The 56,617-nt window shown below is 66.4% G+C and carries 53 protein-coding genes and 2 tRNA genes (2 of these 55 cut by a window edge); 23 read left to right on the top strand and 32 right to left on the bottom strand.

The features are described from left to right. The 5 genes in view from CFB49_RS07470 to CFB49_RS07450 are tightly spaced (at most 46 nt apart) and all read left to right on the top strand, a layout consistent with a single transcriptional unit that may run on beyond the window. Positions 1–308 carry the 3' portion of a hypothetical protein gene (locus CFB49_RS07470; RefSeq protein ID WP_089491008.1) on the top strand. The gene continues 130 nt to the left of window position 1, outside the view, so the window shows 308 of its 438 coding nt (coding positions 131–438); the start codon falls outside the window, past its left edge; it ends in the stop codon at positions 306–308. Continuing rightward, complete coding sequence (locus CFB49_RS07465) at positions 305–544, top strand: hypothetical protein (RefSeq protein ID WP_089491007.1); 240 nt, start codon at positions 305–307, stop codon at positions 542–544. Before CFB49_RS07470 ends, CFB49_RS07465 begins: the two co-directional genes overlap by 4 nt. Continuing rightward, complete coding sequence (locus CFB49_RS07460; protein ID WP_089491006.1) at positions 541–1,566, top strand: phage Gp37/Gp68 family protein; 1,026 nt, start codon at positions 541–543, stop codon at positions 1,564–1,566. Before CFB49_RS07465 ends, CFB49_RS07460 begins: the two co-directional genes overlap by 4 nt. A gap of 46 nt (positions 1,567–1,612) precedes the next feature. Further along, positions 1,613–1,846 (top strand): DUF4224 domain-containing protein, encoded by a 234-nt coding sequence (locus CFB49_RS07455; RefSeq protein ID WP_089491005.1) that lies wholly within the window; start codon positions 1,613–1,615, stop codon positions 1,844–1,846. A gap of 11 nt (positions 1,847–1,857) precedes the next feature. Further along, entirely contained in the window at positions 1,858–2,991 is a 1,134-nt protein-coding gene (locus CFB49_RS07450) for a tyrosine-type recombinase/integrase (protein WP_089491004.1), read from the top strand. Between the two features lie 105 nt (positions 2,992–3,096). On the opposite strand, the gene CFB49_RS07445 is transcribed toward CFB49_RS07450, so the two are convergent. Both CFB49_RS07445 and CFB49_RS07440 read right to left on the bottom strand, forming a co-directional pair. Continuing rightward, positions 3,097–3,173 (bottom strand) — tRNA-Pro (locus CFB49_RS07445). A 135-nt stretch (positions 3,174–3,308) separates the two neighbouring features. Continuing rightward, complete coding sequence (locus tag CFB49_RS07440; RefSeq protein ID WP_089491003.1) at positions 3,309–4,022, bottom strand: class I SAM-dependent methyltransferase; 714 nt, start codon at positions 4,020–4,022, stop codon at positions 3,309–3,311. Positions 4,023–4,414: 392 nt separating this feature from the next. Here CFB49_RS07440 and CFB49_RS07430 point away from each other — a divergent pair, with 392 nt between their 5' ends. Further along, entirely contained in the window at positions 4,415–6,625 is a 2,211-nt protein-coding gene (locus CFB49_RS07430; protein WP_089491434.1) for a hypothetical protein, read from the top strand. Positions 6,626–6,708: 83 nt separating this feature from the next. On the opposite strand, the gene CFB49_RS07425 is transcribed toward CFB49_RS07430, so the two are convergent. The 13 genes from CFB49_RS07425 to CFB49_RS07360 form a co-directional block, all read right to left on the bottom strand. Further along, positions 6,709–7,122 carry a MerR family transcriptional regulator gene (locus CFB49_RS07425; protein ID WP_089491001.1) on the bottom strand — a complete coding sequence of 138 codons (414 nt, stop codon included), beginning with the start codon at positions 7,120–7,122 and terminating at the stop codon, positions 6,709–6,711. Positions 7,123–7,174: 52 nt separating this feature from the next. Continuing rightward, complete coding sequence (locus CFB49_RS07420; protein ID WP_059608578.1) at positions 7,175–7,561, bottom strand: integration host factor subunit alpha; 387 nt, start codon at positions 7,559–7,561, stop codon at positions 7,175–7,177. A 71-nt stretch (positions 7,562–7,632) separates the two neighbouring features. Continuing rightward, positions 7,633–10,062: a phenylalanine--tRNA ligase subunit beta gene (pheT, locus tag CFB49_RS07415; protein ID WP_089491000.1), complete on the bottom strand. Its 2,430-nt coding sequence runs from the start codon at positions 10,060–10,062 to the stop codon at positions 7,633–7,635. Positions 10,063–10,157: 95 nt separating this feature from the next. Next, the gene (pheS, locus tag CFB49_RS07410) at positions 10,158–11,171 is read right to left on the bottom strand and encodes a phenylalanine--tRNA ligase subunit alpha (RefSeq protein WP_006486107.1); all 1,014 of its coding nucleotides are present in this window, start codon (positions 11,169–11,171) and stop codon (positions 10,158–10,160) included. 149 nt (positions 11,172–11,320) lie between these two features. Then, positions 11,321–11,680: a 50S ribosomal protein L20 gene (gene rplT, locus CFB49_RS07405; protein ID WP_004192938.1), complete on the bottom strand. Its 360-nt coding sequence runs from the start codon at positions 11,678–11,680 to the stop codon at positions 11,321–11,323. Positions 11,681–11,710: 30 nt separating this feature from the next. After that, the gene (rpmI, locus tag CFB49_RS07400) at positions 11,711–11,908 is read right to left on the bottom strand and encodes a 50S ribosomal protein L35 (RefSeq protein WP_004191477.1); all 198 of its coding nucleotides are present in this window, start codon (positions 11,906–11,908) and stop codon (positions 11,711–11,713) included. Positions 11,909–12,098: 190 nt separating this feature from the next. Beyond that, on the bottom strand, positions 12,099–12,623 hold the full coding sequence (infC, locus tag CFB49_RS07395) for a translation initiation factor IF-3 (RefSeq protein WP_071734130.1): 525 nt from the start codon (positions 12,621–12,623) through the stop codon (positions 12,099–12,101). Between the two features lie 49 nt (positions 12,624–12,672). Further along, positions 12,673–14,580 (bottom strand): threonine--tRNA ligase, encoded by a 1,908-nt coding sequence (thrS, locus tag CFB49_RS07390; RefSeq protein ID WP_069621354.1) that lies wholly within the window; start codon positions 14,578–14,580, stop codon positions 12,673–12,675. Between the two features lie 271 nt (positions 14,581–14,851). Then, a tRNA-Val gene (locus tag CFB49_RS07380) sits at positions 14,852–14,928 on the bottom strand. An 84-nt stretch (positions 14,929–15,012) separates the two neighbouring features. After that, positions 15,013–17,247: a RelA/SpoT family protein gene (locus tag CFB49_RS07375; RefSeq protein ID WP_069621353.1), complete on the bottom strand. Its 2,235-nt coding sequence runs from the start codon at positions 17,245–17,247 to the stop codon at positions 15,013–15,015. Between the two features lie 39 nt (positions 17,248–17,286). After that, positions 17,287–17,640, bottom strand: coding sequence for a RidA family protein (locus tag CFB49_RS07370; RefSeq protein ID WP_069621352.1), 354 nt, complete (start codon positions 17,638–17,640; stop codon positions 17,287–17,289). 78 nt (positions 17,641–17,718) lie between these two features. After that, the gene (locus CFB49_RS07365) at positions 17,719–18,615 is read right to left on the bottom strand and encodes an alpha/beta fold hydrolase (protein ID WP_069621351.1); all 897 of its coding nucleotides are present in this window, start codon (positions 18,613–18,615) and stop codon (positions 17,719–17,721) included. A 123-nt stretch (positions 18,616–18,738) separates the two neighbouring features. Further along, entirely contained in the window at positions 18,739–19,647 is a 909-nt protein-coding gene (locus tag CFB49_RS07360; RefSeq protein WP_089490999.1) for a LysR family transcriptional regulator, read from the bottom strand. Positions 19,648–19,781: 134 nt separating this feature from the next. Here CFB49_RS07360 and CFB49_RS07355 point away from each other — a divergent pair, with 134 nt between their 5' ends. The 3 genes from CFB49_RS07355 to CFB49_RS07345 are packed head-to-tail and all read left to right on the top strand — an operon-like array spanning position 19,782 to position 22,119. Continuing rightward, entirely contained in the window at positions 19,782–20,339 is a 558-nt protein-coding gene (locus tag CFB49_RS07355; RefSeq protein ID WP_089434927.1) for an ester cyclase, read from the top strand. 11 nt (positions 20,340–20,350) lie between these two features. Further along, complete coding sequence (locus tag CFB49_RS07350) at positions 20,351–21,367, top strand: polysaccharide deacetylase family protein (protein ID WP_089490998.1); 1,017 nt, start codon at positions 20,351–20,353, stop codon at positions 21,365–21,367. A 38-nt stretch (positions 21,368–21,405) separates the two neighbouring features. Beyond that, positions 21,406–22,119 carry an SDR family oxidoreductase gene (locus CFB49_RS07345; RefSeq protein ID WP_089490997.1) on the top strand — a complete coding sequence of 238 codons (714 nt, stop codon included), beginning with the start codon at positions 21,406–21,408 and terminating at the stop codon, positions 22,117–22,119. A gap of 76 nt (positions 22,120–22,195) precedes the next feature. Here the strand turns inward: CFB49_RS07345 and CFB49_RS07340 are convergent, their stop codons facing one another. Both CFB49_RS07340 and CFB49_RS07335 read right to left on the bottom strand, forming a co-directional pair. Then, positions 22,196–22,837 (bottom strand): CoA transferase subunit B, encoded by a 642-nt coding sequence (locus CFB49_RS07340; protein ID WP_069621346.1) that lies wholly within the window; start codon positions 22,835–22,837, stop codon positions 22,196–22,198. 1 nt (position 22,838) lies between these two features. After that, complete coding sequence (locus CFB49_RS07335) at positions 22,839–23,543, bottom strand: CoA transferase subunit A (RefSeq protein WP_069621345.1); 705 nt, start codon at positions 23,541–23,543, stop codon at positions 22,839–22,841. Between the two features lie 215 nt (positions 23,544–23,758). Here CFB49_RS07335 and CFB49_RS07330 point away from each other — a divergent pair, with 215 nt between their 5' ends. After that, entirely contained in the window at positions 23,759–24,304 is a 546-nt protein-coding gene (locus CFB49_RS07330) for a LuxR C-terminal-related transcriptional regulator (protein ID WP_069621344.1), read from the top strand. Positions 24,305–24,422: 118 nt separating this feature from the next. Here CFB49_RS07330 and CFB49_RS07325 read toward each other — a convergent pair whose 3' ends face one another. Then, positions 24,423–24,863 carry an acyl-CoA thioesterase gene (locus CFB49_RS07325; RefSeq protein ID WP_089434924.1) on the bottom strand — a complete coding sequence of 147 codons (441 nt, stop codon included), beginning with the start codon at positions 24,861–24,863 and terminating at the stop codon, positions 24,423–24,425. 32 nt (positions 24,864–24,895) lie between these two features. After that, positions 24,896–25,678 (bottom strand): SDR family oxidoreductase, encoded by a 783-nt coding sequence (locus tag CFB49_RS07320; protein WP_050012456.1) that lies wholly within the window; start codon positions 25,676–25,678, stop codon positions 24,896–24,898. 177 nt (positions 25,679–25,855) lie between these two features. Between CFB49_RS07320 and CFB49_RS07315 the strand changes: the two genes are divergently transcribed. Then, positions 25,856–27,529 (top strand): electron transfer flavoprotein-ubiquinone oxidoreductase, encoded by a 1,674-nt coding sequence (locus CFB49_RS07315; protein WP_089490996.1) that lies wholly within the window; start codon positions 25,856–25,858, stop codon positions 27,527–27,529. A gap of 144 nt (positions 27,530–27,673) precedes the next feature. Here the strand turns inward: CFB49_RS07315 and aroC are convergent, their stop codons facing one another. The 3 genes from aroC to CFB49_RS07300 form a co-directional block, all read right to left on the bottom strand. Next, the gene (aroC, locus tag CFB49_RS07310; protein ID WP_069621341.1) at positions 27,674–28,774 is read right to left on the bottom strand and encodes a chorismate synthase; all 1,101 of its coding nucleotides are present in this window, start codon (positions 28,772–28,774) and stop codon (positions 27,674–27,676) included. A gap of 292 nt (positions 28,775–29,066) precedes the next feature. Continuing rightward, a complete protein-coding gene (locus tag CFB49_RS07305; RefSeq protein ID WP_069621340.1) occupies positions 29,067–31,001 on the bottom strand; it encodes an MFS transporter in 1,935 nt (644 codons plus the stop codon). 139 nt (positions 31,002–31,140) lie between these two features. Next, positions 31,141–31,596, bottom strand: coding sequence for a CBS domain-containing protein (locus tag CFB49_RS07300; protein ID WP_006488504.1), 456 nt, complete (start codon positions 31,594–31,596; stop codon positions 31,141–31,143). 156 nt (positions 31,597–31,752) lie between these two features. On the opposite strand from CFB49_RS07300, the gene CFB49_RS07295 reads away from it, so the two are divergent. Further along, positions 31,753–32,070 (top strand): Mpo1-like protein, encoded by a 318-nt coding sequence (locus CFB49_RS07295; protein ID WP_089490995.1) that lies wholly within the window; start codon positions 31,753–31,755, stop codon positions 32,068–32,070. Positions 32,071–32,088: 18 nt separating this feature from the next. Here CFB49_RS07295 and CFB49_RS07290 read toward each other — a convergent pair whose 3' ends face one another. Continuing rightward, on the bottom strand, positions 32,089–33,417 hold the full coding sequence (locus CFB49_RS07290; RefSeq protein WP_069621338.1) for a YihY family inner membrane protein: 1,329 nt from the start codon (positions 33,415–33,417) through the stop codon (positions 32,089–32,091). A gap of 145 nt (positions 33,418–33,562) precedes the next feature. On the opposite strand from CFB49_RS07290, the gene wrbA reads away from it, so the two are divergent. From wrbA to CFB49_RS07270, 4 genes are read left to right on the top strand one after another with little or no spacing between them, the layout of a single operon-like run. Next, a complete protein-coding gene (gene wrbA / locus CFB49_RS07285; RefSeq protein ID WP_069621337.1) occupies positions 33,563–34,183 on the top strand; it encodes an NAD(P)H:quinone oxidoreductase in 621 nt (206 codons plus the stop codon). Beyond that, the gene (locus CFB49_RS07280; protein WP_069621336.1) at positions 34,180–34,572 is read left to right on the top strand and encodes a DUF2069 domain-containing protein; all 393 of its coding nucleotides are present in this window, start codon (positions 34,180–34,182) and stop codon (positions 34,570–34,572) included. The genes wrbA and CFB49_RS07280 overlap by 4 nt, the downstream gene beginning before the upstream one ends. A gap of 18 nt (positions 34,573–34,590) precedes the next feature. After that, positions 34,591–36,012, top strand: a complete 1,422-nt coding sequence (locus CFB49_RS07275) for an FAD-binding oxidoreductase (protein ID WP_089434920.1) — start codon at positions 34,591–34,593, stop codon at positions 36,010–36,012. A gap of 25 nt (positions 36,013–36,037) precedes the next feature. Further along, complete coding sequence (locus CFB49_RS07270; RefSeq protein WP_069621334.1) at positions 36,038–36,868, top strand: metallophosphoesterase; 831 nt, start codon at positions 36,038–36,040, stop codon at positions 36,866–36,868. A 61-nt stretch (positions 36,869–36,929) separates the two neighbouring features. Here CFB49_RS07270 and CFB49_RS36235 read toward each other — a convergent pair whose 3' ends face one another. Together CFB49_RS36235 and CFB49_RS07265 are read right to left on the bottom strand one after the other, a co-directional pair. Then, complete coding sequence (locus CFB49_RS36235) at positions 36,930–37,082, bottom strand: hypothetical protein (RefSeq protein WP_162838134.1); 153 nt, start codon at positions 37,080–37,082, stop codon at positions 36,930–36,932. A 117-nt stretch (positions 37,083–37,199) separates the two neighbouring features. After that, positions 37,200–38,141: a LysR family transcriptional regulator gene (locus CFB49_RS07265; protein ID WP_069621333.1), complete on the bottom strand. Its 942-nt coding sequence runs from the start codon at positions 38,139–38,141 to the stop codon at positions 37,200–37,202. A 157-nt stretch (positions 38,142–38,298) separates the two neighbouring features. Between CFB49_RS07265 and CFB49_RS07260 the strand changes: the two genes are divergently transcribed. From CFB49_RS07260 to CFB49_RS07245, 4 genes are read left to right on the top strand one after another with little or no spacing between them, the layout of a single operon-like run. Next, positions 38,299–39,864: an efflux transporter outer membrane subunit gene (locus CFB49_RS07260; RefSeq protein ID WP_089490994.1), complete on the top strand. Its 1,566-nt coding sequence runs from the start codon at positions 38,299–38,301 to the stop codon at positions 39,862–39,864. A 14-nt stretch (positions 39,865–39,878) separates the two neighbouring features. Then, a complete protein-coding gene (locus CFB49_RS07255) occupies positions 39,879–42,083 on the top strand; it encodes an FUSC family protein (RefSeq protein WP_069621331.1) in 2,205 nt (734 codons plus the stop codon). Further along, on the top strand, positions 42,080–42,283 hold the full coding sequence (locus tag CFB49_RS07250; RefSeq protein ID WP_006476212.1) for a DUF1656 domain-containing protein: 204 nt from the start codon (positions 42,080–42,082) through the stop codon (positions 42,281–42,283). Before CFB49_RS07255 ends, CFB49_RS07250 begins: the two co-directional genes overlap by 4 nt. A gap of 12 nt (positions 42,284–42,295) precedes the next feature. Continuing rightward, on the top strand, positions 42,296–43,171 hold the full coding sequence (locus tag CFB49_RS07245; RefSeq protein ID WP_069621330.1) for an efflux RND transporter periplasmic adaptor subunit: 876 nt from the start codon (positions 42,296–42,298) through the stop codon (positions 43,169–43,171). Between the two features lie 21 nt (positions 43,172–43,192). On the opposite strand, the gene CFB49_RS07240 is transcribed toward CFB49_RS07245, so the two are convergent. Then, positions 43,193–44,866 (bottom strand): methyl-accepting chemotaxis protein, encoded by a 1,674-nt coding sequence (locus CFB49_RS07240; RefSeq protein WP_069621329.1) that lies wholly within the window; start codon positions 44,864–44,866, stop codon positions 43,193–43,195. A gap of 408 nt (positions 44,867–45,274) precedes the next feature. Between CFB49_RS07240 and CFB49_RS07235 the strand changes: the two genes are divergently transcribed. Further along, positions 45,275–46,510, top strand: a complete 1,236-nt coding sequence (locus CFB49_RS07235; protein ID WP_069621328.1) for an MFS transporter — start codon at positions 45,275–45,277, stop codon at positions 46,508–46,510. Positions 46,511–46,593: 83 nt separating this feature from the next. Here the strand turns inward: CFB49_RS07235 and CFB49_RS07230 are convergent, their stop codons facing one another. The 4 genes from CFB49_RS07230 to CFB49_RS07210 all read right to left on the bottom strand — a co-directional run bounded on the left by CFB49_RS07230 (position 46,594) and on the right by CFB49_RS07210 (position 50,727). Then, positions 46,594–47,388, bottom strand: a complete 795-nt coding sequence (locus CFB49_RS07230) for a 5'-methylthioadenosine/adenosylhomocysteine nucleosidase (RefSeq protein WP_373453181.1) — start codon at positions 47,386–47,388, stop codon at positions 46,594–46,596. Further along, positions 47,388–49,751 (bottom strand): UvrD-helicase domain-containing protein, encoded by a 2,364-nt coding sequence (locus CFB49_RS07225; RefSeq protein ID WP_089434915.1) that lies wholly within the window; start codon positions 49,749–49,751, stop codon positions 47,388–47,390. The genes CFB49_RS07230 and CFB49_RS07225 overlap by 1 nt, the downstream gene beginning before the upstream one ends. A 143-nt stretch (positions 49,752–49,894) precedes the next feature. Beyond that, complete coding sequence (locus CFB49_RS07215; RefSeq protein ID WP_089490992.1) at positions 49,895–50,320, bottom strand: type VI secretion system amidase immunity protein Tai4; 426 nt, start codon at positions 50,318–50,320, stop codon at positions 49,895–49,897. Continuing rightward, a complete protein-coding gene (locus CFB49_RS07210) occupies positions 50,317–50,727 on the bottom strand; it encodes a type VI secretion system amidase effector protein Tae4 (protein WP_256979905.1) in 411 nt (136 codons plus the stop codon). The genes CFB49_RS07215 and CFB49_RS07210 overlap by 4 nt, the downstream gene beginning before the upstream one ends. 300 nt (positions 50,728–51,027) lie before the next feature. On the opposite strand from CFB49_RS07210, the gene CFB49_RS07205 reads away from it, so the two are divergent. Then, positions 51,028–53,895: a valine--tRNA ligase gene (locus CFB49_RS07205; RefSeq protein WP_089490991.1), complete on the top strand. Its 2,868-nt coding sequence runs from the start codon at positions 51,028–51,030 to the stop codon at positions 53,893–53,895. An 87-nt stretch (positions 53,896–53,982) separates the two neighbouring features. Next, on the top strand, positions 53,983–54,867 hold the full coding sequence (galU, locus tag CFB49_RS07200) for a UTP--glucose-1-phosphate uridylyltransferase GalU (protein WP_050017561.1): 885 nt from the start codon (positions 53,983–53,985) through the stop codon (positions 54,865–54,867). A gap of 53 nt (positions 54,868–54,920) precedes the next feature. On the opposite strand, the gene CFB49_RS07195 is transcribed toward galU, so the two are convergent. Beyond that, positions 54,921–55,535, bottom strand: a complete 615-nt coding sequence (locus CFB49_RS07195; protein ID WP_069621323.1) for a DUF4136 domain-containing protein — start codon at positions 55,533–55,535, stop codon at positions 54,921–54,923. A gap of 37 nt (positions 55,536–55,572) precedes the next feature. Then, positions 55,573–56,617: the end of a CHASE2 domain-containing protein gene (locus CFB49_RS07190; RefSeq protein WP_089490990.1), read on the bottom strand. 1,343 nt of this gene lie beyond the right edge of the window; 1,045 of the gene's 2,388 nt are visible here — the last part of the coding sequence; its start codon lies off the right edge, out of view; the stop codon is at positions 55,573–55,575.

The following is a 56,617-nucleotide window of genomic DNA, read 5'->3' as shown; positions in this document are numbered from 1 at the left end:
CGGAAAAGCGTTTGATCACCGCAGAACTGCAAGATACGGCAGGCGATTTTTGCACGCTCGGCGTGCTCGGCAACGTACGAGGTCTCGATCTGAAGAGCATCGACCCCGAAGACCGGCACTCAGTCGCCGCCGCCTTCAATATCGCACCCGCGCTTGCTGCGGAAATCGTTTTCGAGAACGACGAAAACGGCGATCACTGGGATCACGCGCACGGTGGATTCGTTTTCGAGACGCCCGAACAGCGCTGGACACGCATGCGCAAATGGGTCGCTGACAACCTGATCGAATCGGCCGAGGTGACCTCGTGAGCGAAGCACCGAAACGCGCGGTCCAGTTCGAGGCGGTCATCCAGGCAGATACGCCCCAAAACCTGGCAGACGCACTGACCGACATGGCCGCGCTGATCGCCGCCGGCGAAATGCCGGCGCGGTCGATCGGCGGCGGCGTCTACACCAGCCACCACTGCACGCTGGTCGTATCCGACCATCCGACGCACGATGAGTACGTCGCGCAGCTGAAGGATTATCTGCGGAGCGTTCGATGAGCGAGAACACCAAGATCGAATGGTGCGACCATACGTTCAACCCGTGGGAAGGCTGCCAGAAGGTCGGCCCGGGCTGTGATCACTGCTACGCCGAGACGCGCGCCGCCCGCTTCGGCGGCGGCACGGCGGTGAACTGGGGGCCTGGTGCTCCGCGCCGCCGCACGTCGCTGGCGAACTGGCGGAAGCCGCTTGCGTGGGAAGCGGCGCAAGCAGAGTTCTTCGCCGCGCATGGCCGGCGCCAGCGCGTGTTCTGCGCGTCGCTAGCGGACGTGTTCGACAACGCTGTCGATCCGGCGTGGCGCGCGGACTTGTTCACGCTGATCGAGCGCACGCCGAATCTCGACTGGCTGCTGCTGACGAAGCGGATCGGCAACGTCATGTCGATGGTCGGCGAAGCCGCTCAGTACCAATTCGATCTGGATCGCATCGAAAAACCGCGACTGCACGACAATATCTGGCTCGGCGCGACGATCGTCAACCAGGAAGAAGCCGACCGCGACATACCGAAGCTGCTCGCGGTGCCGGCGCGCGTGCGCTTTCTATCTATGGAGCCGCTTCTCGGGCCGGTGGATCTGACGCGCGTCATGCGGTCTTCACCCGGTAGCGATTGGTCCTACTGCGACGACGTGCTGCGCGGCTTCCGCGCGCACAAATGTGGCGGCCATATATCGCCAGAGAACGCGGTCAACTGGGTGATCGTCGGCGGCGAAAGCGGCGCCGACGCGCGGCCGATGCACCCCGAATGGGCGCGTGATCTGCGTGATCAATGCGCAGCTGCCGGCGTCCCGTTCCTGTTCAAGCAATGGGGAGAATGGGCGCCGGGCGAAAACTGCGGCGGGCCGCCGACGCGCACCGAGCGTGTCGCCGACTGGTTTGGCGACGAATGGTCGTTCAGCACGATGACGCCTGGCGAGCATGACGGCCTGAGCTACGACGACGAGCCGACCGTGTATCGCGTCGGCAAGAAGACCGCCGGCCGCCATCTCGACGGCCGCACGCACGACGAATTCCCGGAGGCGTGATGAAAGAACGCCCGACTCTGATTGTGGAATTTCGGAGAATCGAACGATGAGCACCGGTCTGATGACTGCCGTGGACCTCGAACAGGCGACCGGCAAGAAGCGCTACAGCGCGCAGGCAGCCTGGTTCAAGGCTCAGTTCGGCGTCGACGTGCCGCGGCGCGACGATGGGAGCATTGCGCTGACGTGGGAAACGTTCCGCCTCCTCGCCGAGGCGAAGCTCGGCCTGCGGACGACCGAAGCGCGCGCCGAGGCCGTGTTCGAGCGGCCACGGATCTACTAGGACGGCAACCCATGAATGCACGCCGCCGAAAACGGCCGGACGGGCTGCCGAGTCGCGTTTATATGCGCGACGGCTCGTTCTACTGGGTGCGTCCCGACGGGAAGTGGAAGCGACTGTGCCGCGTTGACGACGGCGACATTCGCATGCACGAGCGGCTCGCCGAGGAGAAGCGGAAGTTCGAGCCGACTACCGGCATCGGCAATATTCCGCGGCTCGTCGGCGAGTACGTCGATACCCACAAGAAGCAGTATGCGGAGACCTATCGCGATGAGTGGGTTCGGCGCGGTGATGCGGTGATCTCGGCGCTGCGCGATTGGAACGTCGAGCGGATCGACGCCGGCGCGGTGGAGGACTTTTTGACGATGAAATGGGGCGACAAGCTCCCCATGCAGCGCGCCATGAAGGCGTGGCTGACGCGGTTTTTCAGCTGGGTGATCCGGAAGAAGAAGCTGATGCAGGTGAACCCCTGCCGCGAGGTCAAGGTGAAAAAGCCGAAGGACCGGGACGTCTACATTCCCGACCGCCATTTTCTCGCGATCCGCGCCGCCTTGATGACCTATCGGTACAAGAAGAACGAGGGGAAGCCGAACGAGCGGACGATCATCGGCACGGTCCCGACCGGCGCCATGATGCAGTGCTTTGTCGACCTGTGCTACCTGACCTGCCAGCGCTCAACAGAAATCCGGCTGCTGCGCTGGGATCAGATCGACCGCGAGGCCGGCGTGATCCATTTCGTTCCGACGAAGACAGAAGACTCGAGCGGCGAAGCGGTCGACTGGCCGATCACACCCGACATCGACGCAGTGCTCGCGCGCGCGAAGCTGCTCGACCCGGCGTTCGGCCAGAAGTACGTGATCCGTGACAAAAAGGGCAATCCGAAGACCGACCAGGCGTGCCGCGACGCTTGGGACGGTGCGATCGAGCGCGTCGAGAAGTTCGATGTGTCGATCAAGGGTAAACCCTACACCGTCAAGGATATCCGCGCGAAGGCAATGACCGATGCCAAGCACGCCGGCTACGCGATCGAGGAGCTGCGCGTCGCCGGTGCCCACACCGACACATCGACGACCGAGACCTACATCAAGTCGCGCGAGGTGCCGCGATCGAACGTCGTTCTTCACCTGCCGACGCTCAAATCAGCATAAATCGCGCCCCGATATTAGAGATTCTCTAATACGGTCTCCAATATGCACAAAAATTGAGCATCAAGTAAAAAACCCGCACGGCCTTACGCCGCGCGGGTTTCCATCTGGTCGGGGCGAGAGGATTTGAACCTCCGACCACCTGCACCCCATGCAGGTACGCTACCAGGCTGCGCTACGCCCCGAAAGAAAAAAATTATAACAGACAGTTTCCCGATTTAGAACGGGTCACATGCATTTTGTGCATGTTCTCGTGAAATTTTTTGGCGCGATCGCGCCGATGCAAGCAATCTGCGGCACCGATCCCGCATCCGTCACCATCATCGCTTGCGCGCGACGCAGATGACCGTCAGGCCGGCGACGCGATTGAAGCGGAACATCGGCAACTCGATGCGGCAGATCGTCTTGAGCAAACCGTTGACGAACGGATGATGACGGCGCAATTGCGACGCAGGCTCACGTGGATGCGAGCGCGCCCGCTCGCCCAGCCGCAGTGCGGCCGCGAGCGGAAACGTGAGGCCGAAATAATAGGCGCCGTGCTCGACGTCGAGCCCTGCGCGCCGGACCACGTCCTCCAGGCCGCCGAGCGTGTATCTGCGCTTGTGCTCGAGAAAATCGTCGTGGCCGCTCCACAGGAACTGGAACGCGGGAACCGTGATCAGGAACCGGCTGCCCGGAGGCGCGCCCTTCACATACTGCGTCAGCAACCCGACGTCGTCGTCGACATGCTCGAGCACGTCCATCAGCAAAACGAGATCGGCGTCGAATCGATCGACGGAGCGCCGATAGTGGATGGGCTTGCCGGCGGCCTCGCCGTCGCTGTCGTCGGCGTAGCTCGTGTCGACACACCATGCTTCCGTCGCCTGCGTGCGCTCGAGCAGATGCTTCGAGAAAAAGCCGGAGCCCGCACCGACGTCGAGTATCCGGTTCGCGCCCGACGCGCCCAGGAACCGGCGAATGGCGCTCGCCTTCGACGCGTAGTACCAGTGATCGCCCACCCCCGCACCCAGTACGTCGACTTCCTTCAGGTCCATGACGCTTCCCCGTGATGGCTGCCGTGTTGTGATGTCGAATTCGCCACTGATGCCGATCTTACCTCGCCGCCCTCCGCGATCGTATCCGTCGATGCCCGGGGCCGCGCCGCTTCGGTATCCGGTGAAACCCGCGCCGGCCATGGTCGACCGCGGGTTTTCGGGGGCGCGTCGAAAAACGCCGGTCGGCGGTCCGGACGAACCAAACGACCGTTTGATCCGCTCGCCCATCCACCGCGAAACCATTGTCCGGCAGCCCGCCGGCGCGCCGTGCCCGGGCGCCCGTTGTTTGGTAACGCCGCTCTAGCACGCTATGACACACTGCACGGCATCGACGCTCGCGCCGTGCAGTGGCGCGCGCCGCCGTCGATCAAGACAAGACATGGAGACAGACGATGCGGAATGCGGTCCGGCGCGGCCATCGCTCGCCTTTGGCAATTTTCGACCGGGTTGCCGGCCTGCGGCGCACGGCCGCCCGGGCGGCGCATATGCCCTCCCGCGTGTTCGGCTGCGGCGCGCTGGCGCTCGCGCTGCTGTGCGCCGGCTGCGCGGAATCGGCCGCGCAGCGCGACAGCAACACGTCCATCGCGTCGACGAAGATCGAACGCACGAAGGCCCAGCGCCTCGCGCGCGAGCAGCAAATCGCACGCACCGTGCCGTCGCTCGCATCGATCAGCCTCACGCAGCCGCGCGCGTTCACGCTGCGCGATTCGGGCCAGAACGGGGCGATGACGTTCCTGCGCGACGTCGATTTCCGCGTCGTCAACAATCTCGGCTTCTTCATCCATCAGTTATCGGCCACGCTCGTACCCACGCAGGCCGGCGCGCCGATCGTATTCGACGATCCGACGAGCTTCGAGATCGACGTACACCAAGGCACGGTGACGCTCGACAACGCGAAGCTGACCGCCCTCTTCAACACTTATATCTTCGGCTATCGCAACGCGCCGCTGCGCAAGCTCGCGGTATCGGCCGGCGACGGCGTGATCCATCTGCAAGGCGAGATGCAGCGCGACGGCTGGGTACCGTTCTCGCTGACCGGCACGCTCGCGATCCGCGACGGCAGCCAGCTCGTGTTCCACCCGACCGGCGTACGCGTGTCGGGCCTCGACGCGCAGCCGGTGATGCGCGCGGCCAACGTGAAAATGGCCGACCTGCTGAAGGTGCAGACGCCGATCGCGCAACTCGCCGGCGACGATCTCGTGATGGCGGTCGACAAGCTGATGCCGCCGCCGCGCCTGAAGCTCACGATCACCGCGCTGCGCGTGACGCCGGCGGGCCTCGACCTGAAGCTCGACGACGGCACGCATGCCGGCTTCGCAATGCCCGCGAACGCGCCGCAGCAGGCGATGTATATCCGCGGCGGTGACGTGAAATTCATGCGCTCGATGCCGATGAACGCGGACATCCTGATCGGCCCGCTCGATGCGTCGAAGCGCGACCAGACGTTCGTGTTCGACCTGTATCACTATCGCGACCAGGTATCGGCCGGCTACTTCAACTTCGACGAAAGCGGCGCGATGGCGATCCGGATGCCTTCGTATACGGGCCCGGCCAGCGGCGCGCTGCTCGGCAACGCGGCCGCGCGCCTGAACGACAGCTTCCTCGCCGCGCAGCAGAATGCGCTGCGCGACGTGCGCCAGCACTGGGAAGCGTATGCGCTCGCGGCGGACGCCGCGCGGCCCGGCATGCAGAAGGTCGCGATGCGGCGCACGTCGACGACGCCGTTCAACGAACGGCACGTGTCGAACCGCAACCCGACGATCCATCTGCGCAACGTCGACTTCAACCTGTCCGGCGATATCGGCTTTCATGTCGAGGATCTCGACGTCGAACTCGTATCGAAGCGCGCCGGCGAACCCGTCGATCTCGACGACCCGAACCAGTACGACATCCGCATTCTCGGCGGCACGGTCGTCGAGTCGTGGAAGGCGATGTCGGCGCTGTTCAACGACTACCTGCTCGACTATTCGCCGCGTTCGCTGAACGACCTGCAACTGAGCGCGGACGGGCAGAACCTGCGCGTCCAGGGCGGCATCAAGCTGTGGAATCACGTGCCGGGCGTCTGGCTGCCGACCGACATGACGGGCTCGCTGACGGTGCTCGACGACCGCCACCTCGCATTCAAGCCGTCGCAGGTGTCGGTGCTCGGTATCCCGCAGGCGACGCTGCTGCGCTCGCTCGGCATCGAGCTCTCGTCGCTGACGCCGCTGCAGCGGCGCGGCGCGGAACTGCGCGGCGACACGCTCGTGCTCGACCAGTACACCGTGTTCCCGCCGCCCGTGCTGAACGGCAAGCTCGCGCAGGCGACGGTCGAGCGCGACGGCTTGCGTCTCACGTTCCGGCGTGCACCGGGCGCGCCCGCGCCGAAGCGGCCGCAGATCGATGCGCCGAGCTACATGTGGATGGAAGGCGGCGACATGAAGATGTTCAACGTGCTCGAACTGAACGTGCGCGCGCTGATCCGGAATTCGGCCGAGGCCGGACCGATGCGGTTCGACCTGTACGGGTACCGCAACCAGGTCGCGCAGGGCTCGGTGCGGATGCTGCCGGACGGCACGCTGGTCGTCGACATGGGCCACAAGAATCCGCTCGCGTCGCGCTGATCCGCAGAAGACGCGACCCGCATGAAAAAAGCCCGGTGGCGGTCGCCAACCGGGCTTTCCCATGCATCCTGCGCGCCGTACGCTCAGTCGTGTTTCAGTCCGTCGATCACGTCCAGCAACGCCTGCCGCAACGCGGCCACATCGACGTTTGCGCCCGCCTTGGCCGCCGCGCGCGCATCGGCGGCCTGCACATCGGATTCGCCCGGCTCCGCCGCGGCCCGCTCGCCGCCGGGCGAATCGAGCCGGTTGCGCGCGCCGTTGATCGTGAAGCCCTGCTCGTACAGCAACTCGCGAATCCGCCGGATCAGCAGCACTTCGTGATGCTGGTAATACCGCCGGTTGCCACGCCGCTTCACCGGCCGCAGCTGAGTGAACTCCTGTTCCCAGTAACGCAGCACATGTGGTTTGACCCCGCACAGTTCGCTGACTTCGCCGATCGTGAAGTAGCGCTTCGCGGGAATCGGAGGCAAGACGACTTTCTCAACCGTGGTGGTCATCGGTTAACCGTCGGTAAGGATGCGCGGTGGTCGCGCGGGGCGTGGGCGCGTATTACTCCGCGCCGTTTTCGACCAGCGCCTTCAGCTTCTGGCTCGCGTGGAAGGTTACCACCCGGCGGGCCGCGATCGGAATCGCCTCGCCCGTCTTCGGGTTGCGGCCCGGACGCTGCGGCTTGTCGCGCAGCTGGAAATTGCCGAACCCCGACAGCTTGACGCTTTCGCCGTTTTCGAGCGCATCGCGGATCACTTCGAAAAACGCCTCGACCATGTCCTTCGCTTCACGCTTGTTCAGCCCGACGCTGTCGAACAGCAGCTCCGCCAGTTCCGCCTTCGTCAGCGTCGGCGTCTCGGTGGACGCCGGCGCCGAAGCGTCGCGGCTCATGGCACTGCGTTGCGCCGTCAGGAGGGCTTCGAATTCACTCGAGGTCATGTCGTTCATATCTGCCATACAGCGCGTTGAATCAAAACTTACGATGGAAAAAGCCGCCCGCGAACGGGCGGGCCCTCTCCTTAGCCGCGCAGGCGCGCACCGGCACGAGCCATTCGCTCGACCAGCGTCTGGATCGCCTGATCGACGACCTCGTCCTGCAGCGTGCCCGCCGCGTCCTGTAGCGTCACGCGGAAGGCAAGGCTCTTCTCGTTCGCGGCAAGACCGCCGGAAGTATTTGATTTTGCACGAAATTCGTCGAAGAGTACAACCTTCTGAACGAATCGGCAGGCGTCTTCGGCAAGCGCCTTCTTCATTTCGTCGAAAAGTGCCTGAACCTCGACCGCCTGATCGACGACAACCGCGATATCGCGACGGACCGGCGGGAATTTCGACACGTCGGTCGGCGCGGGCAGTGCACGTGCAGTCAGCGCATCCGCGTCGATTTCGAACATCACCGGCGCGTGCGGCAGCTCGTACTTCTGCATCAGGCGCGGATGCAGTTCGCCGATCCAGCCGACCGCGCGGCCATCGACTTCGATGCGTGCGCTGCGGCCCGGATGAAGGGCCGGATGCTCGGCCTTCACGAAACGCGCGACCGCCGGCGCGAGCAGCGCCTCGAGATCGCCCTTCACGTCGAAGAAATCGACCGCGCGGGTCGTGATGCCCCACTGCTCGTCGAATGCCGGACCGTACGCCAGCGCGCCGACGCGCTTCGGCTGCGCATGACCTTCGACCGCCAACTCGCCGGCCTTCACCGACGGATCGGCAATGAACACGCGCCCCGATTCGAACACGCGCACGCGATCGGCGCGGCGGTTCAGGTTGTGGCGCAGCACCGAGATCAGGCTCCCGAACAGCGTCGTGCGCATGACCGAAAGCTGGCTCGCGATCGGGTTCAGCAGCCGGATCGGGTTGTCGTTGCCCGCGAAATCCTGCTCCCACTCCGCATCGACGAAGCTGAAGTTGACCGTTTCCGCATAGTCGCGCGCGGCGAGCGCGTGACGGATGTCGTGGATCGAACGCCGCGTCTCGTGGGTCGCGCGCATTTCGCTCGTCGCGACCGGCGGCCGCGCCGGAATCTTCTCGAAGCCGTAGATGCGCGCCACTTCCTCGATCAGGTCTTCCTCGATCTCGATGTCGAAGCGGTGCGACGGCGGCGTGACGAGGAACGCGTCGTCCTCACGCTCGAACGGCAGGCCGAGGCGCGTGAAGATGTTCGCGATCTCGTCGGCGTCGATCTTCACGCCGATGATGCGGTTCGCGCGCGATACACGCATCTTCACCGGCGCGCGCTGCGGCAGGTTCACCGCCTGATCGTCGACCGGGCCAGCCTTGCCGCCGCAGATCTCGAGGATCAGTTGCGTGATGCGCTCGACGTGCTCGACGGTCGTCGCGTAATCGACGCCGCGCTCGAAGCGATGGGCCGCATCGGTCGAGAAGTTGTACTTGCGCGCGCGGCCGCGGATGCTGTCCGGCCACCAGAACGCGGCTTCCAGGTAGATGTTGGTCGTATCGAGCGTGACGGCCGTGCTGTCGCCGCCCATGATGCCGGCCAGGCTTTCGACCTGCCGGTCGTCCGCGATCACGCCGACCGTTTCGTCGAGTTCGACCGTGTTGCCATTGAGCAGCTTCAGCGATTCGCCGCGCTTGCCCCAGCGCACTTCGATGCCGCCGTGGATCTTGTCGAGATCGAACACGTGCGACGGGCGGCCGAGTTCGAACATCACGTAGTTCGAGATGTCGACGAGCGCGGACACGCTGCGCTGGCCCGAGCGCTCGAGGCGCTCGACCATCCACTGCGGCGTCTTCGCATGCGCGTTCACGCCGCGAATCACGCGGCCCGAGAAGCGGCCGCACAGATCGGGGGCGGCGATTCGCACCGGCAGCGTTTCGTCGAACTCGACGTTCACCGGGCGGATGTCGACCGGCGTCAGCGGTGCGCCGGTGATCGCGGCCGTCTCGCGCGCGATGCCGAACACCGACAGGCAGTCGGCCTTGTTCGGCGTCAGCTTGATTTCGAAGATCGTGTCGTCGAGATTGAGGGTTTCGCGGATGTCCTGGCCGACCGGCGTGTCTTCCGGCAGGATCAGCAGCCCGCTGTGATCCTCGGACAATTTCAGCTCGCGCGCCGAGCACAGCATCCCCTGGCTCTCCACGCCGCGCAGCTTCGACAGCTTGATCGCGAACGGCTTGCCACCCTCTTCCGCCGGCGGCAGTTCCGCCCCCACCAGCGCGACCGGCACCTTGATGCCGGGCGCCACGTTCGGCGCGCCGCAGACGATGTTCAGCGTCGCGCCGGTGCCGGCGTCGACCTGGCAGACATTGAGCTTGTCGGCATCCGGATGCTTGACGACTTCGAGCACGCGGCCGACGACGATCTTCGACGTCGGCGGCGCAGCCTTGCTCAGCGATTCGACTTCGAGCCCCGCCATCGTCAGCGCGTGCGACAGGGCGTCGGTCGTCAGCTGCGGGTCGACAAAGGTTCTCAACCAGGATTCAGGGAATTGCATGGATGTCTACGTTCGAAACAGGTTAGATCGACGCCCGGCCCCGTCGGAAACATCCGTCGGGCGTGCGCGGGCACAGGTCGGCGCGGCGAGCGGCGTTATGCGAACTGGCGCAGGAAACGCAGGTCGTTCTCGAAGAACAGCCGCAGATCCTGGACGCCGTAGCGCAGCATCGTCAGGCGCTCGAGGCCGCTGCCGAACGCGAAACCGATGTAGCGCTCGGGGTCGAGGCCCATGTTGCGGATCACGGTCGGATGCACCTGCCCCGAGCCGGAAATTTCGAGCCACTTGCCGGCGTTCTTGCCTTGCTCGAACATCATGTCGATCTCGGCCGACGGTTCCGTGAACGGGAAATACGACGGACGGAAGCGCACGAGGATGTCGTCGCGCTCGAAGAATTTTTTCAGGAAGTCGGTATAGACGCCCTTGAGGTCGGCGAAGCTGATGTTTTCGTCGATCCACAGCCCCTCGACCTGATTGAACATCGGCGAGTGGGTCGCATCGCTGTCGACGCGATACGTGCGGCCCGGCGCGATCACCTTGATCGGCGGACGGTTCATGCGCGCATAACGCACCTGCATCGGGCTCGTGTGCGTGCGCAGCAGCAGCTGCCGGCCGTCGGCGTCCTTGCCTTCGACGTAGAAGGTGTCCTGCATCGAACGCGCCGGATGGTTCTCCGGGCTGTTCAGCGACGTGAAGTTGTACCAGTCGGTCTCGATTTCGGGGCCGTCGGCCACGTCGAAACCGATCGAGCCGAAAATCTGTTCGACACGCTCCCACGTGCGCATCACCGGGTGCAGGCTGCCTGCACCGGCGCCACGGCCCGGCAACGTCACGTCGATCGCTTCGGCGGTGAGGCGCTGATTCAGCAGCGCGTCGGCCAGGGCCTGGCGACGGGCGGTGAGCGCGGCTTCGACCTGCTGCTTCGCGACGTTGATGCGTGCGCCTTCGGTCTTGCGTGCTTCGGGATCGAGCTTGCCGAGGCCCTTCAGCAACTCGGTCAGCGCACCCGATTTGCCGAGAAATCGCGCTTTCTCGTTTTCGAGCGTGGTGATGTCGGCAGCCTGTTCGAAGGACTGCTGCGCGTCGGCGACAATCTGGTCCAGATCCATAGATCCCATCATTTCCAACGTCATTCGGTCTTGGCGAGCGAAATGGCCTCGCCAAACAAAAAAGGGGCTCGGAAGAGCCCCGTTTTCGCTGCAGCGGCCGAGACTACCGGAACCTCGCTGCAACTAACCACGCAGTGCTAATTTCGCAATTAGGCTGCAACGGCGGCTTTCACCTGCTTGACGATCGCAGCAAAAGCAGCCTTGTCGAACACCGCCATGTCGGCCAGCACCTTACGGTCGAGTTCGATCGACGCCTTCTTCAGGCCGTTGATGAACACGCTGTAGGTCATGTCGTGCTGGCGAACTGCCGCGTTGATACGCGTGATCCACAGTGCGCGGAACACACGCTTCTTGTTGCGGCGATCGCGGTACGCGTACTGACCAGCGCGCATCACCGCCTGCTTGGCGATGCGGTAGACGTTATTGCGGCGGCCGCGATAACCCTTGGCCAGGTTGATGATCTTCTTGTGGCGGGCCCGTGCGGTTACCCCACGTTTGACTCGAGGCATGTTTCTCTCCTTGGAGTATCAGTTGAGGGGTTACGCGAACGGGAGCATCGCGCGGACGGAGTTCAGATCGGAATCATGAACTGCCGTTGCGCCGCGCAGATGGCGCTTGTTCTTCGTGGTTTTCTTGGTCAGGATGTGACGCTTGAAGGCTTGACCGCGCTTGACGGTACCGCCCGGACGCACCACGAAGCGCTTTGCAGCGCTCTTCTTGGTCTTCATCTTAGGCATGACGAACAACTCCAGTTTATTAGATGGCGATGGGTGTGCGGTTGGCTTGCGCCCTTGACCCGCCCTTCGAAACCCAGTCCACTTGTGTACGGCGCACCGCTTGCGCAGCCGCCGTCATCGTTGGCGCGCCGCCCTGACCGGGCAACGCGCCGAACCACTGTCGAACCTGCGCGCGACGCGCGCGGGCCCGTTACTTCTTTTTCTTCGGCGAGAGCACCATGATCATCTGGCGCCCTTCCATCTTCGGCATCTGCTCGACCTGGCCGACTTCCTCGAGATCCGTGCGCAGACGCTCCAGCATCCGCATACCGATTTCCTGGTGAGCCATTTCGCGGCCGCGGAAACGCAACGTGATCTTCGTCTTGTCGCCCTCTTCGAGGAAGCGCACGAGATTGCGGAGCTTGACGTTGTAATCCCCGTCATCGGTACCCGGGCGGAACTTGACTTCCTTGACCTGGATGACCTTCTGCTTCAGCTTCGCTTCGTGCTGCTTCTTCGATTCCTGGTACTTGAACTTGCCGTAATCCATCAGACGGCAAACCGGCGGCACCGCTTGCGGCGCGATTTCCACCAGGTCAACATCCAGTTCTTCCGATTTACGGAAAGCGTCAGCGAGTTTTACGATACCGAGCGGTTCGTTCTCGATCCCGACCAGGCGCACTTCCGGCGCAGTGATTTCACCGTTGATGCGGTGCGACGACTTATCAGTAGCGATGTTACGTTTCCTCTAAAAATTAAAAAAACGAGCCGCGCTGCCAGGGCGGTTACTTGAACGAGCGCAGGTCTTCCTGCAGACGCTCAACGAAGGCTTCGACCGGCATTACGCCAAGGTCGACGCCGCCACGGGCACGCACGGCTACCGTTTGCGCATCACGCTCCTTATCGCCCACGACGAGGAGATAAGGCACCTTTTCCAGCGTGTGCTCGCGTATTTTATAGCTAATCTTCTCGTTGCGCAAATCGGCCGCCACTCTAACCCCTTGTTTTTGCAACGATTGGGTCAGAGCCTGCGCATATTCGGCTTGACTTTCGGCGATATTGAGCACAATTGCCTGGTACGGCGCGAGCCAGACCGGCATTGCACCAGCGTGGTGCTCGATCAAAATGCCGAGGAAACGCTCCATCGAACCGACGATCGCACGGTGCAGCATCACCGGCCGGCGGCGGCTGTTGTCTTCCGCCACGTACTCGGCGCCGAGGCGCTCCGGCAGCACCATGTCGAGCTGCAGCGTGCCGCACTGCCACGAGCGGCCGAGCGCGTCCTTGATGTGGTACTCGATCTTCGGGCCGTAGAACGCACCCTCGCCCGGCAACTCTTCCCACGTGAGGCCGCAGGCGGTCAGCGCATCGCGCAGGCCCTGCTCGGCGCGATCCCACGTCTCGTCCGTACCGGCACGCTGATCGGGACGCAGCGACAGCTTGATGTCGATGTGATCGAAACCGAAATCCTTGTACACGCTCATGGCCAGCGTGTTGAACGCGATCGATTCCGAGATGAACTGGTCTTCCGTACAGAAGATGTGCGCATCGTCCTGCACGAAGCCGCGCACGCGCATCAGGCCGTGCAGCGCGCCCGACGCCTCGTTGCGGTGGCACGAGCCGAATTCCGCGTAACGCAGCGGCAGGTCGCGGTACGAGCGCAGGCCGTGCTTGAACACCTGGACGTGGCCCGGGCAGTTCATCGGCTTGATCGCGTAGTCGCGCTTCTCCGACTCCGTCGTGAACATGTTCTCGCGATAGTTCTGCCAGTGGCCCGACGCTTCCCACAGCGACCGGTCCATGATCATCGGCGTCTTGATCTCGAGATAGCCGGCGTCGTTCACGCGGCGGCGCATGTACTGCTCGACCTGCTGCCACAGCGCCCAGCCCTTCGGATGCCAGAACACCATGCCCGGCGACTCTTCCTGCATGTGGAACAGGTCGAGCTGCTTGCCGAGCTTGCGGTGGTCGCGCTTTTCCGCTTCCTCGAGCATGTGCAGGTACTGGTCCTGGTCTTCCTTCTTCGTCCAGGCCGTCCCGTAGATGCGCTGCAGCTGCTCGTTCTTCGAGTCGCCGCGCCAGTACGCGCCCGCGACCTTCATCAGCTTGAAGACCTTCAGCTTGCCGGTGGACGGCACGTGCGGGCCGCGGCACAGATCGGTGAAGCCGCCGTGCGAGTACAGCTTGATTTCGTCGCTTTGCGGAATCGATTCGATGATCTCGGCCTTGTACTTCTCGCCGATGCTGCGGAAGTAACCGGCCGCCTCGTCGCGCGACACGACACGGCGCGTAACCGGCTCGTCCTTCTTCGCGAGTTCCTGCATGCGCTTTTCGATCTTTTCCAGATCTTCCGGCGTAAACGGGCGGTTGTACGAGAAGTCGTAATAGAAACCGTTGTCGATCACCGGGCCGATCGTCACCTGCGCGTCCGGATACAGCTCCTTCACCGCATACGCGAGCAAGTGGGCGGTCGAGTGGCGGATGATGTCGAGGCCGTCGGCATCCTTGTCCGTGACGATCGCGAGCGACGCGTCGCGGTCGATCACCGTCGACGTATCCACGAGCTCGCCATCGAGCTTGCCACCCAGCGCAGCCTTCGCCAAGCCGGGACCGATCGAGGCCGCAACCTCGGCAACTGTCACCGGATGCTCGTATTGTCGAACTGAGCCGTCAGGCAAGCGTATCGAAACCATAGCACTCTCCGTGATGCCGACAGTGGGCGGCAGACCAGGTACGCGAGATCAAACTCTCGCGTGAAAATTTCGCGACAAAAAAAATGCGGCCCCGCTTTCGAGGGGCCGCATTCGATACTTCACTCAAACTGAAAGGGCGAAAACGTTCCTCGACTAGCGTCGCTCCGAAGTGGTTTCGGTCAACGTTCGCGGTGTCATAACCGTATTCGCCTTGTTCGCGTTGAGTTGTGTACTGCATCGAACACCCGGAGGCCGGGCATTCTCAATTCGTTGGTAGGCTCGATTGGATTCGAACCAACGACCCCCACCATGTCAAGGTGGTGCTCTAACCAACTGAGCTACGAGCCTAGAGAAGCTAAGATTATATGGGGCGGCCACCAGCTTGGCAAGTGTTTTATGCGGTCGCAGCAAGCCCACGCGGATCCAACCCCATCAGGATTTTCGCCCTGCCCGCACGACGCCCTGCACCTCGCCGAGCAGCGTGCACGCGCGCTGCACCTGCGCCGAATTCGATACCTCGACCGTGAACTGCATGAAGGCCGCATTGCGGCGGCTTTGCGTCTTCACGCCCACGACGTTGATCTTTTCGCGCGCGAATACTTCGGAGATATCGCGCAGCAGCCCTTGCCGGTCGCTTGCCTCGATCATCAGGTCGACCGGATAGACGGATGCGCCGCGCCCGCCCAGCACATCGGCCGACCAGGTCGTCTGCAGTACGCGTTCCGGCGCGCGCTCGACCATCCGGCGAAACGTCGGGCAGTCGCTGCGGTGGATCGACATCCCCTTGCCGCGCGTGACGAAACCGCTGATCGGATCGGGCGGCGCCGGCCGGCAGCAGCGCGCCAGTTGCGTCAGCAGCGCGTCGACGCCCACCACCAGCACACCGGTCGACGCGCCGTGCGCGACGCTCGCGCCGCTGCTGCGCTTCTCGAAATCGGCCGGGGCCTCGGGCGCCGGTTCCGGCGGCGGCGCATCGGACAGCGCGTGCTCGACGTTGCGCAGGCTGAATTCTTCCTTGCCGACGACCGAGAACAGCTCCTCGGGCGACTTGAAGCCGAGCTTCGCGGCGAGGTTGTCCAGGCTGACCGACGTCTTGCCCTCGCGCTGCAACGTCTTTTCGACGAGCGCGCGGCCGTGCGCGATGTTTTCTTCCTGCTCGATCGAGTTGAACCATGCGCGCACCTTCTGCCGCGCGCGCGGACTCTTCAGGTAACCGAGCTGCAGATTGAGCCAGTCGCGCGACGGCCCGCCCTCCTTCACCGCGACGATCTCGACCGTCTGACCGTTCGCGAGCGGCGTGTTCAGCGGCACCATTACGCCGTCGACGCGCGCGCCGCGGCAGCGATGGCCGAGCTCGCTGTGCAGGTGGTACGCGAAATCGACCGGCGTCGCGCCCTGCGGCAGCGCGATCACGCGCGCCTGCGGCGTCAGCACGTAGATGTGGTCGTCGTCGAGCGACGTCTCGCGCAGTTGCGCCCACGCCTGGTCGCCCGACACCTCGGTGCCGTCCTCGACGTCGTCCTTCCACGCGAGCAACTGACGCAGCCACGCGATCTTCTCGTCGTACTTGTCGCTCGCCGAGAACTGGCCGCCATAGCCACGCGCGCCGGCCTCCTTGTAGCGCCAGTGCGCGGCGACGCCGTACTCGGCGAAACGATGCATCTCCTGCGTGCGGATCTGCACTTCGAACGCGCGGCCGTCGTCGCCGATCACGACCGTATGCAGCGACTTGTAGCCGTTCGGCTTCGGCCGCGAGATGTAGTCGTCGAACTCCTTCGGCACCGGCTGCCACAGGTGATGCACGATGCCGAGCACCGCGTAGCAATCCTTGATGTCGGGCACGATCACGCGAAACGCGCGCACGTCGTACAGCTCGGAAAAATCGAGCTCCTTGCCGCGCATCTTGCGCCAGATGCTGTAGATATGCTTCGGCCGGCCGCTGACGTCGGCCTGGATGTGCGCTTGCGCGAGCTCGTGCTGCAGCCGCGCGATCGCCTGCGTGACGTACGCCTCTCGCTCGATGCGCTTCTCGTCGAGCAGCTTCGCGATCCGCTTGTAGGTGACGGGATCCTCGAAGCGGAACGCGAGATCCTCGAGCTCCCACTTCAGTTGCCAGATACCGAGACGGTTCGCGAGCGGCGCATAGATCTCGAGCGTCTCGCGCGCGACGTCGGGCGGCGGATCGAGCTTCGCGGCCGCGTAGTAGCGCAGCGACTGCAACCGCGACGCGAGCCGGATCAGCACCACGCGGATGTCCTGTGCGAACGCGAGCAGCATCTTGCGCAGCGCTTCGATCTGCGTACGCCGCTCTTCCGCCGCGTCGCGCCCGGAGTCGGGCCTCGCATTCTGCGCGGCGCGCAGGCTGACGGTGCCGAGCCGCAGCAGCTTGCGCACGTCGGCCACGAGCCGCGCGACTTCGTCGCCGAAACGCTCGGTCAGCTCGCGCTCGGGGTCGCTCAGGTGCGGCGTCAGCACGAACAGCGCGGCGGCCTGCATCGCGGACGGATCGACGTTCAGCGTGCGCATGATCGCCGCCGTGCCGGCCGAGTGATCGGCGAGCAGCTCGCCCGACGACAGGCGCGCGTCGCCGGCCCGCTCGCGCACGAACGCGAGCACGTCGTCGAACGACGGCGCCGCGACGGGAGAAGCGGAAACGGATTCGGTCATTGCACGGCCTGCCGGAATACGGTCATCGTCGGCTGACGCTCAGCTCCGCTGCGCGGCGACAACCACGATCTCGACGAGCAGCGCCGGATCCGCGAGCTTCGCCTCGACAGTCGCGCGCGGCGGCGTGTTGCCTTCCGCAACCCATGCATCCCACTCCGCATTCATGCCTTCGAAGTTCGCGAGATCCGAGATGTAGATCTGCACCGACAGCAGATGCGCCTTGTCGCTGTTCGCTTCGGCGAGCAGGCGGTCGATGTGGCCGAGCACTTCGCGCGTCTGGCCGCGAATGTCCTGCGTGGTGTCTTCGGCGATCTGGCCCGCCAGATACACGGTACCGTTGTGGATCGCGGTTTCGGAGAGACGGGCCCCGACGTGGTGACGAATGACTGCCATGAAATGTTCCGGTCGTGATGGGTAGGGATTCGGCGGCGGCACGGCCCGCGTGCCGCCGAACCGCATATTATGACGCGTTTATGCGTCGCCTTCGACGAAAAACCGCCGCGCGAGCGCAATCTGGTCCGCGCTGACGAACGCCGGCGCGTGCCCCGCACCCGGAATCTCGACCTGCGTCACATGCCGGCCGCGACGAACCATTTCGGCCGCCGTCTCGCGCGACAGCAGGTCGGACGTCTCGCCGCGCACGACGAGCAGCGTCGCGTCCGTCGTCTCGATCGCACGCCACAGCGCGGCCTCGCCGAGCGCGGCCAGTTCGGGCGTCGTCGCCTTGAACGGCTCGGCGATGCGCGGATCGTAGCGCATCGTCCAGCCACCTTCGGGCAGTTCGTGCAGCAGCGGCCCGTTGATCTCGCGCCACTCGTCGGCGCTCAGCGCACCGAACGGCAGCGACAGCGAAGTCAGATAGTCGATCCCCTCCTGCTCGGTCGCGAAGCGCGGCTGCACGCCGAGGTATTCGCCGATGCGCGTCAGCGAATCGGGTTCGATGCGCGGGCCGACGTCGTTGACGATCATCCGGCGCAACGGCGAACCGGGCAGCCCGGCGAGCGCCATGCCGATCAGGCCGCCCATCGACGTGCCGAACCAGTCGACCGATTCGACGTCGAGCCGCGCAATCAGCGTCACCATGTCGGCCACGTATTGCGGAATCGCATAGAGCCGCGGATCGGCCAGCCGGTCCGACCGGCCACGCCCCGCGACATCGGGGCAGACGACGCGATACGTATCGGACAGCGCAGCGGCAAGCCGGTCGAAATCGCGGCCGGAGCGGGTCAGGCCGTGCACGCAGACGAGCACGCGCGAATTCGCGGGGTCGCCCCACTCGGTATAGGCGACGTGGTGAAGGCCGGCCGTGCTTGCACACTGCACGCGCCGCTGGCGGGGAACCAGGGGATTCGCTGGGGTCGTTGGCATCGTTGGCATCCTGTCGAACGGGGGGCGACGCGCGGGGCAACGCTTGCGACGCCCGATGCAAACGATTGTAAACCGCTTCGGAATGACGGGTCGGCACGCGCCGGCCCGCCACCCGGGACGGGTTCAGTCGTGGCGGCGCCACGCGTGACGCCACTGCTCGCGCAGGAAATCGACGAACGTCCGCACGCGCAACGGCACGTGACGGCCGCCGGGATAGACGACATGCAGCGGCGCGGCGGACGCCGCGAAGGCCGGCAGCACGCGTACGAGCCGACCGGCGTCGAGATCGGCGCCGACGTCCCAGATCGACTTCAGCGCAATGCCCGCGCCCTCGAGCGCCAGCGTGCGCGCCGCGCCGCCGTCGTTGGTCAGCAGCGCGGCCGTCACCTCGACCGCCACGCCGCCTTGCACGCCGTCGAACCGCCATTCGGTCCGCGGCTGGTCGCCCATCACGATGCATCGATGCGCACGAAGCTCGGCCGGATGGGCCGGCGACCCGTGCGCCGCGAGATAGCCCGGCGACGCGCACAGCACGCGATGATTCGGCGCCAGCTCGCGCGCGATCATCGTCGAATCGGCAAGATTGCCGATCCGCACGGCGACGTCGATGTCGGACGCGAGCAGATCGACGACCGTATCGGTCAGCATCAGCTGCACGGTCAGTTGCGGATGTCGCTGCTGAAAGGCCGCTATAAGCGGCGCGATTCGCAGGCGGCCGAGTTCGCCGGGCGCCGTCACGCGCAGCACGCCGCTGACCGTGCCGCGGCGATCGCGCATCAGCGTTTCCGCATGCTCGACCTCGGCGAGGATGCGCAGCACCTGCGCGTGAAACTGCGCGCCGTCGTCGGTGAGCGTTTGCTGCCGCGTCGTCCGGTGCAGCAGGCGCACGCCGAGCCGCGACTCGAGATGCGCGAGCCGCTTGCTGACGACGGACAACGACAGGTCGAGCTCGCGCGCCGCCGCCGACAGGCTGCCGGCCGACACGATCCGCGCAAAGGTATCGAGCGCCGGAAAATCGTCGATCAGCGTCATGGCGCCTGCCTCACCCCAACCTTTCCTTTTTTCGAATAATCCATTCGCCTTTTGCCCGTATTTACATGCAAAACAGAAACCTACCATACCTGTTCCGCGTCGTCGCCTGACGCTTTCACAGGACTCTCGAAACCATGTCGATCCGCCTTCGTTCGGCCACCCGCCCCGTCGCGCATGCATTCGCGACAGCCGCTTGCGTCGTCGCGCTCTGGCCCGCCGCCGCCCATGCCGCCGATCTCGTCGAGCCGCACGCCCTGACCGTCGCGGCAGGCTTGCCGGCCGCGCAGGCCCGCGCGCAAGTTCTGGCCGCGCGCCGCTACGGCAGCTTCTGGAATACCGGCGACCCCGCGCTCGCCCGCGCGGCGCTCGCCGACGACTTCACCGACCGCACGCTGCCGCCCGGCCGCGAACAGGGCCTACCGGGACCGCTCGCGGCCTCCGGCACGATGCGCGGCGCGATCCCGGATCTGCGCTGCGACATCGAACAGATGATCGTCGCCGGCGACCGGGTCGTCGTGCACCTGCATTTCCGCGGGCATTTCACCGGTACGTTCAACGGAACGGCCGGGCGCGGACAGGCGATCGACTTCATCGCGACCGATATCTATCGGATCGACCACGGCCGGATCGCGGAAAACTGGCACATCGAGGACAACCTGACGCTGATGCGCCAGCTCGGGCTCGTCGGTTGACGGAGGGGACGATGACTCACGATAACGACACTTCCGCGACGCCTTCGCCGCGCCGCAGGTTCCTGGCCCGGGCCGGCGCCGGGCTCGCGGCCGGCGTCGCGCTGGCCGCAGGCACGTCCCTGCCGGCCACCGCCGCGCCGACGCCGTCACCGGCGCCCGCGACGCCGGGCGCCGCGCCGTTCTGGCCGGACGGCGCGCGGCTCGTGATCTCGATCTCGATGCAGTTCGAGGCGGGCGGCCAACCGCCCACGGACGCGGACAGCCCGTTTCCGGCCGTCGCGTTCCCGCCGTCGGTGCCGGTCGATCTCGCATCGGCCACCTGGTTTGCATACGGCTACCGGGAAGGCATTCCGCGCCTGCTCGATCTGTGGGACCGGCACGGCGTGAAAGTGACGTCGCACATGATCGGGGAAGCCGCGCGCCGGCACCCCGAACTGGCCCGCGAGATCGTGTCGCGCGGCCACGAAGCCGCCGCGCACGGCCCGACGTGGCGCGCGCAATTCGCGATGAGCCGCGACGACGAGCGCCGCTTCCTGACCGAAGCGCGCGACATGGTCGAAGCGGTGACCGGCCAGCGCCCGACCGGCTACAACTGCAACTGGCTGCGGCGCGGACCGCATACGTTGCCGCTGCTGCAGGAACTCGGCTACATGTATCACATCGACGACGTCAGTCGCGACGAACCGTTCATCGAGACCGTCGGCGGTCGCGATTTCGCGGTGGTTCCGTACACGCTGCGCAACAACGACATCCTGCTGATCGAAGGCCGCAACTACTCGCCGACGATGTTCGTCGAGCAGATCAAGCTCGATTTCGACCAGTTGTACGCGGAAGCCGGACAGCGGCGCAGACTGATGTCGATCAGCGCGCACGACCGGATCAGCGGCACGCCGCAGATGGTCCGCGCGTGGGACGCCTTCCTGCACTACGCTCGATCACACCCCGGGGTCGCTTTCATGCGCAAGGACGACATCGCGCGCTTCGCGCTGCACAGCCCGTCGACGCTGCGCGAGACCGAAACCATCTGACCGGATTCCGCTCAACTCATCACCCAGGAGAGACTTTCATGAATGATCCGCTCCACGGAAAGCACGTACTCGTCGTCGGCGGAAGCTCCGGCATCGGCGCCGCCACCGCGACGGCATTCGCGCGGCGCGGCGCGCATCTGACGATCGCGTCGCGCGACCCGGCCAGGTTCGACATCGACGCCATAGCGGGCGCGCAGGTGCGGACCGAAGCGCTCGACATTACCGATACGGCGGCCGTCGATGCGTTCTGCGCACGCGCCGGCCAGTTCGACCACGTCGTGATTTCAGCCGCGAAGACGGCCACGGGCCCGGTCCGGGCGCTGCCGCTCGCCGACGCGCAGGCAGCGATGGACAGCAAGTTCTGGGGCGCCTATCGCATCGCCCGCGCAATCGATATCGCGCCAGGCGGCTCGCTGACGTTCGTGTCGGGCTACCTCAGCGTGCGGCCGAGCGCGTCGTCGGTGCTGCAAGGCGCGATCAACGCGGCGCTCGAGGCCCTCGCCCGCGGGCTGGCGCTCGAACTGGCGCCGGTCCGCGTGAATACCGTGTCGCCGGGCCTGATCGCGACGCCGCTGTGGGACAAGCTCGCCCCCGACGCACGCGACGCGATGTACGCCGGCGCCGCCCAGCGGCTTCCGGCGCGCAGGGTCGGCCAGCCGGAGGATGTCGCGAATGCGATCCTGTATCTGGCGGCCACGCCTTATGCAACCGGCTCGACGGTACTGATCGACGGCGGCGGCGCGATTGCGTGACGCGTGCGCGCGTGACAAAACGCCCCGCGTTCCGTCGGGAACGCGGGGCGTCGAGGATCACGCACCAGGGTAATGCTCAGGCCACGGCGCTGACGTCGAGCGGTGCGCCCGTCTTCGCCTGGATCTCGTCGACGCTCACGCCGTCGGCGAGTTCGAGCACCTTCAACCCGGACGGCGTCACTTCGATCACGCCGAGATCGGTGATGATCAGGTCGACCACCCCGACACCCGTGAGCGGCAGGTTGCATTCGTCGAGGATCTTGTGCTGATCGCCCTTCGCGACGTGCTCCATCAGTACGACGACGCGCTTCACGCCCGCGACGAGGTCCATCGCGCCGCCCATCCCCTTGATCATCTTGCCGGGGATCATCCAGTTCGCGAGGTCGCCCTGCTTGCTGACCTGCATCGCGCCGAGGATCGCCAGGTTGATGTGGCCGCCGCGGATCATCGCGAACGAATCGGCCGACGAAAAGATCGACGAACCGGGCAGCGTCGTGACGGTCTGCTTGCCGGCGTTGATCAGATCGGCGTCGACTTCGTCTTCGGTCGGCGACGGGCCGATGCCGAGCAGGCCGTTCTCCGACTGCAGCCACACCTCGACGCCTTCCGGCACGTGGTTCGCGACGAGCGTCGGCAGGCCGATGCCGAGGTTCACGTAGAAGCCGTCCTGCAGTTCCTTCGCCGCGCGCGCGGCCATCTGGTCACGATTCCAGGCCATGTCAGTCTCCTTTCGCGCGTACGACGCGTTGTTCGATGCGTTTTTCCGGCGTCGCGTTCAGCACGATGCGCTGCACGAAGATCCCCGGCGTATGAACCTGATCCGGATCGAGCGCGCCGTTCTCGACGATCTCCTCGACCTCCACCACGGTGATCTTGCCGGCCATCGCGCACATCGGGTTGAAGTTGCGCGCGGTGCGGCGATAGATCAGGTTGCCGGACTTGTCGGCCTTCCACGCCTTCACGAGCGCGACGTCCGCCGTCAGCGACGGCTCGAGCACGTAATGGCGATCGCCGAACTGGCGCGTTTCCTTGCCTTCCGCGATCACCGTGCCGTAGCCGGTATTCGTGAAGAACGCGGGGATGCCCGCGCCGCCCGCGCGCAGCTTCTCGGCGAGCGTGCCCTGCGGCGTGAATTCGAGTTCGAGTTCGCCGGCCAGGTACTGGCGCTCGAACTCCTTGTTCTCGCCGACGTACGACGAGATCATCTTCTTGATCTGGCGCGTTTCCAGCAGCAGGCCGAGGCCGAAACCGTCGACGCCCGCGTTGTTGCTGATGCAGGTGATGCCCTTGACGCCCGAATCGCGCAACGCCGCGATCAGCGCCTCGGGAATGCCGCACAGGCCGAAGCCGCCCACCGCGAAGGTCTGCCCGTCGCGGACGATCCCCTCCAGAGCGGCAGCCGCGCTTGGATAGACTTTGTTCATCAGTTGTCCCTTCCTCTATGGAAACCAGCAAAACCGGTTCACGCGCCACGTGGCGCAAGCCCGCCGCATCATTCTATGCATGCGCGGCGATGCCTGCGTCGAGGCACGCTTTTTATGTCGCGACGAACGCCGCGAGATGCCTGAAAGGGTACGATGCGGCGCGGATACGGCACAATACGCAAAAATACATAAGCATTTCCCTCCGCCCCCGCGCCATGCCCGATCTCGATTACCAGACCGCCTTCCACCTCGCGCCGCTCGGCCTCGTGCTGTCGCGCGACCGCGTGGTCGAGGACTGCAACGACGCGCTCGCGTCGATCTTCCGCTGCGCGCGGGCCGACCTGATCGGAAAATCGTATGCGGTGCTCTACCCGTCCACGGACGAATTCCAGCGAATCGGCGAGCGCATCGCACGCGTGATGGTCGCGAACGGCGTCTACTCGGATGACAGAATCATGAAGCGCGCGGACGGCGAACTGTTCTGGTGCCACGTGACGGGCCGCGCGCTCGACCGCACCGCGCCGCTCGCGGCCGGCATCTGGACCTTCGAGGATCTGAGCGCGACGCGCCGCGTCGCGGTCGAGCTGACCCCGCGTGAACGCGAGATCGCCGCGCAGCTCGCGACCGGCAAGACCAGCAAGCAGATCGGGCGCGTGCTCGACATCAGCTCGCGCACGGTCGATATCTATCGCGCGCGACTGATGCGCAAATACGGGACGAACAATACGCCGGAGCTGCTGCAGCGCCTGCTCGGGCAGTGAACGCGCAGCGGATGGTGGCGCGCGAATGACGATCGGCCGCACGTGGCGGCCAATTGACGGAAACGACGGGCACGGCGCGCCACCGACGACCCGATGCGCGGCGTGCCGATATACGCGCTCAGCCGACTTTCGTCGCCAGCGCGTGCTCGATCGTGTCGCGCAGCAGCGGCGGCAGCGGCACCGACTTGCCGAGCGCGTAATCGACCCACACGCAGCGCGCGTTGCCGCGTGCATAGACATGCTGCGGATCGTCCGCGCGCGTGAGCTCGAACCCGGTGTCGAAGCTGCTTCGGCCGGGCTTCGCGGCCGACATCCTCGCGATCACGTCGCCCGGATAGTGCAGCTGCTTGAGGAACTCCATCGACGCAGTGACGATGACGGGCCCCTGCCCCTCGCCGTTGCCGCCCGCAATGCCAAGCTGCTCGAACCACGAGATTCGCGCCTGCTCCATGTAGCGGAAATAGACCGTGTTGTTCACATGGCCGAATGCGTCCATGTCGCCCCAGCGGATCGGCATCGACATCTCAAAAACGGGGGAGTAATCGCTCGTTGCGCTCATTGCTGTCTTCTTTGTTGCGAAATGTCATCCGCTCAGGCAAGGCCGAAGCCGTCGTCCGCGGAGATGATCGAGCCATTGATGAACTGCGACTCGTCGGCCGCGAGCAGCAACAACAGCCCGTCGAGATCCTGCGGCTTGCCGACGCGCCGGCGCGGCAGTATCGACTGCAGCTTCTGGCCCTGTTCGGTTTCCCACAGGTAATGATTGATTTCGGTATCGATATAGCCCGGACAGATCGCATTCACGTTGATCCCGTGGCGGCCCCATTCCAGCGCCATCGCGCGCGTCATCTGCACGACCGCGGCCTTGCTCATCGCGTACAACCCGATCTGCGGGAACACGCGCAGCCCGGCCACCGACGCGATGTTGATGATCCGGCACGGCGGCTTGCCGTTGCCGCCGCCGTTCGCGCGCATGATCATCCGCTTCGCGACTTCCTGCGCGACGAAAAATGCGCCGCGCGTGTTCGTATCGAACACGAACTCGAAATCCGCCGGCGTCACGTCGACGAGCTTCTGCATCGTCGACACGCCCGAATTGTTCACGAGGATGTCGATCGTGCCGGCTTCCGTCTCCGCATGCGCGACGGCCGCCTTGATGCTCTGGACGTCCGTCACGTCGAGCGACACGACGTGCGCGGCGCCGCCCGCCGCCTCGATCTCCGCGCGCAGCTCCTTCAGACGCTCGACGCGGCGGCTCGCGAGCACGACCTTCGCGCCGGCCTGCGACAGCACCTGCGCAAAACGCTGCCCGAGGCCGCTCGACGCGCCCGTGACCAGCGCAACCTTGCCTTCCAGATTGATCGATCGACCCATTGCCCATCCCCTTTCGATATCGTTGCGCCAGCCCGGGCGGCACAGTCCGGGCGGCATTACCCTAGCACAAAAATAGAACGATCGTGCTAATCTACCTGCATGCTGTTGCGGCAAGCGTTTCGTTTCGCAGACAATACGCTCCCGAATAAAAGCATTCTAACGGTTAGAGGAACGCCAATGACCCCCGCAAGCCTCATCGAGCAATACGGCCCGCGCGAATCGATGGAATACGACGTCGTGATCGTCGGCGGCGGCCCCGCCGGGCTGTCGGCGGCGATCCGGCTCAAGCAACTGGCCGCCGAGAAAGGCACCGAGATCGGCGTGTGCGTGCTCGAGAAGGGTTCCGAGATCGGCGCGCACATCCTGTCGGGCGCGGTGATGGACCCGCGCGCGATCACCGAGCTGTTTCCCGACTGGAAGGAGCGCGGCGCGCCGCTCGATGTCGAGGTGAGCGAAGACCGCTTCCTGTTCCTGTCCGAGAAGAGCGCGGTGACCACGCCGAACTGGGCGCTGCCGGACAACTTCAAGAATCACGGCAACTACGTGATTTCGCTGGGCAACGTGACCCGCTGGCTCGGCCAGCAGGCCGAGGCGCTCGGCGTGGAAATCTTCCCCGGCTTCCCGGCCGCGGAGATTCTCTACAACGACGACGGCTCCGTGAAAGGCGTCGCCACCGGCAACATGGGCGTGGGCAAGGACGGCGAGCCGACCGAGAACTTCCAGCTCGGCATGGAACTGCACGCGAAGTACACGCTGTTCGCCGAAGGCTGCCGCGGCCATCTGGGGCGGCAACTGATCGCGAAGTACAAGCTCGACGCGAACGCCGATCCGCAGGCGTACGGGATCGGCATCAAGGAACTGTGGGAAATCGATCCCGCGAAGCACAAGCCGGGCCTGGTGATCCACACGGCCGGCTGGCCGCTGAAGCCGGATACGTACGGCGGCTCGTTCCTGTATCACATGGACAACAACCAGGTCGTGGTCGGCTTCGTGGTGGGCCTCGGCTACACGAACCCGTACCTGTCGCCGTTCGAGGAATTCCAGCGCTACAAGACGCACCCGTCGATCCGCGCGTTCCTCGAAGGCGGCAAGCGCGTGTCGTACGGCGCGCGCGCGATCACGGCCGGCGGCCTGCTGTCGCTGCCGAAGACGGTGTTCCCGGGCGGCGCGCTGATCGGCGACGACGCGGGTTTCCTGAACGCGTCGCGGATCAAGGGCAGCCATGCGGCGATCAAGACCGGCATGCTGGCGGCCGACGCCGCGTTCGACGCGGTGCAGGCCGGCCGCCAGTCGGACGAGCTGAACGCGTACCCCGATGCGTTCAAGCAATCGTGGCTGTACACGGAGCTGTACCGCGCGCGCAACTTCAAGCAGTGGATGGCGAAGGGCCTGTACCTGGGCACGCTGATGGTTGGGCTGGAGCAGAAGGTGATGGGCGGCAACGTGCCGTGGACGCTGCATCACCAGCATGCGGACCACGAGATGCTGAAGCCGGCGTCGCAGTGCGAGCCGATCGCGTATCCGAAGCCGGACGGCAAGCTGACGTTCGACCGGCTGTCGTCGGTGTTCATCTCGAATACGAACCATGAGGAGAACCAGCCGGCGCACCTGACGCTGAAGGATGCGAACGTGCCGGTGAACGTGAACCTGCGCACGTACGCGGGGCCGGAGGCGCGTTTCTGCCCGGCTGCGGTGTACGAGTTCGTGAAGAACGACGACGGCGGCGATCGGCTCGTGATCAACGCGCAGAACTGCGTGCACTGCAAGACCTGCGACATCAAGGACCCGACGCAGAACATCGTGTGGGTCACGCCCGAAGGCGGCGGCGGGCCGAATTACCCGAACATGTAAGCTGCCGGAACGCGCCGCCGCGAGCGGCGCGTTTTTTTTGTCGCGGCACACCACCGCCGCAAACAAAACGGGGCGCTGCATCACGCAGCGCCCCGTTTGCATTCATCGTTCGACGGCCGACGCGACGCGCCCCGCCCGCTTCTGTCAGGTCGCGCTGCCGGCGATCTTCGGCGTGGCGGTCTCGACGTCGCCGCACTGCGCGCGATGGCGCAGCGCATGGTCGATCAGCACCAGCGCGAGCATCGATTCGGCGATCGGCGTCGCGCGAATGCCGACGCACGGATCGTGGCGACCGAAGGTTTCCACCGTCGCCTCTTCACCGGACTTCGTGATCGAGCGGCGCGGCGTGCGGATGCTCGACGTCGGCTTGATCGCGATCGACACGGTGATGTCCTGCCCCGTCGAAATCCCGCCGAGCACGCCGCCCGCGTGGTTGCCGACGAAGCCGGCCGGCGTCAGTTCGTCGCCGTGCACCGAGCCGCGCTGCGCGACGCTGTCGAAGCCCGCGCCGATCTCGACGCCCTTCACCGCGTTGATGCTCATCATCGCCTTCGCGATATCGGCATCGAGCCGGTCGAACACCGGTTCGCCCCAGCCGACCGGCACGCCCGACGCGACGACGTCGATGCGCGCGCCGATCGAATCGCCGTCCTTGCGCAACGCATCCATGTACGCCTCGAGTTCCGGCACGACGGCCGCGTTCGGCGAGAAGAACGGGTTCTCGTGCACGTACGACCAGTCGACGAACGGCACGTCGATGTCGCCGAGGCCGCTCATGTAGCCGCGCACCTCGACCCCGAAGCGCTCGCGCAGCCACTTCTTCGCGACCGCGCCCGCGCCGACGATCGGCGCGGTGAGACGCGCGGACGAGCGGCCGCCGCCGCGGTAGTCGCGGATGCCGTATTTCTGCCAGTAGGTGTAGTCGGCGTGGCCGGGACGAAACGTCTCGACGATGTTGCCGTAGTCCTTGCTGCGCTGGTCGGTGTTGCGGATCAGCAGCGCGATCGGCGTGCCGGTCGTCACGCCTTCGAACACGCCCGACAGGATCTCGACCTCGTCGGCCTCCTGCCGTTGCGTCACGTGCCGCGACGTGCCGGGCTTGCGGCGATCGAGCTCGATCTGGATGTCGGCTTCGGTCAGCCCCATCCCCGGCGGGCAGCCGTCGATCACGCAGCCGATCGCGGGACCGTGCGATTCGCCGAAGGTCGTGACAGTGAAAAGCGTGCCGAGGGTATTGCCGGACATGATGGAACCGCCCAAAGAGAAATGGTCAAACCGATGCGCTGCCGGAGCCGCAGGCAGGTCGATCGTTTGCCGGTCGAGAAAGAGGTAAACCGCTATTATGCCAGCGGTCCCGGGGCCTGCGGGCCGGGTGAACCGTTCAGACCACACGGGCCGGCCGCGGATAAGGGCGGATGCGACGCAGGTGTGGCGACCGCAGGCCGTCGGCGTTGCGCTGGAGACCCGCCGAGCCGGGCCGCCATCCCGGCCAGGTGCGCGAATCGATCATCCCGCGCCGGAGCCGACGCCCGCCCGCCTACTTCCGCGCGCCGCGCAGCTCGGTCACCGCCGCCTGCAGCACCTCGGGCGTCGCCACCGACGCCGGAATCGGCTCACCGACCGCCAGCGTCAGCCGGCTCATCACGCCGCGCTTGATCGGGCGCGGCATCCGCGCATCGGTATGCCGCGAAAAATAGCTGCCCCACAGCCCGCGCAACGCCATCGGGATCACCGGCGCCGGCGTGCGGTTCAGGATCTCGGTGATGCCGTGATGGAACGTGTTGATGTCCCCGGTCTTCGTCAGCTTGCCCTCGGGGAAGATGCACACGAGTTCGCCGTCCTTCAGCGCGGCCTCGCACAGGTCGTACGCACGCGCGAGCATCGCGGGATCCTCGTGGCGCGGCGCGATCGGAATCGCCTTCGCATGCCGGAATACCCAGCTCGCGAAACGCGTCTTGAAGATCCGGTGATCCATCACGAAACGGATCGGACGCGGGCTCGCGGCGGCCAGCACGAGCGCATCGACATAGCTGACGTGATTGCACACGAGTACTGCCGCCCCTTCGGCCGGAATCCGCTCCGCGTGCACGAGGCGGATCCGATAGAACGTATGCACGAGCACCCACGCGACGAAGCGCAGCAGGAACTCGGGCACGAGCAGGTAGATATACGTCGCGACCACGACGTTCAACAGCGCGGTGACGAGGAACAGCCCCGGGATGTCGACGCCGGCCTTGGTCAACCCCATCGCCATCACGGCCGACAGGATCATGAACAGCGCGTTCAGGATGTTGTTCGCGGCGATGATCCGCGCGCGGTGCGTCGGCGCGCTGCGGCTCTGGATCAGCGCATACAGCGGCACGCTGTAGAAGCCGCCGAACATCGCGAGCAGGAACAGGTCGGCCAGGATGCGCCAGTGGCGCGCACCGGCGAGGAATTCGCCGACCGACAGCAGATGGCCGGGGGACGGCAGCGCGTGGCTCGCGAAATACAGCTCGATCGCGAACACGCTGATGCCGATCGAGCCGAGCGGCACGAGGCCGATCTCGACGCGCCGCTGCGACAGGCGCTCGCACAGCAGCGAACCGAGGCCGATGCCGACCGAGAACGTCGCGAGCAGGATCGTGACGACGTCGGGGCTCGCGGACAGCACGTCCTTCGCGAAATTGAAGAACGACGTGAGAAACGTCGCGCCGACGAACCACAGCCACGAGATGCCGAGCAGGCTCAGGAACACCGTGCGGTTCTGGCGCGCGAGCCCGAGGTTGCGCCAGGTCTCGCTGACCGGGTTCCAGTTGATCACGAGGTCGGGCTGCGGCGCGGGCGTGGGCGGCACGCGCTGCGCGACGAGCCGCCCGGCCAGCGCGATGACGACGACGCTCACCGCGAGCACGCGCTCGCCGCTGCCTTCGATGCCGGCCGCCGCGCCGCCGATGATCGTGCCGATCAGGATCGCGATGAACGTGCCCATCTCGACGAGCCCGTTGCCGCCGACCAGCTCATGTTCGCCGAGATGCTGCGGCAGGTACGAATACTTGACGGGCCCGAACAGCGTCGAGTGCATCCCCATCATGAACGTGCACAGATACAGCAGCGTCGCGCTGTGCGTGACGAAGCCGGCCGCGCCGACCAGCATCAGCACGATCTCGAACGATTTCACGAAACGCGTGAGAGTCGCCTTGTCGTATTTGTCGGCGATCTGGCCCGAGGTGGCCGAGAACAGCACGAACGGCAGGATGAAGATCGCGGAAATCAGGAACGCGGCCGTCTTCGCATCGACGCCGGAGAACCGCGCGGTGTGATACGTGACGAGCGACGTGAAACCGATCTTGAAGACGTTGTCGTTCAGCGCGCCGAGGAACTGGGTCGTGAAGAACGGCGCGAAGCGGCGCTCGCGCAGCAGGTCGAACTGGGATGCGTGCGCGTGCCGTTCGCCGCGCCGTTCGGAAGTGGCTTGCGTGTGATCGCTCATTCGGAATACGCGCGCATCGTCTGGGCAATGCTGCGCGGGCCTTGTATGGTTGTTGAAAAAACGGCGGCGCAGGACATGCCTGCGCCGCCGCGTGCCGGATGGCGGCGCCCATGCACCGACGTGCCGGGCGCGGCGCGATTCACGGCTTGTGCGCTTCGGCTTCCGATTCCGGCCAGTCGCGAATGTACGCCTTCAGCATCCGGTTCTCGAAGCTCTGTGCCTCGACGACCGTCTTCGCGACGTCGTAGAACGAAATGACGCCCATCAGCACCTTCTTGTCGAGCACCGGCATGTAGCGTGCGTGGCGCTCGAGCATCATCCGGCGCACCTCGTTGACGTCCGTTTCCGGCGTGCACGTGAGCGGCTCGTCCATCACCTTGCGCACCTGCACGTCGCCGATCGCGCCGCCGTTCACGTGCAGACGCAGGATGATCTCGCGAAACGTCAGCATCCCGACGAGATCGCCGTACTCCATCACGACGAGCGAACCGATGTCGTGCTCGGCCATCGTATCGACCGCTTCGCGCAGCGGCTTATCGGGCGTCACCGTAAACAGCGTGTTGCCCTTCACTTTCAGAATATCGCTGACGCGCATCGTAGTCCCCTCATGCTTGAATGCAAATCTCTTTCGATCCTATCGGAAAGCCTGTCAAAAGGAAAGCACGGGCCGGCGCAGCGGCCCGCCGGCGCTTGCGGACGCGGGCCGCCGGCCGCACAATGACCGCATGAACAGCGGCCCGAGGAGACGGCCATGGCGCATACGCATACGGAGCAATTCGCCAGCTTCGCTGACTTCTACCCGTATTACCTGAACGAGCACCAGAACCTGACGTCGCGGCGGCTGCACTTCATCGGCTCGCTCGGCGTGATCGGATGTGTCGCGATGGCGGTCGCGACCGGGCACTGGCTGTGGCTGCCGGCGGCGATCGTCTGCGGCTACGCGTTCGCGTGGGTCGGCCACTTCTTCTTCGAGAAGAACCGCCCGGCCACGTTCCGGCACCCGATATACAGCCTGATGGGCGACTGGGTGATGTTCAAGGACATCTGCATCGGCAAGATCCCGCTGTAGCCCGCCGGCCCCCTGCCGTCAGGCGGGCCGCGGCGGCCTCGCGTGCGGATCGGCCGCACCCGGCGCCTGGCCGGTGCTGCCGGCCGGCTGCCCACCCGCGAGCCGGTGCGCGGCGATCAGCGACGCGAGCGTCACGTCGAACCGGTCGCTCGACAGCACGTCGAGCAGCGCCGCACCCTCGACGTGGCTGCGGCGCCGCTCCAGCTGATAGGTCAGCTCCGTGCGGTCGATCACCAGCACGTCGAACAGTTGCGCGAGCGTCAGCTGCTCCGGGTTCGCGAGCAGGATATAGCGCGGCGTGATCTCGTCGCCGCCGTCGAGCCGCGCGACCCATTCCCGCTCCTCCATCGTCGTCAGCAACCGCTGCGCGGTTTCCATGTCGCAGCGCAGCATCGTCGCGAGCCGCAGCGCCGTATAGCCGCGCTTGCCGGCCGCGCGCGCCTCCGCCAGCCGCGCGAGCAGTTCGAGCGCGTCGAGCAGGTCGCTGCCCGGATAGTGGATCCGATGGAACTGGCCGACGCGGATCGCCGGCAGCGCCGACGCGACCATCGCGCCGAGCAGCGCGATGAACCAGCTCAAATACACCCACAGCAGGAACACCGGCAATGCCGCGAACGCGCCATAGACGGCCGTATAGGTCGGAATGCGCCGCACGTAATAGCCGAAGCCGCGCTTCGCGAGTTCGAACGCGATGGCCGCGAACAGCCCGCCGATCACCGCGTCGCGCCATGCGACCGCGCAGTTCGGCAGGTACACGTACAGCAGCGTGAACGCGAGCACCGTCAGCGGCAGCGACGCAAGCGCGAGCAGCCACTCGACGATCGATGTCGACGCGCCCGCGCCGGTGAACGCGAGCGATTGCGTGAACAGGTACGACGAAATCGACAGGCTCACGCCGAACAGCAACGGCCCGAGCGTGATCAGCGCCCAGTACGCGAGCACGCGCTGCGCGAACGGCCGCGGCTTGCGCACGCGCCAGATCAGGTTGAACGCCGATTCGATCGTCATCATGGTCATCACCGACGTGACGACGAGCACGATCAGGCCGGCCGTCGTCAGCCCCTTGGCCTTCGACGCGAACTGGTTCAGGTACTTGAAGATCTGGATGTTGAACTGCGCGGGCATCAGGTGATCCGCGAGGAATCCTTGCAGCGAGATCTGGAACGACGCGAACATCGGGAACGCGGTGAACAGCGCGAACGCGACCGTCAGCAGCGGCACGAGCGCCAGCATCGTCGTGAAGGTCAGGCTCCCCGCCACCTGCGGGATGCGGTCCTCGGCGCTGCGCCGGGCCGCGAACTGCGCGAGGCGCTTGATGGTGTCGAGATCGACGCTCAACTTCGGCAAACGGCTTCTCCTTCTCGAGGCTGCGCGCGTCACGGCGCGCCGCCGCCGCGCTGCGCGACGGCTTCAGCCCCTATAATAGCCGCTCGATTCCAGCAGGGGCCGACTGCACCGGGCACGCGCGCGGCCGCACGCGGCTCCGTCGCCCATGAAAGACATTCTCGTCCTCTATTACAGCCGTCACGGCGCCACGCGCGATCTCGCGCTCGCGATCGCGAACGGCATCGACAGCGTGCCGGGCATGCAGGCCCGCATCCGCACCGTGCCGCCCGTGTCGGCCGTCTGCGAAGCCACCGCCTCCGACATCCCGGCCGACGGCCCGCCGTACGCGGAGCTGCGCGATCTCGAGGAATGCGCGGGCCTCGCGCTCGGCTCGCCCACCCGCTTCGGCAACATGGCCGCATCGCTCAAGTATTTCCTCGACGGCACGACGCCGCAATGGCTGTCGGGCGCGCTGACCGGCAAGCCCGCGAGCGTGTTCACGTCGACCGGCAGCCTCCACGGCGGCCAAGAGTCGACGCTGCTGTCGATGATGCTGCCGCTGCTGCATCACGGGATGATGATCGTCGGGATCCCGTACACCGAATCCGCCCTCAGCACGACGCGTACCGGCGGCACGCCTTACGGCGCGTCGCACGTCGCGCAGCACGACCGCGCGGCGCCCGGCGGACTGTCGGCGGACGAGAAGGCGCTCGCGGCCGCGCTCGGCGTACGGCTCGCGCGCGCCGCCGCGGCCCTTTCCGCTGCCCAGGCCGCCGAGGCCGCATGAACGCCCCTGCCCGCCCCGCCGTCGCGGCCCGGCCGCGCTACGCGCTGGCCGCCGCCGCGTGTCTCGTCGCACTGATCGCGCTGTCGCTCGCATGGGAGCTGTGGCTCGCGCCGCTGCGCCCCGGCGGCTCCGCGCTGATGCTCAAGGCCGTGCCGCTCGCGCTCGCGCTGCCCGGCGTGTGGCGGCGTAACATCTATACGATGCAGTGGGCGAGCATGCTGATCCTCGTCTATCTTGCCGAAGGCATCGTGCGCGGGATGTCCGATCGCGGGCTGTCCGCGACGCTCGGCTGGTGCGAGACCGCGCTTGCCGTCGGCTTCTTCGTGACGGCGCTGGCTTACGTCGCGCCGTTCAAGCGCGCGGCGAAAAAACCGCGCGCCACGTCCTGACCCTTACGCGACAAGGTGATGATGTCCTCCGAAGCTTTCGTTTCCGCGTGCCGCGACGCGATCGGCGCCGACCATGTGCTGACCGACCCGCACGATACCGAACCATTCCTGACCGACTGGCGGCGCCGCTACAAGGGCACGGCGTGCGCGGTGCTGAGGCCCGCGAACACGGCCGAAGTCGCCGCGCTGGTGAAGCTCGCCAACGCGCACGGCGTCGCGCTCGTGCCACAGGGCGGCAACACGGGCCTCGCCGGCGGTGCGACGCCCGACGGGAGCGGCAGCCAGGCCGTGCTGAGCGTCGCGCGCCTGAACCGTGTGCGGGCGCTCGATCCGCACAACAACACGATCACCGTCGAAGCCGGCGTGATCCTCGCCGACGTGCAGGCGCGCGCCCGCGAAGGCGGCCGGCTGTTCGCGCTGAGCCTCGCGGCCGAAGGCAGCTGCACGATCGGCGGCAACCTGTCGACGAATGCGGGCGGCACCGCGGTGCTGCGCTACGGCAACGCGCGCGAGCTGTGCCTCGGGCTCGAGGTCGTGACGCCGCAGGGCGAGATCTGGGACGGGCTGCGCGGCCTGCGCAAGGACAACACCGGCTACGACCTGCGCGACCTGTTCATCGGCGCCGAAGGCACGCTCGGGATCATCACCGCAGCCGTGATGAAGCTCCATCCGCTGCCGGCCGCGCAGGTCACGGCGCTGGCCGCGCTCGAATCGCCGCACGCGGCGCTCGATTTCCTCGCGCTCGCGCAGCGCGCGGCCGGGCCGCTGTTGACCGGCTTCGAGCTGATGTCGGATTTCTGCATGCAGCTGGTCGGCAAGCACTACCCGCAACTGCGTTACCCGTTCGCGCAGACGCATGCGCAAACGGTGCTGCTCGAGCTGTCCGACAACGAAAGCGAAGCGCATGCGCGCGCGCTGTTCGAGAAGCTGATGGAAGAAGCGTTCGAGGCCGGGCTCGTGGTCGACGCGGTGGTCGCGGAGAACCTCGCGCAATCGCGTGCGTTCTGGGACCTGCGCGAGCACATCCCGCTCGCGCAGGCCGACGAAGGGCTCAACATCAAGCACGACATCGCGGTGCCGATCTCGTCGATCGCCCGTTTCATCGACGAGACCGACGCGGCGATCCAGCAGGCCGCGCCGGGCGCGCGCATGGTCACGTTCGGCCACCTCGGCGACGGCAACCTGCACTACAACGTGCAGATGCCCGAAGGCGGCGATCCGAAGGCGTTCCTCGCGGCGTTCCAGGCGCCGATCAACCGGATCGTCTACGACAACGTGCACCGCCACCACGGCACCATCAGCGCAGAGCATGGCATCGGCCAGCTGAAGATCGACGACGCGCAGCGCTACAAGTCGCCGGTCGAAACGACGCTGATGCGCACGCTGAAGACCGCGCTCGACCCGCGCGGCCTGATGAATCCCGGCAAGGTCCTGCGCTGAAGCCGCCTACTCCGGAGCCACGCCCGTGAAAGTCCGCGTCCTGTCCGACCTGCATCTCGAAAACGACCTGCCCGACGCGATCCCGCATGCCGACGCCGATCTCGTCGTGCTGGCCGGCGACATCCACAATCACGCGGAAGGCCTGCGCTGGGCCGCCGAGACGTTCGACCCGGCGGTGCCGGTGATCTACGTGCCCGGCAACCACGAGTATTACGACGGGGAATTCGGCGCGCTGGAGACGGCGATGCGCGACGCGGCGCATGCGCTCGACAACGTGCATTACCTGAACAACGGCGTCTACGTCGATCCCGCCCAACGCTTCCGCGTGCTGGGCACGACGCTCTGGGCCGATTTTTCGCTGTTCGGCCGGGACGAAGCCAGCGTCGCGCGCGCGACCGAGGCCGCGCTGCGCGTGATGCTCGATTTCAAGGGATTGATTCAGGTGACCTGGCCGCACGACGCGGCGGTGCATACGACAGCAGACGCGCCGGAACGGGATTTCGCGCCGGCCGACGCGATCGCCCTGCACCGGCGAGGCCGCGCATGGCTGGAAGCGCAGCTGGCGGCGCCGTTCGCGGGCAAGACGATCGTCGTCACCCATCATGCGCCGCACCGACGCTCGCTGGCGGAACGCTATGCGGAGGATCTGGCTTCTGCGGGATTCGTCACGGACATGGCGGAACTGGTCCGGCCGCCGGTGGATCTGTGGCTGCACGGCCACACGCATACGTCATTCGACTACGTTGCGGACGGCGGCACGCGGGTGGTATGCAATCCGCGCGGCTACTTTCACCGGCGCACCGGCGAATGGGAAAACCCCGCGTTCGCGTGGGACAAGGTCGTCGAGCTCGGCTGAGCGCGGGCCCGGGCGGCCGCCTGGCGCGGCCTTCCCGGCCTGAAGCGTGACGGCGGCGGGATCAGCGGCCAGGGCGGCGCGGCTCGCGCACCCGGACCGGCACGGGCTTCAGCTGCGCCTTCGCCTTCATCGCACGCAACAGGTCGCGGGTCGCCGCCGCGGCGGCAGCCGCGCCCAGCAGGACGCCAAGGCCGATCATCAGGTGCGTATCCATCGCTACTCCGGTGTGGTGTATCTCGTTAATTCCAACAGTATCAAACTGTCTGACACACGTTCGTAAAAAAATGTTGCGTGAAGGACAAATCTCGTCAGATTGCGGCCGACCGCGCCGTCATGTCGCACGCGTGAACTGTTCGAGCGCGGCTTCGTCGGCTTCGAGCGTAAGCGGCAGCTCTTCGCGCAGGAAATCGACCCAGGTCCGGATTTTCGCGTCGAGGTACTGGCGCGACGGATACAGCGCATAGATGTTCATCACGTGCGACCGGTACTCGGGCATCACGCGCACGATGTGTCCGCTGCGCAGCCAGCCGATCGCCGAATAGAGCGGCAGCCCGCCGACGCCCATCCCCTCCCGCACGGCCACCGCGAGCGCCTCGGCGACGTTCACGCGGAACGGCGGCGCCGTGATCGACACGACCTCCTCGCCGTTCGGCCCCGCCAGCGCCCATTCGTCGAAGTGAAAGCCCGGCGCGACCATCCCGAGGCACACGTGCTGCGCGAGATCGGCCGGCCGTTGCGGCACGCCGTGCGACTCGATATAGCCCGGCGACGCGCACACGACGCTGTAGCTCTCGCCGAGCCGTTGCGACACGAGCCCCGAATCCGGCAGATCGCGGCCAACGACGATCGCGACGTCGTACCCCTCGTCGAGCAGGTCGGGCATCCGCTGCGCGAGCGTCAGCTCGACGTGCACGTCCGGATAGCGCGCGCGGTAGCGCGCGATGGCCGGCACCAGGTAGTGCTGGCCGAGGCTCGTGAAGCAATGGACCTTCAGCTTGCCGGACGGGCGCGCATGCGCGTCGCCGGCCTCGGCTTCGGCCTGGTCGACATAAGCCAGGATCTGTTCGCAGCGTTGCAGATAGCGCTCGCCGGCTTCGGTCAGCGCGATCCGGCGCGTCGTGCGGTTCAGGAGACGCGTGCGCAGATGGGCCTCGAGATCCGAGACCGCGCGCGATGCGTAGGCGGTGGTCGAATTCATCTGCTGGGCGGCCGCGGTAAAGCTGCCCGCGTCCACCACGCGGACGAATACCCGCATGTTTTGTAACGTATCCATCCGATTACCCATGTGAATCCGGAGGGATTGTTGCACAGGGTCCAACAAATATTATCTCAGGATCCGTAAAAATGACTTGCACCGTTGTCCATTTATTCAGGAATCGCTGAAAAATATAATCGCCTCCGACTCATCTATATCCGAAAGGGAGAAAATCGTGCAGTCTCCGGCGACAAAAGGGACGCTCGCACTGGCGGTTCTTGCAGTCTCATTAATAATGGCCGGTTGCGCGAGCATGGGCGACAACCATACCCAGTCCACTCGCATCGAAGCGAATGCGCTCGACGCCGGCGCGGCCATCCGCGCGGCCGACCGCGATGCGGGCTGGCCCGCCGCCGACTGGTGGCGCGCGTACCGCGACCCGCAGCTCGACGCATGGATCGCCGCGGCCCAGGCCGGCAACCCGACCCTCGCCGCCGCCGAGGCCCGCGTGCGCGAAGCGCAGGCGATGGCCCGCGTCGCCCGCTCGGCCGAGCTGCCGCAGATCAACGGCAACCTGTCGCTGATGCGTCAGCATTGGCCGGACAACGTGTACTACGGCCCGGGGCCGCTCGCCGATACCGACACCTGGAACAATACCGGCACGCTCGGCCTGTCGTACCACCTCGATCTGTGGGGCAAGGACAAGAACGCGACCGAGCGTGCGCTCGACACCGCGCATGCGACCGCCGCCGACGCGCGGGCGGCAAAGCTCGAACTCGAGGTCAACGTCGTGCGCGCGTATGTCGGCATGTCGATGAACTACGCGCTGCTCGACCTCGCGCACGAAACGTACGAACGCCAGCGCTCGCTTGCCGATCTCGCGCGCAAGCGGCTGCAGGCCGGCCTCGGCACGCAGCTCGACGTGAGCCAGGCGGAATCGACGCTGCCCGACTACGAGCGGCAGATCGACAGCTATGAGGAAGCGATCCAGCTCGCGCGCCACCAGCTCGCCGCACTGGCCGGCAAGGGCCCGGGCGCGGGCGACGCGATCAAGCGGCCGCAGCTGGCGCTCGATGCGCCGGCCGGCCTGCCGTCGGCGCTGCCGGCCGATCTGCTCGGCCGCCGCCCGGACGTCGTCGCGGCGCGCTGGACGGTCGACGCGCAGGCGCGCGGCATCGACGTCGCGAAGGCGTCGTTCTACCCGAACATCGACCTGCTCGCGACGGTCGGCGGCTTCGGCGTGACCGCGCCGTTCACCGACTTCCTGCGCGCGATGAACGGCGGCTGGACGGCCGGCCCCGCGCTGTCGCTGCCGATCTTCGAAGGCGGCCGGCTGCGTGCGCAGCTCGGCGCCGCGAATGCCGGCTACGACCAGGCGGTCGAGCGCTACAACCAGACGATCGTCGGCGCGCTCAAGGACATCGCCGACCAGGTCGTGCGGATCCGCTCGCTCGATACGCAGAAGAAGGACGCCGCGCGATCGGTGGCGGCCAACAATCGCAGCTATCAACTGTCGCGCGAAGGCTTCCGCCGTGGGCTGACCGATTATGTGAACGTGCTGGTCGCGCAACAGCAACTGCTGCGCGCGCAGGAGACGGCCGCCCGCATCGACGCGGAACGCCTCGCCGCGCACGCGCAGTTGATGGCCGCGCTCGGGGGCGGGGTCGAGACGGGTGCGGACGTGCCGAAAGACGAGACCGCCTCGTCGGCCACGAAGCCCGCGGCAACCGTCGCCCGGCCCGCGCAGGTCGCAACCGCCGGCGGCGCCGCGGCGCCGGCCGCCGCGCCGGTCGCACGGTAACGCGGAGCGTCGCCATGTCAGCTTCCTCCCCCGCTTCCCCGCGCGTCGACGGCCCGTTCGCGGCCTGGACCGCCGCGTTCGGCGACTGGGCCCGCACCGACGGCGCCGCGTGGCTCTACCTGTTCAAGGCGCTGCTCGCCGCGTTCATCGCGACCGGCGTGTCGATGCGGCTCGACCTGCCCGCGCCGAAAACGGCGATGACGACCGTATTCATCGTGATGCAGCCGCAAAGCGGCGCGGTGCTCGCGAAAAGCTTCTACCGGGTCGCCGGCACGATCTTCGGGCTGATCGCGACGCTCACCTTCGTCGGGCTGTTCCCGCAGCAGCCGGAACTGTTCCTGCTGGCGGTCGCGCTGTGGGTCGCGCTGTGCACGGCCGGTGCCGCGCGCAACCGCAACTTCCGCAGCTACGGCTTCCTGCTGGCCGGCTACACGACCGCACTGATCGGGCTGCCCGCGTCGCAGCACCCGGACGGCGCGTTCATGAGCGCGATGACGCGCGTGGCCGAAATCATGGTCGGAATCGTGTCGGCCGGCGTGGTCAGCGCACTCGTGTTTCCGCGGACCACCGGCGAGCAGATGCGCACGACGGTGCGCAAGCGTTTCGGCAGCTTCGTCGACTACGTCGCGGCGGCGCTGTCGGGCAAGCTCGACCGCGCGCATATCGAAACCATCCATACGCGCTTCGTCGCGGACGTGGTCGGGTTCGAGGCCGCGCGCAGCATGGCCGTGTTCGAGGATCCGGACACGCGGATGCGCAGCGGCCGCCTCGCGCGGCTGAACAGCGAGTTCATGAGCGCGTCGAGCCGCTTCCATGCGCTGCATCAGTTGATGAACCGGCTGCATGCGGCCGGCGCGCAGGCCGCGATCGACGCGATCGAGCCGTACTTCCGCGAGATCGCGCCGCTGCTGCTGACGCCCGCCGGCGAACCGGTGCGCACGTCGGCCGACGCCGGCCACGCGGCCGCGCAACTGCTCGCATGGCGCGACGCGCTGCCGCGCCGCATCCGCGCGACGCGCGCGGCGCTCGAAACGCAGCCGGACTTTCCGCTGCTCGACTTCGACACGGCCGCCGAACTGCTGTACCGCTTCATCACCGACCTGCACGAGTACGCGGCCACCTACGCGTCGCTGTCGAGTGCGACGCACGAGCGCGAACGCTGGATCGAGCGCTACGAGCCGCGCACCAATGCGACGGCGATGGTGATCGCGGCGATCCGCACGGCAAGCGTGATCCTGCTGCTCGGCTGGTTCTGGATCGAGACCGCGTGGCCGAGCGGCGTGACGATGACGCTGACGGCGGCGGCCACCTGCGCGCTCGCGTCGTCGACGCCGCGCCCGACCGCGATGTCGGCGCAGATGGGCATGGGCACCGCGCTCGCCGTCTGCACGGGCTTCCTGCTGACGTTCGGCATCTATCCGCACATCGACGGCTTCCCGCTGCTGTGCGTCGCGCTCGCGCCGCTGCTCGCGATCGGCATCTTCATGACGCTGAAGCCGAAGCTCGCCGGCTACGGGATGGGCTACCTGATCTTCTTCAGCTTCCTCGCCGGCCCGGACAACATCACGCACTACGATCCGACCGGCTTCATGAACGATTCGCTCGCGCTCGTGCTGGCGATGCTGGCGTCGGCGATCGCGTTCGCGGTGCTGTTCCCGCCCACCGCGCCGTGGCACAAGAAGCGGCTGTTCGCCGACCTGCGCCACCAGGTGGTCGCGGCCGGCCACGCGCGGCTCGCGGGCCTGCGCACGCGCTTCGAAAGCGGCGCGCGCGACCTGATGTACCAGGCGCACACGCTGTCGGCCGACCAGCCCGACGTGCAGCGCGACGCGCTGCGCTGGATGTTCGCGGTGCTCGAAGCCGGCAACGCGACGATCGACCTGCGCCAGGAGCTCGCGACGCTGCCGTCCGACCCGCGCTATGCGCCCGCGATGCCGTGGCGGCGCGCGATCGAGGCGATGCGCACCGCGCTGTCGGCGCTGTTCTCGAAGCCGAGCGCCGCGCGTTTCGACGCGACGCTCGCCGCGACCAACGCGGCGATCGACGCGACCCGGCAGACGCTCGATGCGGTCGAACCGTCGCGCGAAGAGCGCCACCGGCTGCAGCGCATCCTGAGCCATCTGCATTTCGTGCGGACCGCGCTGCTCGACCCGGAATCGCCGCTCGAGCCGCTCAACCGCGACCACCCCGTGCGTCCCCAACCAGGAGCCTCGTCATGATGCCGCGTGAAATCGCCATTCTCGATGCCTACATGCCGACGGTGGTGCTGATGTTCGTCCTCGGCGCGATCGCGACCTGGGCCGTCGACCGCCTGCTCGCCTATACGGGCCTCTACCGTCTCGTCTGGCACCCGTCGCTGTTCCGGGCCTGCCTCCTCGTCTGCATTTGCGGCGGACTGAGTCTTGCCGTTTACCGTTGATTCCGAACCATCATGATGCTCAGAAAACTCTTCGGCTTCGTCGCGACCGCCGTCATCCTTCTCGTCGCGATCCTGATCGGGCGCTCGCTGTGGGTGCACTACATGGACGATCCGTGGACGCGCGACGGACGCGTGCGCGCCGAAATCGTCAACGTCGCGCCGGACGTGTCGGGCGCGATCGTCGAGTTGCCGGTGCATGACAACCAGCTCGTGAAGAAAGGCGACCTGATCATGCAGATCGACCCGTCGCACTACCGGATCGCGGTCGAGCAGGCGCAGGCGGCCGTGGCCGCCCGCCGCGCGGAACTGCAGATGCGCCGCGACGATGCGGCCCGCCGCGCGGATCTCGATGCGCTCGTCGTGTCGAAGGAAAACCGCGAGAACGCGGCGCACAGCGCGTCGAGCGCCGATGCGCAATACCAGCAGGCGCTCGCCGCGCTCGACGCCGCGAAGCTCAACCTCGAACGCACGCGCGTCGTCGCGCCGGTCGACGGCTACATCACGAACCTGCAGACGTTCAAGGGCAACTATGCGGTGGCCGGCCAGGCGAAGCTCGCGATCGTCGACAGCCACTCGTTCTGGGTCTACGGCTACTTCGAGGAAACCAAGCTGCCGCGCGTGAAGATCGGCGCGCCGGCCGAAATGCGGCTGATGAGCGGCGGCGTGATGAAGGGCCATGTGGAAAGCATCTCGCGCGGCATCTACGATCGCGACAACCCGCAAAGCCGCGACCTCGTCGCGGACGTGAACCCGACCTTCAACTGGGTGCGCCTCGCGCAGCGCGTGCCGGTGCGCATCCGGATCGACGAAGTGCCGGCCGACGTGGTGCTGTCGGCGGGCACGACCTGCACGGTGATCATCGATCCGGACAAGCAGAAGAAATCGTAAGCGCCAGGGCGCGCCGCACGCTCAGTGTGCGATGCGGAAACGCCCGACCAGCGCCTTCAGCGCCTGAGCCTGCTCGTCGAGCGCGTTCGCGGCAGCGGCCGCCTGTTCGACGAGTGCCGCGTTCTGCTGGGTGCCGGCATCCATCTGCGTGACCGCGCGGCCGATCTCGTCGATCCCCGCGCTCTGCTCGTCCGACGCCGCCGAAATCTCGCCGATGATGTCGGTCACGCGCTTGACCGCGCGCACCACGTCGCCCATCGTGCGGCCCGCGTCGTGCGCGAGCGCCGCGCCGTTGGCCACGCGCTCGACCGACGCGCCGATCAGCTCCCGAATCTCCTTGGCCGCGGTCGCCGAGCGTTGCGCGAGCAGCCGCACCTCTCCGGCGACCACCGAGAAACCGCGCCCCTGTTCGCCGGCGCGCGCGGCCTCGACCGCCGCGTTCAACGCGAGAATGTTGGTCTGGAATGCGATCCCTTCGATCGTGCCGATGATGTCGCGAATGTTCTTCGCGCTGTCGTCGATCTCGCTCATCGTCGCGACCACGCGCCCGACGACCTCCCCGCCCGTCTCCGCCACCGCCGACGCATTGGCCGCAAGCGTGCTCGCCTGCCGCGCGTTCTCGGCGTTCTGCCGCACGGTCGACGTGAGCTGCTCCATGCTGGCCGCGGTGCGCTCGAGCGCGACGGCCTGCTGCTCGGTGCGGCGTGACAGGTCGAGATTGCCGGTCGAGATTTCGCCGGACGCGGCCGCGATGGCCTCGGCGCTCACGGCGATCTCGCCGACGGTCGCCGCGAGCCCCGTCTGCATCTCGGCCAGCGCGCGCACCATGCTGCCGCGGTCGTGGCGGCCGAGCGCGATCGGCCGCGTCAGGTCGCCGCGCGCGATGTCCGCGGCAATCTCCTTCGCGAGCGCGGGCTCGCCGCCGAGCTGCGACGCGAGGCGCCGCACGACGCGCTCGGCGATCACGACGGCCAGCACGATCAAGGCGGCCGTCATCGCCGCGATCATCGCGAACGAAGATGAAAAAATGGTCGCGGACGCATCGAGCGTCGCCTTCGACTTCTCGCCGCGCGTCTTCACGAGTTCGGCGACGAGTTTTTCGAGCTTGCCGGTTTCGACCAGCAGCGACACGTCCTGCGTGCCGACCTGCCAGTTCATCTGGGACAGGTCGAGCGGCTGCGCGCGCACCAGCGTGACGAAATCGCGCAGATGCGTGCTCCACGTGCCGACCGCCGTCGAGAACGCGTGCAGCCGCGCCGAATCGCCGGTATCGGCCGGATCCGCATAGCGCTGCAGCGTGCCGAGCGCCTGGCCGATCGACGCGAGCCCCGCGCTCACCTCGGCGCCGAGTTCGTCGCGCTCCTTCGCGGTGGTCGCGGTCAGCAGCATCTTCTGCGCGCGGCTCGCGCGCAGTACCTCGGCGCGGACTTCCGCCGCCGCCCGGCTCGCGACGTGACCCTGCTCGTAGACCGACGCGATCGACGCGTTCAGCCGGCTGATCTGCCACAGCGAAAACACGCCGATCGCGAGCGTGCCGGCCAGCAGGATCGCGAATGCGGCGCGCAACGTCGCCTTGACGGTCCACGGCCGGCGCTCGCGACGCGCCGCGCGCGCACGCCGTGCGACACGACCGGCGGCAACGTCGGGTGCGGCGGGCGCCGCACCGGGCTGTGGATGCAAAGATGCTGCTTTCATCGAACTATCCCCGTATGGATCACGCTGCCGGAAAGGTCGGTCCCGGCGGTCCCGCGATGGCAGGCCATGCCGCGCGTCCAGCGCCCGCCCGGCGGGTAGCCGGTGCCAGGCGCGGCGCGCATGTTGTCATTGGGTCGTTCTACGGCCGCCACCGCCGTTTCTTGAGTCCGGAAAAACACCCACCGGGCCCCCGGGCGCGGCCTCGCTGAAGGGTGGACGCGCCGCCAGCGGTTATACCCGTCCAAAAAAGCACGCAGCGGCCGATCCGTCCGACGAATGTCCGATTCGCGATAAAACTTGGCCTGACATTCGTGACACGCCACATTACACTTCTTTGACGCATCAACGAATCAATCACGCGCCGATCCCCAACAGAGCGCGCCAGTCACCTCAACTCGTTCAGCTCACATGGAAACCAGCCTCGACTCCGGCGCCGGCGCAGCCGTCGCCCAGCCGTCCGCACCGCCCGTTGCCCGCACCGTCTACCCGGTACTCGGCGCGATCAGCTTCTCGCACATGCTCAACGACATGATCCAGTCGTTGATCCTCGCGATCTACCCGATGCTCAAGAGCCAGTTCGCGCTGTCGTTCGCGCAGATCGGCCTGATCACGCTCACTTACCAGATCACCGCGTCGCTGCTGCAGCCGCTCATCGGCCTCTATACCGACAAGCGTCCGAAGCCGTATTCGCTGCCGGTCGGCATGGGCTTCACGCTCGCGGGGCTGCTGCTGATGTCGATCGCGTCGAATTTCCCGATGCTGCTGGTGGCCGCGGCGCTCGTCGGCTGCGGCTCGTCGGTGTTCCATCCCGAATCGTCGCGAGTCGCGCGGATGGCGTCGGGCGGCCAGCACGGGCTTGCGCAGTCGGTGTTCCAGGTCGGCGGCAACGCAGGCTCCGCGCTCGGGCCGCTGCTCGCCGCGCTCGTGATCATTCCGCACGGCCAGCACAGCATCGCGTGGTTCTCCGCGGCCGCGCTCGTCGCGATGATCGTGCTCACGCAGATCGGCCACTGGTACAAGAAGCATCCGTCGATGAAGAAGAAGGCCGCACCGGCCGGCCACCCGACGCTGTCGCGCGGCCGCGTGATGGGCGCGATCGGCGTGCTGGTGCTGCTCGTGTTCTCGAAATACTTCTACCTCGCGAGCATCAACAGCTATTTCACGTTCTACCTGATCGACAAGTTCCACCTGTCGGTGCAGGCCGCGCAGATCCACCTGTTCGTGTTCCTCGCGGCGGTCGCGGCCGGCACGCTGATCGGCGGGCCCGTCGGCGACCGGATCGGCCGCAAGTACGTGATCTGGGTGTCGATCCTCGGCGTCGCGCCGTTCACGATGCTGCTGCCGTACGCGAACCTGTTCTGGACCAGCGTGCTGACCGTGATCATCGGCGTCGTGCTGGCATCGGCGTTCGCCGCGATCCTCGTCTATGCGACGGAGCTGATGCCCGGCAAGGTCGGGATGGTCGCGGGCCTGTTCTTCGGCTTCGCATTCGGGCTGGGCGGTGTCGGCGCGGCCGTGCTCGGCCAGCTCGCGGACGCGACGAGCATTCCGTTCGTCTACAAGGTGTGCTCGTTCCTGCCGCTGATCGGCGTGCTGACGGTGTTCCTGCCGAACCTCGAAGGCAGCGGGCGCAAAAAGGCGTGACGAACGACAGGCCGCGGCGTGCGCGCCGCGGCCTGTCGTCTGGTTCGTCTGGTTCGAATGGGGAATAGCTCGACGGCGGCTCTTCAGGCCGCCGTCGTCGCATGCAGCGTCAGGAAACGCTTGAGGATGCCCGACGAATAGCTGCTCGCGATCGCCGACAGGAAGTGCGAGAACGACTGCGTCGCGTGATCGTCGGCCGTATCCGAGATCGTGCGCACGAGCGCGAACGGCACGTCGTGTTCGGCGCACACCTGCGCGATCGCGGCGCCTTCCATTTCGACCGCGAGCGCGTCCGGCAGCGCGTCGCGCAACGCGACGACTTCGCGCTCGCTCGACACGAAGCGATCGCCGCTGATGACGAGCCCCGCGTGCAGCGCCGCGCCGGCGAGCCCGAAACGTTCGGCGAACCGCGCGGCCTCTTCCTCGACGAACAGCGTGCACGCAGCCCGCAAGCGGGCCGTCAACGCCGCGTCGGTCGCGAAACGCGTGATGCCGAGCAGCGGCACTTCGTAGCGCGGAAAGAGCGGCGATGCGTCGAGATCGTGCTGCAGCAGCGTATCGGCCACGACGACGTCGCCGACCCGCACCGTGCGCGACACGCCGCCCGCGACGCCGGTAAACACCACGCCCGATACGCCGAACACGTGGATCAGCGCGCTGACCGTCGCGGCGGCCGCGACCTTGCCGACCCGCGCGAGCGTGACGACGCAGGCCGCGCCGTGCACGGTGCCGACGTGATAGTCGCGGCGCCCGAGCGTGACCGTCTTCATCGCGCCGTCGGCGCGCATCGCGGCGATCAGGTCGCCGAGTTCCTCCGGCAGCGCGGCCAGAATGCCGAGCGGACGCGCGGCGGGCGCCGCGACCACGTCGACGTCCATCATTCGACCGCCTGCAGTTTCGCGACCGCGAGCGCGAGCCATTTCTCGCCGTGGCGCTTGAACTTCACCTGCGCCTTCGCGTCGGTGCCGTTGCCTTCGAGCGCGGTGACCGTGCCTTCGCCGAACTTGGTATGGAACACCTGCTGGCCGACCCGGAAGCCAGTGTCGGCCGCGCGCTGCTTGTCCGCGAACGCGGGCAGCGGCGCGGACACGGCCGCATCGACGATCTGCTCTCGGCTGCCGCCGCCCGGCCGCGCGAACCAGTCGCGCCCGTAGCCGGCGTTGTCCGAACGTCCGCCCCAGCGCGACCCGGCCTCGACCTTCGGCGTGAGCCACTTCAGCACATGCTCCGGCAGCTCGTCGAAGAAGCGCGAGCGCACGTTGTAGCGGGTCTGGCCGTGCAGCATCCGGCTTTGCGCGAACGACAGGTAGAGCCGCTCCTTCGCGCGCGTGATCGCGACGTACATCAGCCGCCGCTCTTCCTCGAGGCCGTCCGATTCGAGCACGCTGTTCTCGTGCGGGAACAGCCCCTCCTCGAGCCCGGTGATGAATACGGCCGAGAACTCGAGGCCCTTCGCCGCGTGCACGGTCATCAGCTGCACCGCGTCCTGGCCAGCCTGCGCCTGGTTGTCGCCGGCCTCCAGCGACGCGTGCGACAGGAAACCGGCGAGCGGCGTCATCGTGTCGGGGTTCTGGGCGGGATCGGCGGGCGATGCCGGATCGAGCACGTCGACCGCGGGATCGTCGGTCGCGGCGCCGAGCTCGGGCGCGGCGATCGCGCCCGCGCGCAGCGGGATCGAGCGGGCCGGCGTGTCGAGCCCGTAGCCTTCCTCGGCGATGAACGCGGTGGCCGCGTTCACGAGTTCCTGCAGGTTTTCGAGACGATCCTGGCCTTCACGCTCGCCCTGGTAGAAATCGGCGAGGCCGCTCGCGCGCACGATGTGCTCGACGGTGTCGGGCAGGTTCATGTGCTGCGTGTCGGCGCGCATCTTCGCGATCAGGTTCGCGAACCCGCCGAGGCTCGTGCCGGCCTTGCCGGTCACGTACGGAATCGCCGCGGCCATCGAGCATCCGTACAGGCGCGCGGCGTCGGCCAACTGCTCGACCGAGCGCGCGCCGATCCCGCGGGTCGGGAAGTTCACGACGCGCGCGAATGCCGTGTCGTCGTTCGGGTTGTCGATCAGGCGCAGGTATGCGAGCGCATGCTTCACTTCCTGCCGCTCGAAAAAGCGCAGGCCGCCGTACACGCGGTACGGAATGCCCGACGACATCAGCGTGTGCTCGATCGAGCGCGACTGCGCGTTGCTGCGGTACAGAACGGCCACTTCGCTGCGCGCCATGCCGGTATTGATCAGCGAGCGGATCTCCTCGACGATCCAGCCGGCTTCCTGCGAATCGGTGCTGGCTTCGTACACGCGCACGGGCTCGCCGTGACCGGCATCGGTACGCAGGTTCTTGCCGAGACGGTGCGCGTTGTTCGAGATCAGCTGGTTCGCCGCGTCGAGGATGTTGCCGTGCGAACGGTAGTTCTGCTCGAGCTTGATCAGGTTGCGCACGCGGAATTCGTCTTCGAAGTCGCGCATGTTGCCGACGTTCGCGCCGCGGAACGCGTAGATCGACTGATCGTCGTCGCCGACCGCGAAAATCGCGTTTTCGCCGCCCGCGAGCATCTTGAGCCACGCGTACTGCAGCTTGTTCGTGTCCTGGAACTCGTCGACGAGGATGTGCCGGAAGCGCGCCTGGTAGTGCGCGCGCAGCGGCGCGTTGTACGCGAGCAATTCGTAGCAGCGCAGCAGCAGCTCGGGAAAATCGACGACGCCTTCGCGCTGGCACTGCTGGTCGTACGCCTGGTACAGCTCGACGAACTTGCGGTTGAAGTTGTCGGTCGCGTCGACCTTGTCCGGGCGCAGCCCCTGCTCCTTCGCGTTGTTGATGAAGTACTGGACGTTCTTCGGCGGGTACTTTTCGTCGTCGACGTTCGCCGCCTTCATCAGTCGCTTGATCGCGGACAGCTGGTCGGCCGTATCGAGGATCTGGAAGGTCTGCGGCAGGCCCGCGTCGCGCCAATGCGTGCGCAGCATCCGGTTGCACAGGCCGTGGAACGTGCCGATCCACATTCCGCGCGTGTCGATCGGCATCATCGCCGACAGGCGCGCCATCATTTCGCGCGCGGCCTTGTTCGTGAAGGTGACGGCGAGCACGGTGGGCGGCGATGCATAGCCCTGCTGGATCAGCCACGCGATGCGCGTGATCAGCACGCGGGTCTTGCCGCTGCCCGCCCCTGCGAGGATCAGCGCCGGTTCGTTCGGCAACGTGACGGCGGCGAGTTGTTCGGGGTTCAGATTGGCGAGCAGATCGGGCATGGAGCGGCGGCTAACGGGCGAGAAAAATGCGGACCCGACATTATAAGTCGGCTGCGTGCGATCCCGTGGCCGATCAATGCGGCATCGGGACCCGACGAGGCCGCTTCCTCCACCGGCGACGGCTTCGGCGCCCGTAGCAAGCGTTACTTGCTGCGCCGCCCGGCCGGTTTGTCGCCAATCCAGTCGGGATGAGGGACATACCGGCGAACTTGTTCGTCGAGTTCGGGGCCGTGATACAGGTCCAGGCATTTCAGCAGCGCAAATTTTGCCCCGGCGTAACCTTCCACGGGATTGCCGTAATCGCGGCGCAAATAGCGTTCTGCAAGCTGCTCGACCGCCCGATCGCCTTTATCCTCATCGTAATAAGTCCATTCCAGGAACGCACTCTTGGTGATATCGGCGTCCTCGCCTGCCGGCGATCCCCGGTAAGCGAGCGACAGGCACGCCGCCAACGCCCTGTCCTTGTAATTCTCCGCATTGGTGCGCCGCACGGCCGTGACGGAATCGGCTGCTTCGGCAGACAGTGCCGAACATAGCGCGACGGCGCAGACCACCCGAAAAATGTTCATTTGAGCGCCCAGAAATAAGCGCGGCTAGTGCGATAGTTCGCCTCCGGCTCGTTGAAATAACAAGCGTCGTAACACTTGCGTCCATTGAAAAGTGTCGCATGCCCGCTGGCGTCACTCCATCCATGCACCTCGAAAAGGATAAGACCACATTTCCCCGCCAGCGAGCCCCCACCACTCGGCGGATAAGCAATGAGTTGAGGCGCCCCCCAAACAGCTTTCAGAAACGAGACAACATCTCTGACACGATAGAAATAGTGCCGGCGATCGGCTCCTTCCCTGGTCTTGCCCGACATGAACGGAACGACTACGCCAGATTCATTCAGGATATAGCTCATACGAACCGCGCATGTGTTCCGCCAAGGGTTCGTTTTATCCCGGATATGCGCAGCAACGCTGCCCCCTATCACCTGTGCCACTCTCTCGCCCGAACGGGCCGGATCGTAAATCTTCGTTGACGCCGCCCACGCGGCGGCAAATGTCGGTCGTATCACTCCATTCTCCTTGGTGGCGACGGCGGACCGGTGCGGCAGCAAGCCCTCGCCGACTCAAACCCGCAGCCTGCCCCGCAAGTTAGCCATCCCAACACGCGTCAGCAATTGGACGCGTACGAACCTGACTGTAAGCCGCGAACGGCTCCGCTCGACGCCCGGCGACTTATAATGTGCGGTTCAAGTCTCCAACAAGCATTTTTCGGCAAATTTCCAACCATGAGCGACAACACGCTGGCGAAGAGCTTCGAACCCCACACCATCGAGACCCAATGGGGGCCGGAGTGGGAAAAACGCGGCTATGCCGCCCCGGCATTCGATCCGTCCCGCCCCGATTTCGCGATCCAGTTGCCGCCGCCGAACGTGACGGGCACGCTGCACATGGGCCACGCGTTCAACCAGACGATCATGGACGGCCTCGCCCGCTATCACCGGATGCTCGGCGAGAACACGCTGTGGGTGCCCGGCACCGACCACGCAGGGATCGCGACCCAGATCGTCGTCGAGCGCCAGCTCGACGCGCAGGGCGTGTCGCGCCACGACCTCGGCCGCGAGAAATTCGTCGAGCGCGTGTGGGAGTGGAAGCAGAAGTCCGGCTCGACGATCACCGGCCAGGTGCGCCGCCTCGGCGCGTCGACCGACTGGTCGCGCGAGTACTTCACGATGGACGACAAGATGTCGGCCGCCGTGCGCGACGTGTTCGTCACGCTGTATGAACAGGGCCTGATCTATCGCGGCAAGCGCCTCGTCAACTGGGATCCGGTGCTGCTGACCGCCGTGTCGGATCTCGAAGTCGTGAGCGAGGAAGAAAACGGCCACCTGTGGCACATCCGCTACCCGCTCGTCGACGGCTCGGGCTCGTTGACGGTCGCCACCACGCGTCCCGAGACGATGCTCGGCGACGTCGCGCTGATGGTTCACCCGGAAGACGAGCGCTACGCGCACCTGATCGGCAAGCTCGTCACGCTGCCGCTGACGGGCCGCGAGATCCCGGTCATCGCCGACGACTACGTCGATCGCGAGTTCGGCACCGGCGTCGTGAAGGTCACGCCCGCGCACGACTTCAACGACTATCAGGTCGGCCTGCGCCACAAGCTCGCGCCGATCGAGATCCTGACGCTCGACGCGAAGATCAACGACAACGGCCCCGAGCAGTATCGCGGCCTCGACCGCTTCGACGCGCGCCGTGCGATCGTCGCCGACCTCGACGCGCAGGGCTTCCTCGATTCGGTGAAGCCGCACAAGCTGATGGTGCCGCGCGGCGACCGCACGGGCGTCGTGATCGAGCCGATGCTGACCGACCAGTGGTTCGTCGCGATGACGAAGCCGGCGCCGGAAGGCACGTTCAACCCGGGCAAGTCGATCACCGAAACGTCGCTCGACGTCGTGCGCAGCGGCCAGATCAGGTTCGTGCCGGAAAACTGGACGACCACCTACTACCAGTGGCTCGAGAACATCCAGGACTGGTGCATCTCGCGTCAGCTGTGGTGGGGTCACCAGATTCCCGCATGGTACGGCGAGAACGGCGAGGTGTTCGTCGCGCGCGACGAGGAAGACGCACGCGCGCAGGCCGCCGCGAAGGGTTATACGGGCGCGCTCAAGCGCGACGAGGACGTGCTCGACACGTGGTTCTCGTCGGCGCTCGTGCCGTTCTCGTCGCTCGGCTGGCCGAACGAAACGCCTGAACTGCAGCACTTCCTGCCGTCGTCGGTGCTCGTCACCGGCTTCGACATCATCTTCTTCTGGGTCGCCCGGATGGTGATGATGACCACGCACTTCACCGGCAAGGTGCCGTTCCACACCGTCTACGTGCACGGTCTCGTGCGCGACGCGGAAGGCCAGAAGATGTCGAAGAGCAAGGGCAACACGCTCGACCCGATCGACATCGTCGACGGCATCGATCTCGACACGCTGGTCGCGAAGCGCACGACGGGCCTGATGAACCCGAAGCAGGCCGCGACGATCGAGAAGAAGACCCGCAAGGAATTCCCGGACGGCATCCCCGCGTTCGGCACCGACGCGTTGCGCTTCACGATGGCGTCGATGGCGACGCTCGGCCGCAACGTGAACTTCGACCTCGCGCGCTGCGAAGGCTATCGCAACTTCTGCAACAAGCTGTGGAACGCGACGCGCTTCGTGCTGATGAACTGCGAAGGCCACGACTGCGGCGCCGACAAGCCGGACGTGTGCGGCGCGGGCGACTGCGGCCCCGGCGGCTACCTCGACTTCTCGGCGGCCGACCGCTGGATCGTGTCGCTGCTGCAGCGCACCGAAGCCGACATCGCGAAGGGTTTCGCCGATTACCGCTTCGACAACGTCGCGAGCAGCATCTACAAGTTCGTGTGGGACGAGTACTGCGACTGGTATCTCGAACTCGCGAAGGTGCAGATCCAGAACGGCACGCCGGAACAGCAGCGCGCGACGCGCCGCACGCTGCTGCGCGTGCTGGAAACGGTGCTGCGCCTAGCGCACCCGGTCATCCCGTTCATCACCGAAGCGCTCTGGCAGAAGGTCGCGCCGCTCGCCGGCCGCTATCCGCAAGGCAAGGCCGAGGGCGAAACGTCGCTGATGACGCAGGCGTATCCGGTCGCGAACCTGCAGAAGCTCGACGAGGCGTCCGAACAGTGGGCGGCCGACCTGAAGGCGATCGTCGACGCGTGCCGCAACCTGCGCGGCGAGATGAACCTGTCGCCGGCCATCAAGGTGCCGCTGCTGGCAGCCGGCGACGCCGAGCGCCTGCGCTCGTTCGCGCCGTACGTCCAGGCCCTCGCGCGCCTGTCGGAAGTGCAGATCCTCGCGGACGAAGCGGCGCTCGACCAGCAAGCGCACGGCGCGCCGATCGCGATCGTCGGCCCGAACAAGCTGGTGCTGAAGGTGGAGATCGACGTCGCGGCCGAGCGCGAGCGCCTGTCGAAGGAAATCGCGCGCCTGACGGGCGAGATCGCGAAATGCAACGCGAAGCTCGGCAACGAGGCGTTCGTCGCGAAAGCGCCGCCGGCCGTGGTCGAGCAGGAGCAGAAACGCGTCGCGGAATTCCAGAGCACGCTCGAAAAACTGCGCGCGCAGCTCGATCGGTTGCCTGCGTAACAAACGGTAAGGTCGTTTGCGTTCACTATAATCGGAACGTGAACATAGACCGTCTGACAAGTCGATTACAGGAATAAAGGTTCGATCATGTTGAAAGTCACCAAGGCGGTATTCCCCGTGGCCGGCCTCGGCACGCGGTTCCTGCCGGCAACGAAGGCGAGCCCGAAGGAAATGCTGCCCGTCGTCGACAAGCCGCTGATCCAGTACGCGGTCGAGGAAGCGATCGCCGCGGGCATCACCGAGATGATCTTCGTGACCGGGCGCAGCAAGCGCGCGATCGAGGACCACTTCGACAAGTCGTACGAAGTCGAGGCCGAACTCGAGGCGCGCGGCAAGGAAAAGCTGCTCGAGCTCGTGCGCAGCATCAAGCCGAGTCATGTCGACTGCTTCTACGTGCGCCAGCCGGAAGCGCTGGGCCTCGGCCACGCGGTGCTGTGCGCGGAAAAGCTGGTTGCCGACAACCCGTTCGCGGTGATCCTCGCGGACGACCTGCTCGACGGCAACCCGCCGGTGATGAAGCAGATGGTGGACGTGTTCGACCACTATCACAGCTCGGTGATCGGCGTCGAAGAGATTCCGCCGTCGGAGACGAAGTCGTACGGGATCGTCGACGGCAAGGAATGGGAAGAGTCGATCGTCAAGATGTCGGCGATCGTCGAGAAGCCGGCGCCGGAAGTCGCGCCGTCGAACCTCGGCGTGGTCGGCCGCTACATCCTGAAGCCGCGGATCTTCGAGCACCTGCGTGCGCTGAAGCCGGGCGCGGGCGGCGAACTGCAGCTCACCGACGCGATCCAGGCGCTGCTCGCCGACGAGCAGGTACTGGCCTACAAGTATCAGGGCACGCGTTACGACTGCGGCAGCAAGCTCGGCTACCTGAAGGCGACGGTCGAATTCGCGCTGCGCCACCCGGAAGTCGGTGCGGAGTTCGAAACGTACCTGCGCACGCGCGACGGCGGACAACCGACCGTCTGAACGCGGCACGGGCCCGCCCCGGCGGGCCCACCCTCATCTCGCGGCCAGCGCTTTCAGCGCGCGTCGGCCGGCTTCACCGAGACGACGCCCGGCATGCCGCCCGCGTCGTCTTTTTTCGTCTTGACGAGCCAGCCGTTACCGTCGCCGAACGGCACCTTCGCCAGCGCGCTCTTCACGAGCGCCGGCGCGGCCTGCTGCGTGCCCGGATCGCGGTCGCGCAGCGACGCCGACACGCGATAGACGTCGGCGCCCGATTTCGCATCGACGAAGCGCAGCGTCAACACGTGGCGGTACACGCGGCCCATGAACGGCAGCGCGAGCGGCGCGGGCCCGTCGACCGTCACGCATGCGCTGCTCGCCGCGCCGCAGCCGTCGGCGCTCGCTGCGACCGCCGCCGGCTGCGTCGCGTACGCGACCGACAACCGGTAGCGCGCGTCCTTGAGCGGCTGCGCATCGAAGCCGCGGCGCGCGAGTTCGTCGCGCACGAGCGTCTCGATCTGCCGGTACTCGGCGTCGCTCGCCTGCGCGGCAGTCCGCACGAAATCGTAGCCGTGCGCCCCCGAGGCAAATGCATTCGGCTGACCGACCGCACTCACGCCGCTCGTCACGCCGGCGCAACCCGTCAACAGCGACGCCGCCAGCGCGGTCGCCGCCCATTGCTTTCTCATGGCTTTCCCCAAATACCTGCCGTCGCGCCCGGCCCTGTCAGGCGGACGGCTCGTCGATCGCGGGCAGCGACACCGTCACCGCGGTGCCGACCCCGACTTCGCTGTCGACCGACACGCTGCCCCCATGGCGCGTGACGACCGTCTTCACGAACGCCATGCCGAGCCCGGAACCCGAGATTTCGGGCCGCTCGCCGGCATGGAATCGCTTGAAACGCTCGAACAGATGCCGCTGATCTTCCGGCGCGATGCCGTATCCCTGATCGCGAATCGTACAGAACATCCGCTTCGATGCGTGCTCGACCGTCAGCGTACACGTGATCACCGTGTCGGACGGACTGTATTTGACCGCGTTGTTCAGCAGGTTCACGAATGCGCGCGTGATCAGCGAGCGGTCCGCACGCACCCAGCACATGTCGGCGCCCACGTCGGTCTCGACACGGATGTGCTTCGCCTGCGCCTGCGGCCACACCTCGTCGCTCGCGTCGATCAGCACGTCGACAAGGCTCGTCACCTCGAGCTGGTACGCCTGCGACTCCGCGCGCGCCAGTTGCACGAACTCGTCGGCCAGCGACAGCGCGCGGTGCGCATAGCGCTCGATCCGCGCGAGCAGCCCGCGCATCGCGTCGCTCTCGACGCGGTCGCGCTCGATCTCGACCAGCGCGAGAATCGACGACTGCGGCGAGCGCATGTCGTGCGACAGCAGATGCAGCGCTTCCTCGCGCTGCCGCTCGGCCGCGTGCAGCTCGGTCACGTCGACGAGGCCGGCAATCCAGCCGGTCACGCGCCCCTGCGCGTTCGTACACGCCGCGTAGCGTAGCAGATGGTCGAGCCCGTCTCGATCGCGCACCTCGATGCCGCGCGCCATCGCGTCGTGCTCGGCCTCGAGCGTCGGATCGAGCGCCGCCGGCCAGTGCTCGCGGATCGTCGCGTCGTGCTCGGCGTTGCCGTCGACGGTCTTCATGAACGTCAGTTCGCCGAGCGCGATGCGCAGCGGCCGCCCTTCCGGCAGCGGCAGCGCGAGCCGCGACCCGTAGCGTTTCGCCGCGTGGTTCGCGATCAGCACGGTGCCGGCGAGGTCGGTC

Origin of the sequence: Burkholderia sp. AU17457, from assembly GCF_002223255.1 — a bacterium.
Lineage (GTDB): Bacteria > Pseudomonadota > Gammaproteobacteria > Burkholderiales > Burkholderiaceae > Burkholderia > Burkholderia sola.
Note: the sequence above shows the minus strand (reverse complement) of the source record. Positions and strands in the feature narration are given on the sequence as shown.

Coding starts and splice junctions, on each gene's coding strand:
- CFB49_RS07330 (WP_069621344.1), top strand. CDS start 23,759: ATGCCCGATCTCGATTACCAGACCGCCTTCCACCTCGCGCCGCTCGGC.
- CFB49_RS07250 (WP_006476212.1), top strand. CDS start 42,080: ATGATGCCGCGTGAAATCGCCATTCTCGATGCCTACATGCCGACGGTG.
- rplT (WP_004192938.1), bottom strand. CDS start 11,680: ATGCCTCGAGTCAAACGTGGGGTAACCGCACGGGCCCGCCACAAGAAG.
- CFB49_RS07245 (WP_069621330.1), top strand. CDS start 42,296: ATGATGCTCAGAAAACTCTTCGGCTTCGTCGCGACCGCCGTCATCCTT.
- CFB49_RS07335 (WP_069621345.1), bottom strand. CDS start 23,543: ATGAACAAAGTCTATCCAAGCGCGGCTGCCGCTCTGGAGGGGATCGTC.
- CFB49_RS07345 (WP_089490997.1), top strand. CDS start 21,406: ATGAATGATCCGCTCCACGGAAAGCACGTACTCGTCGTCGGCGGAAGC.
- rpmI (WP_004191477.1), bottom strand. CDS start 11,908: ATGCCTAAGATGAAGACCAAGAAGAGCGCTGCAAAGCGCTTCGTGGTG.
- CFB49_RS07350 (WP_089490998.1), top strand. CDS start 20,351: ATGACTCACGATAACGACACTTCCGCGACGCCTTCGCCGCGCCGCAGG.
- CFB49_RS07340 (WP_069621346.1), bottom strand. CDS start 22,837: ATGGCCTGGAATCGTGACCAGATGGCCGCGCGCGCGGCGAAGGAACTG.
- CFB49_RS07205 (WP_089490991.1), top strand. CDS start 51,028: ATGAGCGACAACACGCTGGCGAAGAGCTTCGAACCCCACACCATCGAG.
- CFB49_RS07325 (WP_089434924.1), bottom strand. CDS start 24,863: ATGAGCGCAACGAGCGATTACTCCCCCGTTTTTGAGATGTCGATGCCG.
- thrS (WP_069621354.1), bottom strand. CDS start 14,580: ATGGTTTCGATACGCTTGCCTGACGGCTCAGTTCGACAATACGAGCAT.
- CFB49_RS07195 (WP_069621323.1), bottom strand. CDS start 55,535: ATGAGAAAGCAATGGGCGGCGACCGCGCTGGCGGCGTCGCTGTTGACG.
- CFB49_RS07455 (WP_089491005.1), top strand. CDS start 1,613: ATGAGCACCGGTCTGATGACTGCCGTGGACCTCGAACAGGCGACCGGC.
- CFB49_RS07225 (WP_089434915.1), bottom strand. CDS start 49,751: ATGCCCGATCTGCTCGCCAATCTGAACCCCGAACAACTCGCCGCCGTC.
- CFB49_RS07280 (WP_069621336.1), top strand. CDS start 34,180: ATGAACGCCCCTGCCCGCCCCGCCGTCGCGGCCCGGCCGCGCTACGCG.
- CFB49_RS07355 (WP_089434927.1), top strand. CDS start 19,782: ATGTCGATCCGCCTTCGTTCGGCCACCCGCCCCGTCGCGCATGCATTC.
- CFB49_RS07450 (WP_089491004.1), top strand. CDS start 1,858: ATGAATGCACGCCGCCGAAAACGGCCGGACGGGCTGCCGAGTCGCGTT.
- CFB49_RS07360 (WP_089490999.1), bottom strand. CDS start 19,647: ATGACGCTGATCGACGATTTTCCGGCGCTCGATACCTTTGCGCGGATC.
- CFB49_RS07300 (WP_006488504.1), bottom strand. CDS start 31,596: ATGCGCGTCAGCGATATTCTGAAAGTGAAGGGCAACACGCTGTTTACG.
- CFB49_RS07365 (WP_069621351.1), bottom strand. CDS start 18,615: ATGCCAACGACCCCAGCGAATCCCCTGGTTCCCCGCCAGCGGCGCGTG.
- CFB49_RS07420 (WP_059608578.1), bottom strand. CDS start 7,561: ATGAACGACATGACCTCGAGTGAATTCGAAGCCCTCCTGACGGCGCAA.
- pheS (WP_006486107.1), bottom strand. CDS start 11,171: ATGGATCTGGACCAGATTGTCGCCGACGCGCAGCAGTCCTTCGAACAG.
- CFB49_RS07460 (WP_089491006.1), top strand. CDS start 541: ATGAGCGAGAACACCAAGATCGAATGGTGCGACCATACGTTCAACCCG.
- CFB49_RS07315 (WP_089490996.1), top strand. CDS start 25,856: ATGACCCCCGCAAGCCTCATCGAGCAATACGGCCCGCGCGAATCGATG.
- CFB49_RS07295 (WP_089490995.1), top strand. CDS start 31,753: ATGGCGCATACGCATACGGAGCAATTCGCCAGCTTCGCTGACTTCTAC.
- CFB49_RS07320 (WP_050012456.1), bottom strand. CDS start 25,678: ATGGGTCGATCGATCAATCTGGAAGGCAAGGTTGCGCTGGTCACGGGC.
- wrbA (WP_069621337.1), top strand. CDS start 33,563: ATGAAAGACATTCTCGTCCTCTATTACAGCCGTCACGGCGCCACGCGC.
- CFB49_RS07215 (WP_089490992.1), bottom strand. CDS start 50,320: ATGAACATTTTTCGGGTGGTCTGCGCCGTCGCGCTATGTTCGGCACTG.
- CFB49_RS07240 (WP_069621329.1), bottom strand. CDS start 44,866: ATGAAAGCAGCATCTTTGCATCCACAGCCCGGTGCGGCGCCCGCCGCA.
- CFB49_RS36235 (WP_162838134.1), bottom strand. CDS start 37,082: ATGGATACGCACCTGATGATCGGCCTTGGCGTCCTGCTGGGCGCGGCT.
- CFB49_RS07425 (WP_089491001.1), bottom strand. CDS start 7,122: ATGACCACCACGGTTGAGAAAGTCGTCTTGCCTCCGATTCCCGCGAAG.
- CFB49_RS07375 (WP_069621353.1), bottom strand. CDS start 17,247: ATGACCGAATCCGTTTCCGCTTCTCCCGTCGCGGCGCCGTCGTTCGAC.
- CFB49_RS07265 (WP_069621333.1), bottom strand. CDS start 38,141: ATGGATACGTTACAAAACATGCGGGTATTCGTCCGCGTGGTGGACGCG.
- pheT (WP_089491000.1), bottom strand. CDS start 10,062: ATGCAATTCCCTGAATCCTGGTTGAGAACCTTTGTCGACCCGCAGCTG.
- CFB49_RS07255 (WP_069621331.1), top strand. CDS start 39,879: ATGTCAGCTTCCTCCCCCGCTTCCCCGCGCGTCGACGGCCCGTTCGCG.
- CFB49_RS07235 (WP_069621328.1), top strand. CDS start 45,275: ATGGAAACCAGCCTCGACTCCGGCGCCGGCGCAGCCGTCGCCCAGCCG.
- CFB49_RS07305 (WP_069621340.1), bottom strand. CDS start 31,001: ATGAGCGATCACACGCAAGCCACTTCCGAACGGCGCGGCGAACGGCAC.
- CFB49_RS07440 (WP_089491003.1), bottom strand. CDS start 4,022: ATGGACCTGAAGGAAGTCGACGTACTGGGTGCGGGGGTGGGCGATCAC.
- aroC (WP_069621341.1), bottom strand. CDS start 28,774: ATGTCCGGCAATACCCTCGGCACGCTTTTCACTGTCACGACCTTCGGC.
- galU (WP_050017561.1), top strand. CDS start 53,983: ATGTTGAAAGTCACCAAGGCGGTATTCCCCGTGGCCGGCCTCGGCACG.
- CFB49_RS07430 (WP_089491434.1), top strand. CDS start 4,415: ATGCGGAATGCGGTCCGGCGCGGCCATCGCTCGCCTTTGGCAATTTTC.
- CFB49_RS07370 (WP_069621352.1), bottom strand. CDS start 17,640: ATGGCAGTCATTCGTCACCACGTCGGGGCCCGTCTCTCCGAAACCGCG.
- CFB49_RS07275 (WP_089434920.1), top strand. CDS start 34,591: ATGATGTCCTCCGAAGCTTTCGTTTCCGCGTGCCGCGACGCGATCGGC.
- CFB49_RS07230 (WP_373453181.1), bottom strand. CDS start 47,388: ATGGACGTCGACGTGGTCGCGGCGCCCGCCGCGCGTCCGCTCGGCATT.